This is a genomic window from Maribacter sp. HS, from assembly GCF_048059195.1.
Classification (GTDB): domain Bacteria; phylum Bacteroidota; class Bacteroidia; order Flavobacteriales; family Flavobacteriaceae; genus Maribacter; species Maribacter dokdonensis.
The window spans coordinates 173014-230684 of sequence record NZ_JAYLVV010000003.1 but is presented as its reverse complement, the minus strand read 5'-3'; the positions used below and the strand labels follow the sequence as shown (position 1 = coordinate 230684).

Genomic DNA, 57671 nt, shown 5'->3' with positions numbered 1-57671 from the left:
GCAACGGTATCATTTTCATTAATGATAGGAATGAAGTTGTTGGCAACAAGAACATTAATGGTGTTTTTAATATTCGCTCTAGTTTGCTCATTTTCAAAATCGGAATAGGATAACAAACATTGTGATGTAAAGAGCCCAAGCTCCCTAAAATTTTCTTGAAAAATGCGCATTAGATGAGGCTGACCAATAGATGCCAATGCCTGCTTTACATTAATTTCTTCTCCATTATGTTCCAACTTAACAAACTGCCTTGCAGCGGCAATGGCACCGGAACTCACAATAATAAATTCGAACTTATCTTTTAGAGCGGCAATTTGCCGACCAATATCCTCAATTTTTCCTCGGGAAATATGATCAGTGTCTTTGGTTAAGGTATTGGAACCTAATTTCAATAAAATTCTCTTTTTCAACATTTTAATATCGTTTATGTTAGGTGAAATCTTATTTTCCTAACTCCTAACTCCTAACTCCTAACTCCTAACTCCTAACTCCTAACTCCTAACTACCTTACCTGTCCATTTCCTTTTACGTACCACTTATTGGTTACTAGATGCTGTAAACCTATAGGGCCGCGTTGATGTAATTTATCTGTACTAATAGCTAGTTCTCCTCCAAGTCCAAATTGTCCGCCATCCGTAAAGCGGGTAGATGCATTATGGTATACCGCAGCGGTGTCCACAGATTGCATGAAAACGTCTGCTTCCTCTTCATTTTTAGTAATGATAGAAGCGGAGTGGCCGCCTCCATAGGTATTGATGAGCTGTACGGCTTCATCTACATCTGGCACTTGCCCTAGAACAATTTTATAATCCAAAAACTCTTCAAACCAAACAGATTCATTTTCCATTTGAGAGGTGCCATCTAATCCGGCTAATTTGGCATCGGTCAAAATTTCAACATTGTGTTTTTTAAGGGTCTTGACCAAATGACTTAAAAATTCTGCCTTGCGTGGTAAATCTCTTGAAATGATGACTTTGTCAACGGCATTACAAGCGGAAATTTTTGTGGTCTTTGCATTGATGATAACATCCAGTGCCATTTGCAAATCTGCCTCGTGCGAAACATATACAAAGTTATTTCCTCTACCGCTTACTATTACCGGGCACTGTGCATGTTGCTTAACAAAAGCGATCAGCTTTTCGCCGCCTCTAGGTACAATTAGGTCTAGTTTTTGTGTTGGTTTTTCTAAAAACTGCTGAGTTTCTGTTCTAGAATAATTAAGGTAAGTCACCCAATCCGTAGCACAATCGCAAGACTCCAAAGCTTTGTGCCATAGGTTTACTAAAACCAAATTGGAGTTCAAAGACTCTTTGCCCCCCTTTAGCAATATTTTGTTGCCCGATTTAAATGCGATGCCCGCAGCTTCAATGGTAACATCTGGCCTAGATTCATAAATAATCATGATCGTACCGAAAGGTGCAGTTTTATTACTGATCTCTAAACCATTTTCATGGGTAAATTGAAAACGTTCTACATGCAAAGGGTCTGGCAAGGCAGCTAATTTTTTTAAGGAAGAAATCATTTCTGCTACCTTGGTCTTGTTTACCTTTAAGCGATCTACCATTGCGATATCGCCTGATTCAAAAGAATTTAAATCTTTTTCATTGGCAGATATTAGAATTGATTCTTCTTGCTGTACCAATTCGGCCATACGCTTAAGTACGGCATTCCTTTTAGATATGCTTAGGGTTGTCTTCATGATAGGGCTTTTTTAAGAGCTGTAAAAAACACGTCTAAATCTTGTTTTGTAATATTCAGGGCAGGTAAAATTCTTAGCACTGTTTTATCTTTTGCGCCACCTGTAAAAAGAAAATGTTCGTGAATTAATTTTTTACGGAGATCGGCAACCTGAAAATCAAATTCAAGCCCTAACATTAAGCCTTTTCCTTTTACCCGCGTTACTTGCGGAATTTCTTTTGCCTTTTCGTTGAAATATTCGCCTAATGCTTTAGCATTTTGAATTAGATTTTCTTTTTCAATTACTTCTAAAACCGCCATGGTGGCTGCGCAAGCCAAATGATTGCCACCGAAAGTGGTGCCCAACATTCCGTATTTTGCCTTTATACTTTCGTGAATAAGAATACCACCTACCGGAAAACCGTTTCCCATTCCCTTAGCAATACTAATGATGTCCGGTTGAATATTATGATGTTGAAATGCAAAGAATTTTCCGCTTCTGCCAAATCCGCATTGTACTTCATCTGCAATTAACAATGCATCATTCTCTTTACATAACAAAGCAACCTTTTGTAAGAATTCGGTCGTAGGTTCATCTAAACCACCAACGCCTTGAATAGATTCAATGATAACGGCACAAACATTCTTTGATATTTCCCTTTCAAAACCCTTACTGTCGTTTAGGTCAAGAAAAACAACTTCATGTTGCAGGTTAATTTCAGCATTGATAGATGGATTGTCCGTTGTTGCTACCGCAGCAGAAGTACGTCCATGAAAACCGTTGTTAAAGGCAATTACCTTTGATTTTCCGGTTACAAAAGAAGCCATTTTCAATGCGTTTTCATTTGCCTCTGCGCCAGAGTTGCACATGAATAGATTGTAATCTTCACAATTGGATGCTTCACCCAATTTGTTGGCCAATTCTACCTGTAAAGGGTTTTGTACCGCATTGCTATAAAACCCAATATTATCCAATTGGTCTTTTAAACGCTTTACATAATGTGGGTGCGAATGGCCAATGGAAATAACGGCATGCCCGCCGTAGAAATCCAAATAATCCTGTCCTTGGTCATCAGTTACTACAATGCCTTTTGCGGAAACCGGGGTTACATTATACAAAGGGTAAACGTCAAATAATTTCATAGTTGAAAAGTTTCAAGTTCAAAATAATGAACGGGTTGGGTAGCGTGTTTACTTGTTTTTGAATTCGGTGATCTTGTCGTAAGAGGAAATAATTCCGCGTATCAATGATGAGCTTAAACCTTGGTGTTCCATTTCATTTAAACCGGTTATGGTACAACCCATAGGCGTGGTAACACGGTCAATTTCTTCTTCAGGATGATTGCCGGATTCTATTAAAAGACTTGCGGCACCGTTACACGTATGCATGGCAAGCTCTTGCGCCTCTTTGGCATCAAAACCAAGTTGTATGGCTCCTTGGGTGGTGGCACGTATTAAGCGCATCCAAAAAGCTACACCACTTGCACAGATTACGGTTGCAGCCTGCATTTGACCTTCGGGGATTTCCATAGAATGTCCCATTCTATTAAAAATGGCTTTTGCCAATTCAACCCTTTTTTTGCCTTTTTCGTTGCTACAGATACAGGTCATGGATTTACCCACGGAAATAGCCGTATTGGGCATACTTCTTATGATAAAGTTGTCTTTACCAATTACCGCTTCTATTTTTTCGATGCTAAATCCGGTAATAGTTGAGATGATTACATGCTTATCCGTCAATAGATCTTTTATACTTTCTAGAATGGCGGCAAAATGAATAGGCTGTACTGCAAAAATTAAAATATCTGAATTTTCAACGGCTATTCTATTGTCATTTGTAACGGTAACCTTATCATATTTCTCAAATTCTGCTATAGCTGTGGTATCTCTTTTGGTAAGGTACATACTGGTAGCACCATTACTGTTCAATATGCCTTTAGCAATAGAAAGTCCTAAATTACCTGTACCTATAATGGCTGTTTTCATGTTTGGTGTAGTATTAAGTAAAAGGTGCTAAGTAAAAAGTATGAAGTAAACCGTAAATTTCATATCACTACTTAAAATTAGTCCCCATTAATTTTATTTCAATCTTATGTTATTTCAATAGTCCAACAAATCATTTAGAAGACCCCGGCTTTTAAATTAAGTCCTAGGTTTTCTTCCAAACCGAAAATTAAGTTCATGTTCTGCACTGCTTGCCCAGACGCACCTTTTAATAAGTTATCTATGGCAGAGGTGATCAACAGCACATCTTCATGTTTATGTAAATGGATGTGACATTGATTTGTATTTACCACTTGTTTTAAATTGATGGGCTCATCTGATATTTGGGTGAACACCGCATCATTATAAAATTCCTGAAAGATTTTTTTAGCATCCTCTAAACTACCCTCAAATTTGGTATAAGAAGTTGCCAAAATACCACGGGTAAAATTCCCTCTATTGGGCATAAAATACAGATTGCCAGTATCTTTTTGAAATGAATGTAAGCTCTCGTTGATTTCCCCTAAATGCTGATGTGTAAAAGGTTTGTACCAGCTAACGTTATTATTTCTCCATGAAAAGTGCGATGTGGAAGACGGACTAACACCCGCACCGGTACTACCGGTTACAGCATTTATATGTACCTCATTGTCCAACAACCCGGCTTTTGCCAAGGGTAGCAATGCCAATTGGATAGCAGTTGCAAAACAACCTGGATTAGCTATATATTTTGCATTTTCAATTTCGGATTTGAATAATTCCGGTAAACCATAAACAAACTCCTTACCATTGAAATTGGCGTCGGTGTGCAATCTAAAATCATTGCTCAGATCTATAATAACGGTATCTTTTGAAAAATGATGCTCCCTTAAAAATGCGGTAGAATTACCATGGCCTAAACATAGAAAAACAACGTTTACATCTAGATTTACATTACCCGTAAACGCTATATCAGTAACCCCCAATAGATCTGGATGAGCCGTTGTCACCTTTTTTCCAGCTCTAGTAGTACTGAATACAAAATCGATTTCAGTTGCTGGGTGATGTAATAAGATGCGAATTAGCTCACCTCCCGTATACCCAGAACCACCAATAATACCTGCTTTAATCATAATTTTCTTTTGTGTAATTAGTGCGAAGTATTAAGTATTAAGTATTAAGTATTAAGTACGAAGTACTTAAACAACACTTTTAATTCTTTACTTAATACTTTGTACTCATTACTTAATACTATTTTTTCCTAACTATTTATCCCCATTTACATGGTTGTAGATTTTTCCGGAATTTGAAAGGATCTTAATAAATCCTTTAGCGTCATCTGCTGTCCATCCTTTATTGACCTCGCCATATTTACCAAAAGCATCGGTCATTAAATCATGTTTAGATGAAATACCGTGTAACCTGAACTGAAATGGATATAAGCCTACAAATACATCTCCGGAAACCGTTTTTTGAGTATCCGTCAAGAAGGTTTCTATGTTACGCATTACGGCATCTAAGTAATTGCCTTCATGCAATAACATACCATAGAAATTGCCTTGTTGTTCCTTTTGATATTGTTGCCACTTTGTAAGTGTATGTTTCTCTAATAAGTGGTGTGCTTTTATGATAATTAAAGAAGCAGGAGCCTCAAACCCAACTCTGCCTTTGGTACCTATAATAGTATCGCCAACGTGAATATCCCTTCCAATGGCATATTTAGATGCCAAATCCTCTAGTTTTTCAATATTTGCAACTGGGTTGTCTTTTGCACCATCAATAGCAACCAATTCGCCATTTTCAAAAGTAAGTTTTACCTCTGTAGGGTTCTTTTCCTGTAATTGGCTTGGGTAGGCGCTATCTGGTAAGGGCTTTTCTGAAGTTAATGTCTCTTCGCCACCAACAGAAGTACCCCAAAGTCCTCTATTAATAGAGTATTTTGCTTTTTCCCAAGGATAATCTACACCGTTTTCTTTTAAGTATGCGATCTCTTCTTCCCTAGCTAATTTGTTATCTCTAATAGGCGTGATGATTTCAATTTCTGGGGCAATGATCTGGAAAATCATATCAAAACGTACTTGGTCGTTACCCGCGCCTGTGCTACCGTGGGCAATATAACCAGCGCCTATCTTTTTAGCGTAGTTTACAATTTCTATTGCCTGTACAATTCTTTCTGCACTTACGGAAAGTGGGTAGGTATTGTTTTTAAGTACATTACCAAAAATAAGATACTTTACTACTTTATCATAAAAGGTCTGTACGGCATCTATAGAGGTATAAGAAGAAGCACCCAGTTCAATAGCTTTCTTCTCAATTTCCTTTATTTCCGCAACAGAGAAACCTCCTGTGTTCACGCTTACTGCATGAACTTCAAATCCTTTGTCTTTTGATAAATGCTTGGCGCAATAAGAAGTATCCAATCCGCCGCTGTATGCTAGTACTAATTTTTTCATTGTATGATGTTCAATTCCGGCAAGCCGGATAATTATTTATTTTGGTTCTATAGGTTTTGAGTTGAGAGGCTAGAAGAAAAAAATAAGACTTTGATCATTAAATCTGTAATTGGTAAAAGTCATTTTAAGCTCCATAACTTCTATTCTCTTATTTCTTTTTCAGAAACAAACTCTCTTTTATACTTTTTAATCTTGTAAATGCCTTCCCGTTCATTTCTTTAGTGTTCTCAGTTTTTTTCTTTGTGGTAGGGTCATATAACATACCGGTACAGAGACACATTTTTTGTTCAGTTCTCGTAAGGATGTCAAAATTTTTACAAGTTTGGCAGCCTTTCCAAAACTCAGGGTCATCTGTAAGTTCAGAAAATGTAACTGGTTTATAGCCTAGTTCGTAGTTGATTTTCATCACTGCTAAACCTGTGGTGATTCCAAATATTTTAGCATCGGGAAATTTCTCCCTGCTTAATTCAAAGATTTTGGCTTTAATACTTTTAGCTAGACCTTGCCCTCTATAATCTGGGTGTACTATAAGTCCGGAATTTGCTACAAATTTCTCGTGTCCCCATACTTCTATATAGCAGAAACCCGCAAATTTATCTCCGTCCAATGCAAGTATGGCATTACCGTTAGAAAGTTTTCTTTGAATATACTCTGGGGTTCGTTTTGCTATGCCGGTACCGCGTACTTTGGCAGATTCAGCTATGGTATCGCAGATATCCTGAGCGTATTTAAAATGTGATTCGTTAGCAACAATTAAGTTCATTGCCAGTTAGATTTAAAAGTGTAAAAAATAAATTTGATTTGTTGTGCGGAAATGGACTCACCTAATTCCATAAATATATCTTACCCTTACGGGCGACGACGGCGAGATGTGAACGGGCGCGCTAGAGCCACTGGGCTCACGGTGCTATATAAAAAGTAGTTTATTTCGTTCATTACGGGGTAAATGTACAAATTATATTTATTTGACATCCCGCATGACATAATTTTTACAAAAAGTTTACTTTTTGTTACGATGTGCAACAAATTCAAAAGTCAAATAGGCAAATACTGAAATATATTCAATGCCTAAAAGCCAAAGGCTTTCTTTGAAATCTGCTTGGGAATATGCATAATAACTAAGTACTACGGCGGCAGACCAAATAATGGCATATCTATATGAAGTGAAAATAGATAGTAGCACTAAAAATATAATATACCAAGGGTGTATTGTGGTAGATATGAAATAATAAATGGTCAAAACCCACATCATTGACCAAAGTACCCTGTTTAAGTCGTATTTTTTTGGGAGAAATGTAAATAACCCTACGGTAATAACAGTTATTAGTGGGGTAATTTTACCGTATTCTTTAATGAACTCCCAAGGTTTTGCATCAAAATGAACGGCTGTTTTTTTGGCAAGGTTATAGAGGCTAGAGTTAAATTCAAAATTAGAGAACCAAAGTTTAATGGTTCTACTATAGTTGTCTATAAATTCTGGCGTGTTAAAAGGCAGAAAAAGAGCTATGGAAGTGATGCCGATAATGCTATAGAAAACAATACTTTTTTTCCAACCCAAATATTTTAGAAAAATAGGAAGGAATAAAAGAGGTACTAATTTTATGGAAATAGAGCAGGCAATAACCATTGCGGCGGTTTTCCATTTATCGATTGACAATAAAAACATCGATAGAATAAAGAAAAATAACATAACCCCTTCAAAATGAAGATTTCCGGTGAGTTCAACTATTACAAGCGGATTAATGAAATACCAGAATATTAAATGCGGAGATCGATTAAGGTTTTTTAATAACCTTCTGCCAAAATAGAAAATACCTATATCTGCCAGAATAATAATTGAACGCATAGCGAATAATGATCCAAAAAGACTCTTGCCGCCAAGAATTGTGGCCAAGGCAAAAATAAGTTGATTTAAAGGGGGGTAATTACTGTAGTGCCTTGCGCTTAAACTACCCATACCGTCGTACAGCTCTTTGGCATTCGGTATTATTGATACTATGTTTTGTATTAACTCATCTGGAGTGTGTAGATAGGGGTTATTGCCATTGGCTACTAAATGTCCGTCCCAAATGAATCTATAAAAATCTTGTGAAAGATTAGGTTCTGCAAATAAAAATACCAGTCTAAATATGATGCCTATACCCAGTAAAAACCTAAAGTTGTGTTTTTCAAATTGTATCAGCTTAAAACAGAAAAAGAATAGGGCAACAAATAGGGTAAGCAGTTTTATGAAATCTGTTCTAGGTAAAAGATAGGCAAACGTATAGTAGAATACAAAACTTAATACCGCTAAGGTGAGGGAAACTTTATGGAGTTTCAAAAAGTTTTTAAAGCTAGTTGGCATTAGGGGTTTTCAATTTAGTAACAGGTCAATTTAATGGTTTTTTATTGATTTTTAATTTAATGGACCATCAATTTTCCTAAAAGCTCTTTCATCATTTTAGCTGCCAAATATGCGGTCATGTCATGAAAGTCTCGGTCAGGGTTATATTCTACAATATCGGCACCCACAATTTGGGCGTCTATACCCTGAATTAAATCTATAACTTGACGAGAAGAGAGTCCGCCCGGTTCATGATGAGAAACCCCTGGTGCAAAGGCAGGGTCAAAACCATCCATATCCAAGGAAACATAAAGCGGATTTTTAAATTTAGGTATGGCGTTCAAATCTAGGTTACGCATTTCATGCACGTCAACATTGTATTTTTTTGCTTGATCTGCCTGATGTGGATTTAAGGTACGAATGCCTATTTGAACAAGTTTTACGGCATAGCCGTTTTCCATAATTCTGGCAAAAGGACAAGCGTGGGAGTAAGGATCGCCTTCATAGTCATGGTATAGATCTGCATGGGCATCAATATGTAGAATGTCAAGTTTTGGATAATGGTCATGAAACGCCTTAATAATCGGGAAAGTTATAGAGTGGTCGCCACCCAAGGTCAGTAACTTTTCACCGTTTTCAATATTCTTTTGGGTAATAGTGGCGATATCAAAATAGTCTTCAATATTGAAATCACCATTATCCGTTATTAGGTCATTTTCTATTGTTGTTCCAAGCTCCGTACATAAGTTCATAGAATCACTGTACAGTGCTTTTCTGATTAGGGCAGGTGCTTTTGCAGGACCTCTTTGAAAAGATGATTTTGCATCCCAATTAATGCCTTGAATATTAATTTTATTCATAATACTTTAAGTTGATGGATTAATACATAGTATTTGGATTTTCAGATTTCTCTGGTATTTGCTGTATAGCATCCCAATGTTCGCATATTTTTCCATTTGTATCAAACCTGAAAAAATCCATTGTAACATATTGGTCATTTCCTGGCCATACTTGGTGCGTGTGTAATGCAACCAAATCTCCTTCTGCAATGCAACGTACAAATTCAATAGATTTTTCAGGGTATTCTTTTTGCATGCCTTCAAAATAATCTATAAAACCTTGCGTACCATTGGCAACTGCGGGATTATGCTGAAGGTATTCTTTGCCAACATACATTTCTATGGCCAGTTTTGGGTTTCCTAAATATGCCGTTCTGTAAAAAGCGATGGCGTTCCTTTTGTTTGTTTCTAAATTCATCATGATATCTTGTAGTGGTTTAATGAAAATATATTTTTCTGAATTCCATTGGGGTCATCCCTGTATTTGATTTAAAGAATTTTGAAAAATAGGCATAGTCAGAATACCCCAAGGTGTCTGCAACATTGGCTAGGTTGTCATTAGAATGAACGATCAAACGTTTAGCTTCTAACATGATACGCTCAGAGATCAAGGTAGTTGTAGTTTTGCTGATGGTCTTTTGAACCACTCTGTTTAAGTGTTTGGTTGTAATACTTAGTTTTTCAGCATAGAATTTAGGTAATTTTTCGGTGTAAAAGTGTGCGTTAATTAATTTTTCCAGTCGCTCAAGTATATTCGCATAGCTGTTAGATCCTAATTTTTCTATAATAGTGTCGGCAGTATATTCACGCGTTAGTTCTATGTATATATAGTGTATAAGACTAATGATTTTAGCTTCTCTTAGTAAATTTTCTTCTCTGTACTCTGTAAAAAGTTCTTGAAAAACAGTGGTTAGGTGTTTCAATTTCTCTTTGTATAATTGAAGCAAAGGCGGGTTTTGGTTGGAATAGTAAAAAGGAAAAGAATTTAGGGAATGATCCAAAAATTTAAGTTCATAGAATTCTTGAGAGTGAAAGAAAATATAACCTTCTGGTTGCGATTCAAATTTCCAAAAATGAGTCTGCCCTGGTTTTAAGAAGAAGACCTTTCCGGGTTCTATTGGGTAGGTGTCAAAATCTATTTCATGTGTGCCGGTGCCTTTGGTAAAAATAACGCACAAGTAAAAATTATGGCTATGAGGTTTATTTATAAGATTCTTATTGATTTGAATATGGTCTGCAAAAGAGTTTACATAAAGACTGTGTAACGGCTTGTTTTTTAAAAACTGACTAATATGTAAAACGGGTATTTTCATATAAAATGTCTTAAAAGTACAAATATATGCGCTTATGATACGACCGAAACCTTTACTTTATGTCTTAATTTTGCAGTATAAAAATGGGGGTCATGAGTAAAGTGTTGAATGTTTTAAAATGCAAATGTCCTAATTGTAATGAGGGTAAGGTCTTTAGTGGGCAAGGAAATGTTTTTTTGTTTAAAATGCCGACAATGAATGAAAGGTGTTCTGAATGCAATTTTAAATTTGAAAAAGAAACGGGCTTCTTTTTTGGAGCTATGTTCGTTAGTTATGCCTTGGCTGTGGCACAAATGATAATAAGCCTTGTGTTGTTTTGGTATTTTGTGGATCTGTCTCCGTTGCGGGTATTTACTATTATTGCTTTGGTAACTATATTGTTGAGCACTTTTAATTTTAGGCTATCAAGATCTATTTGGATCCATTTATTCTACAAACTTTAAAATATTGATTTAAGTAGGGTTTGTCATTTCTTTGGCAAGTTTAACTACTCTTTCTGTTATTCTATTAGGATCATTTTTTCTCCAGTTCATAAATAAGCTAATAGTCTCATCTAGCTCTATAAACCTAACGCCAATTGCATTTGAGAATTTATAGGATAACGGTAGTATAGATATGCCTAGGCCTTGTGCTACTAGATTAATGATCATACCTCCAAAATCAGATTCAATAACAGTTTTTGGCTCAAAACCGTTTTTTTGAAAAAGACTTCTTAATAGTGAAGGAAAGTAAGTGTTTCTATGTAAGCCAGAAATAATGAATTTTTCATCTTGCAACACCTTTAGATCCTTTAAGGTTGTATTGGTCAACCAATGTTTCTCTGAAACAACAAGGCAGATAGGTTCAGTATGTAATTTATACGACATTATATGAGTGTTATTTATAGCATCTCTATTAAAAGCAATATCGGTATCATAATTAAGTAGCAATTTTTCATGGTTTTCATCTATAGGCTCAGTTAATTCTAGTTTTAAATCTGGTATGCTAGCGTTGATTTTACTTAAGAAAAGCGGTAGATAACTAAAGGCAATAGAACCTGGGTAAGAAAGGGAAATATGGCCAGAAGTGCCTTGGTCTATCTTCTTTGCCTGTTTTTGAAAATGATCAAGGTCATTGATGGTAGTTGCCCATTTGTCCTTAAGGAAAATACCCGCATCTGTGAGTTTTACATTGCGTTTATCTCGTTTAAATAGTTGATAACCAATTTCTTCTTCCAATGATTGAATTTGTCTACTTAAGGTAGATTGAGATATGAACAATTTTTCTGCAGCTTTCCAAAAATGAAGTTCCGTGGCAAGGCTTAAAAAATATTTTATTTGCTGTGTAGTCATAATTAATGCAATTTATGCATTAAAAAGCTACAAATATGTATTTTTCATAAACCTTTAGAGTCATTTCTTTGCCTTGTGGATTTTTAAAATTATAGAGCTATGGGTATAGAAAATTTTGTAACCTTTATGGTGTCGGCATTATTGTTTATAATGACACCTGGTTTAGACACTTTTTTTGTGCTGAACAAGTCTTTGGGACAAGGAAGAAAATCGGGAATACAAGCGGCATTAGGAGTAAATGTGGGTATATTGACGCATACTTTGTGTGCGGCAATGGGAGTGTCCGTATTATTGGCCAAATCAGCCTTTGCCTTTGCCGCAGTTAAATATTTAGGTGCTGCCTACCTCATTTATTTAGGGGTGGCAACTTATGGAAAAAGAACAAATTTTGATGGTTTAGAGCAATTGTCAACTAATGGTCAAAAGGTGAAAAGTGATTTTTGGTCAGGTTTTTTGACTAATTCATTAAATCCAAAAGTTGCATTATTCTTTGTTGCTTTTTTTCCGCAGTTTATATCCGCCAACCAAATACATAACCCAATGCCGTATGTAATGTTAGGTGTAACTTATGCGTTTATAGGGGTGGTTTGGTATATTATTTTAACCTTGTTCGCAAGTGTTTTTTCTAACCAGATCAAAGAAAACCCTAGTTCAAGTAAACTGTTAAATAAAATAGGAGGCTTGGCATTTATTTCTATGGGTATTAAAATAGCCTTCTTTAAATAAACGATTATAAGTATTAAATAATCACCACTGATAGTTTGGGGTAACTACCTGCTGAAAGCCATGAATAGGGGAATTTGTACGCAAACTAATTTTATGTTCTCAGGTTAGGTGGTGATTTTTAAATTTTTATACCTTATTTTGAAGTCGAAATTTTGCACTGTTGCTTATGAATACTGATAAAAAGGGTATTAAACCAAATAAGATTCCTTGGCCAACCAAAAAGGCTATGCAACAAGTGTATGAAATGAATCTGTGGGGTAGTGGTACTGAAGATTTTTATTCGGGTGAAGGTTCTCATAAGCCGGAAATTGTAAAACCTTATATAGAGACATTAACTACTTTTTTAACTTCATTTGAAAACCCTATTTCCGTGTGTGATTTAGGATGTGGAGATTTTAATATAGGTAAAGAACTGGTAAGTTATACCAAGAATTATGTTGCCGTTGATATAGTACCCGAATTAATTACGTACAACAAGAAAAAGTTTAAATCAAAGAACGTTGAGTTTCAATGTTTGGATATTGCGGTAGATGACCTTCCTGTTGCAGATTGCGCTATCTTAAGACAAGTACTACAACATTTATCCAATACCGAAGTTCTTCAGATTACCCGTAAGTTAATGCAGTACACCTATGTTATTGTTACGGAGCACTTGCCAAACAAAAAGTTTGTTGCCAACATAGACATTGTTTCGGGTCAAGGTACAAGGCTTAAAATGAAAAGCGGTATAAAGTTACAGGAGTCACCTTTTAACTTAAAAACAGTGAAGTCAAAAGAGCTGTTAAGGGTTGTTGATCAACACGGTGTCATTGTAACCACAGCGTATAAGTTGAGTTAATGTATTTTTATCACGCTATGCTCCATGGTCTTTATTCGGTTTTAATGGTAAAGGTAGCTGTTAGTCCAACGCAGAAATTTCTGGGTAATTTATGTACTCCAAATATTGCTCTTGAGTGTTGGCCTTTTTCATTTAAAACCTTTACGAACAAATTAGATGCTCCATTGACAACATTTGGCGATTCGTCCCAGTTTTCTGCTGACTGAAAGTAGGCATCAAAATGATTTAAACCTATAATTTTATGAAAACCAATTTTACTTTCTACTTGAGCCAATACATTTAAGGCGCATAGTTCCATAGCTTTATACCCTTGTTCGGTTGAAATCTCATTCCCTAATCTACCTTGGTATAAGAACTTTTCATTTAAAATAGGAAATTGAATGGCGATGTAAGCTATGTTATCTCTAATATTTACAGAAACATAATTGCCACCTGGTGTTGATATTGTAGGAAGTTCAAGTCCTAGATTTTTGAGATTTTCTTTAGGATCCATGTTTTAAATTTTGATGCTATTCTCTATAGCAATCACAATATAAAGTGAAAATCTTTTTTACCCTCTATTGTATAAAAAATAAATGTGTAAATGGTCTTTCTGGCGTTCAGGTTATATTAGGATGTCTTGAAAAAAAAAGATAACCCAGTTGAGTTATCTTTTTAAAATATTGCAATTATAGTGCTTTTAAGCCCTTGAGGTCAAAGATTTAAAGAATACAAACCCAAACCCTAGAAATAACATAAAATGGAATGGAAACAGTCCAAAATCATTTAATGGTATGGCGCTGTACATACCGAACATGAAGTAGAGCATTAATGCAAATTCCAATATCATATTGGGCGATAATTTTTTAGCTAGGTATTTGTTTCCCTTCCAACTTTGCTTTAATGAGCTAATGTTGAATTTTGGAGTACGTACAAATTCACTTCTTTTACCCATATGACCTTCAAGTACGGCAATGGTGTTATGTAAAGAGAACCCAAGCGCAACCGAGAAAAAAGTAAAGAAAATTCGTATATAATCTACAAAATTATCAAAGCCGCTACCTTGTATACTCTTGTAGGTAAACCAATAACAGACAAACAATATAATGGTGCTTATCGTGAACAAGCTTAACAAAGAGAATACCCAATCCAAATGACCATAGGTATTTTTAATATAAAGCGATGGTATGCTTAATATAGCTACCAAAAACACACATAAGAACATGGAACTGTTCAACAAGTGCATAACACCATGGAACTTGGTTTTAAATGGAATGTTCTTTGCGGTAATAACGCTCCAAACCGTTTTTCTAAAGTTCTCTGCCCCACCTTTGTTCCAACGAAATTGCTGTGAACGAGCGGCACTGATAACTACAGGTAGTTCTGCCGGGGTTTCTACATCTTCTAAATACTTGAATTTCCAGTTTTTTAACTGTGCGCGGTAGCTTAGGTCCAAATCTTCTGTGAGGGTATCTCCTTCCCAGTTACCGGCATCAAGAATACACTCTTTACGCCAAATACCTGCGGTACCGTTAAAGTTGATGAAGTGACCTTTACTGTTACGCCCTACCTGCTCTAAAGTGAAATGGGCATCAAGAGCAAACGCCTGTATTTTAGTTAAAGTGGAATAGTCTCGGTTTAGGTGGCCCCAACGGGTCTGCACCACACCTATTTCTTCATCTTTAAAATAGATAACGGTTTTTTTAAGCCAGTCTGCAGCCGGTAAAAAGTCTGCATCAAAAATAGCGATGAATTCACCTTTAGCTATTTTTAATCCTTCTTTTAAGGCACCTGCCTTAAAACCAGATCGGTCTGTTCTTGTAATATGTTGTATGTCTAGACCGGTCTCCTGTAATTTAGCTATGCTTGCAGCGGTAGCTATTACGGTATCATCCGTAGAATCATCTAAAACCTGAATTTCCAATTTACTTTTTGGGTATTCAATTTTTGCGATGTTCTCTAAAAGCCTGTCCATTACATACTCTTCGTTAAAGACCGGAAGTTGTATGGTTACGAACGGAATTTCTTTTGGGTCTAACAGGTTAAATTTTGGTGCTGTTTGGTTCTGTCTCTTTTGTGATAAATAATTGATCAACAGATTTAGCTGTGCCAAGCTGTAAAAGAAAATTAATAGTAAAGAAATACTATAAATTACGATGATGAAATATGCTAAAGCTAGTTCCATATTATTTAATACTGTATTTGAAGATCCACCCCAAAATTTTTATGCCAGCAAATATACTACCTTTTACGGTTCCTGATACTTTTGAGATACCAATTCTTCGTTTGTAACGTACTGGTACTTCGGTATATGTCATTTTTTTCTTAAGAACTTTTAGTTGCATTTCAACTGTCCACCCATAAGTTTTGTCTTCCATGTTCAATTCTTTGAGCTTTTCGTATTTAATTGCCCTAAATGGACCTAAATCCGTAAATTTTGCGCCAAAAAACAAACGCATTAAAAATGTGGCCAACCAGTTGCCAAAAACCTGTTGTGGGGTCATGGAACCCTCTTCTCTTAAACTTTTTTCTCTGGCACCTACTACAAAATCAATGTCATTTTCCAAAATTGGGGCAACTACCTTATCCAGCTCTTCCGGATAATCAGAATAGTCTCCATCAATAAATACGATAATATCTGGTTGTTCAGATTTTTTTGCTACATAATCTAACCCGTGCAAGCATGCAAAGCCATAGCCTTTTTTGTTTTCTGTGAGTACCGTTGCACCCGCGGCTTTTGCATTTTTTACTGTGTCATCTGTAGAGTTATTGTTTACAACGATTATTTCAGATACCGTTTTGGGCAGTTCGTTGATGACATGTGCTATAGAATCTGCTTCGTTAAAAGCTGGTATAATTACCTTTATGTCTGTCATTATTTTAAATCAGATAAACTATTTTCATGTGTAAAGGCCCTAAAAGATGTCCATTCTTTAATTTTTTCTCCTTTACTATATTTTTCGGCAGATATGAGTTTTGCATCTTTATATTTTAAACAATATCCGTCCTTTATTCCATTTGTTAATTGACATTTATGGTTAATACGCCCTTGTGGGTCGTAAAAGAGCCACCAACCAATTTCACTATTATCTTTAAACCGTCCTTCTTTAGTTCTAACTCTGTGTTCATCAAAGAAAAACCAATATTTGTCTTTTTTACCGTAAGAATAAAATCCTTGTTGAGATTTGTTTCCGTTAGGGTGGTAAAAAGTCCAGTAATCTGTTCTTGTATTATACCGCATCCATCCTTCACTTTCTATGGTGCCGTCATCATAAAAGTTACGCTTATAATGTTTGTCTTCGGGCTTTATAAAAGCTAACAATCCTAAACAGATCAATACGGCGTATGTGGGTTTTAATAGCTTCATATTATTTCATTTAATTCACTGGTTTCATACGGTATGCAATTTTACTTGCTATTTGTCCCTTTGTATGGTGTAGTGGTTTTTTCCCTTGTTTAGTGCAATATTTTTGCCGCCCCAAACCAGATTTCCGATCATATTGCTTGGAATGGTTATTACAGCGGATAACGTTTCTTTATTTTTTTCTAGTTCAAATTCAATATTCCCTTTTGATGTGGGGAGTAAACCTTTAATTTCATTTAGCTCACCAAAAGCGGGAACGATCTCAACTTCTTCAAAATCATTTTTTACGGACCGGATGCCCGCCAAATAATTAAAATAAAAATAGGCTGGTGATGCACTCCACGGATGAACCTCTGAACGTGTTGGTTTTTCTGTACTTTCAAAACGTTCTAGTGTAGTGGTCATATGATCGTCGATCATTTGCTCCCAAGGTTTTTGTGCAAGGTCGAATAGCTCTGGTGCACCTACTTTTTTTATCGCTTCAAAAAGATAAAAGCGATAGTAATAGGTAGCCTGTAATAAATCTTTTTCGGTTAAAATTTTTGATAATAATGCTTTTTGCCCTGACAATGGTATGACATTGGTCAATATGGCCATGATATTGGTATGTTGATCATAAATGGTCTTGTCTGGTCTTTCAGCAAAGAGCTTTCTTTTGGCATCGTAACAATGTTTGTTGACCGATGCTATAATTTCTTGCGCTCTATTTTTATAGCTGTTATAGGTATGATCATCTCCTATTTCTTTAAAAAGTAGTGCGGCGTTCTGTAGTGCATGAACATAATGTAGGCTTACAACGGCAGAATTAAGACCATCATTTTTTGTTGCCGTACCACTGCCATTATTGGGTCCTGTATACCAATCAACGAAATACCGATAGGGTGTTTTGTTTACCAAATTAAGCTCATTCATGTTCTTTTCAAAACCAGCTAAAGTATTGGTGATGCCGTCTTTGTAAGTATGTATAAATGCTTTGTCACCAGAGGTTTTATAATAATCGGCAATCATATCTACCCACACCAAAGAATAGGTAGGGTAAATAAATGTGGAGCGCAGAGGATAGGCGCCCAATATATTGCCATCAGAATCCCTGGAATGATCAAATTGGCGAATGGCATTTTTAGTATGTGCCGTATTCCCGCTCAATGCCTGCCAAATTAAAGCCTGTATTTTGGTATCGCCAACATATTGCATGGTCTCATAATAGGCATCGCTCAAAAAATAATCTTGTGTGCAGATATCTATAGTACGTTTGCAGATATCAAAAATATCATTGTACAAGGTATTGTCAGATGTAAACTTTGCGATGGATGGTATGGTTGTTCGTGATCTATGATTTACAAACTTTTCTAAAATAAGTTCTTGGTCTTTGGTAGCTATTTCAAATGCTATAAAACGAAAAGTGCGCATCCAATTAGGAATAAATTTTTGAGCCACATTACCGTTAGAAATAACTTCATCGAAATACCCTAAAAGCTGTTTGTTTTCAATATTGTTTCGATCGCCTTTTTCATTGTTTTCACCAAAAAGATTCTCGGCATATTTAATAGTGATTTTGGCTGATTTTCCTTTGCTGAAAATCAGTTCAGGAAAACCGTTGGTAACATATTGTCGATCGATTAAAAAAGTAATATTCTTGTTTGGAGCAACTATAAGTTCACCTGATTTTGGGAAAGCGGTGTCAATAGGGTTACTTGACCTTACAATACTACCTACACGTTCTTGATCCCACGAAAGCAAAGGCAAATTACGAGGTTCTAATAAATAGGCAATGGAACCGCCCATGCTACTGGCATTCTCAAAAAAATCAACCTTTTTCCACCTGGAATCATCATAATCCAACGTTTCCCAATTTGTTGGGTAGTGGTTCATATCAACAATATCGGTTGGATTGTTTGCATAGAATCCGCCAACGATCGCCTTTTCTCCAATACCTCTCCAAACCACTTCATTGGCTTTATATGATTGGTCTATGGTGCTTAGCCAATTATCATTGTTTCCAGTGGTATTGATAAATTTTGCATTGTTGGTAACGCCATTTACCATAACACTAGTAAATATGGACTGCATGCCTAAGAATCTCCTTTTTCCAAAATTGATGACCTTAACGGCGATAACGTTTTTGCCCTGGTTTAGATAGTCTTTTAAGTTTAAGGTTTCAAATTTATAGTGCTGAATGTCGCTTAATTGCGGACCGTGGGTAATAAAATGCCCATTTACATATAAAAAGTAATGATTGTCTGCAGAAATATTAATGATGAAATCCTCTTTGGAATCGGTGATATTGAAAGTGTTTCTAAATAACACTGCAGTGTCCTCTCCTCCTTTAATATCTGGGTGGCTAACCCAGCTGGCGCTTATATTTTCCTTACCATAAATTACCTCAGGATAATTGATTTCTTTTTGCCCCTGCAAATGCAAAGAGAAAAGAATTATGATAAAAAGAAAGCGATTCATTTTTAGTTTTCTATGGTGGTTATTACGTTGTAAAGGTCATGAAAGATTAGCTAAAACCAATCTTTCATGTTCTTTTTCCTAGATGATAATTTTGGGCATTTTCTAAATGACCCTACTGAATACAACTAGTTTTTGTTTACAAGATCCATTAAATCAACATCATTGCCCAACAAAACTTCTTTAGAGTCTATACGTCCTTTTTCTGGTCCGTTCTCTAATTTTAATACACCTCTAGGGCAAACAGCGGAACAAATACCACAGCCAACACAACTAGATCTTACAATATTTGCGCCTTTTTGAGCGTAAGCACGTACATCTATACCCATTTCACAGTAGGTAGAACAGTTACCGCAGGAAATACATTGACCACCATTGGTAGTAATTCTAAATTTAGAGAACATACGTTGCTGAAATCCTAATATTGCGGCCATTGGGCATCCAAATCTACACCATACACGGTTTCCTAAAATGGGGTAGAAACCTGTTCCTATTACCCCGGAGAAAATACTACCGATCAAAAAGCTATAGGTAGAACGTAGGGTTTCTGCTTTAAAAATGAATATGTTTCCAGAGCCACTAAAAAAGTGCATGCCTATTAATACCGCTATTATGGTAAAATATCCAATAGCGCCATATTTGGCATCTTTCTCAAGTTCGTCTCTTTTGTAAATCATTACCCACGCAAATACAGCGGTTAAAATAATGGCAACGCCAGAAATAAACATGGTTTTTGTTAGCCAGTATTTACTGGTGTCGTTACCTAAATAGGAGTAGATTACCGCAGTAGTCATTAAGGTTACGAATACTACTACACTGTGTACTACCCATCGCTCAACTTTCCAGGCGAATTTAGATTTATCACTTAATTGACGAAAAGAATCTCCAGCAGTTTCTGCCAGGCCACCACAACCACAAACCCAAGAGCAGTACCAACGTTTACCATATTTATAGGTCAAGAAAGGAGATATAACAAATATGGATATGATCCCAAAGAATAACATGGTCATCCCCACACTACCAGAATCTATAAAGCCATTAATACGGTAACGTTCAAAATTATAATAGTTTAAAGGCCACATATTTTTTAAATCGTAATACGGTAAATCTCCATTTAAACGCGCCATTATTTCTGGAATAAAAAAAGCAAATGCCGTTTGAAAGAACATAACACTTACCGTTCTTAACTGTTCGTATTTATTATGACGGTATTTCCAAATAAATTTAGCTCCAAAAGCTAAAATAGCTACGGTATATAGCGTACCATAAACAAACCATTGGCTGGCTGGGTTGCCACTTAAAGCTTTGCTCAAGGGGTCAAATAATGCAATTAAACCAGTGTTGTCACCATCTTTTACTAGCCCTAAATATTGCGGATAAAAATAAAGAACAATGTAGAATCCTGTTAAGGCGATACCTGCCATCCAGGCTAGTACACCTCTGCTGGACATTGATTTAAACCAAACCCCATCATTTTTTATCCCTTTATGTTTATGTGCATATGCAGCTTGTGAAAACCAAATGATTCCGGCAAAAATGGCAAGAATAGCTATTGAAAGCCATAGTGCACTATTGCCTAAATTTAAATTGAACAATTGTAAAATAAGAATGCCCATACCGGTCATACCTGTTATTACAGCCAATTTTTGGCCAGTGTTCAAAGCTTTTGGCGGTTCTCCCGCAAGTGACATACTTCTATTTAAATTACCCATGGTAGGTGTGTTTTTATTTTAATAATTGAGTTAGGCGATGCTGAAAATTCGTTTCCAACTTTTTTTCTTCGGATTAATGTTCTTGTTGTAATCGCTATTGTATTTGGCAACAATTGCGTCCTCGTGTAGTTTGTAGAATTCCGGATCAAAATTGGCATCTTTTAAGTAAGTCATTACATGGTCAATATCTTTGTTCTCCGTTAACCATTGGTCAAAGATCTCATGTCTCATGCGTATGCCAAAAGTGTTGATACCTAAAAATTGATTAGTGTCTTTGTCGAACGCTACGGTAATACATATTTTTTCTTCGGGGTGTCTCCAATGAAAATGCTGTTCAGTTTCTTTTTTGCCTCGTTCACTAAACACCCATCCGTAAGTTTGGTACTCCACATCTAAAAATTTAGCAGAGTTGAACCAATGACCGGGATTATACTTTCTTGGGTTTCCACAAATAGTCTGTGCTAGGGTTTCGCCCATCATTCTACCGGTATACCATACGGCCTCTATAGGTCTTCTGCTACCTATGCCTTCATGTTGCTCTGCACAATCGCCAATAGCGTATACATCTTTTATGTTGGTTTCTAAAAATCTATTTACTTTAACACCTCTGCCTATTTCTATGCCAGAATCTTTTAGAAAATCTATATTAGGGGCAACACCGGCAGTTAGGCCAACAACGTTACATTCAATGGTTTCACCTTTATCTGTAACAACAGCTTTGGCATGACCGTTATCATCAGCAATAATTTTTTCAAGATTTGTGTCTAACTGTAAATCTATATGGTGCTCTATGATATGTTCGTTGATCATTGCGGATTCTCCTTCGGGTAGCACACCGTTCCAAAAACTTTTTTCACGAACTAAAAAGGTGACCGGTATTTCTCTAGAACGTAACATTTCTGCCATTTCTATACCTATAAGTCCGCCGCCAACAATTACCGCTCTATTACACACCTTGTTGTTAGGGGCATTTTTTTCTAACATTTCAAGATCTTGTTTGGAATACAGTCCTTGTACACCTTTTAAATCTTGACCGGGCCAGCCAAACTTGTTGGGTTTTGAGCCGGTTGCAATTACCAATTTGTCATAAGAAACAGTAGAACCTCCTTTTAAAAGCAATTTTTTAGAATCGGTGTCTACTTTTTCAACAAAACCTTTCATAAGATTAATTCTGTTCTTTTTCCAGAACCAGTTCTCATAAGGTTGTGTATGTTCAAATTTCATGTGGCCCATGTAAACATACATTAGGGCTGTTCGCGAAAAGAAATAATCGCTTTCTGCAGAAATAATAGTAATTCTTTTGTCCGATAGTTTACGAATATGTCTAGCTAAAGTGACCCCAGAAATGCCATTACCTATAATTACAATATGATCCATAAAATGATTTTGTTGGTGGTTGTGTCGGTATTAAAGGTAATAACTTAACAGCTACATTTTAATTTAGAAAGATTATAAACTTGTTATAACTCTGTGATACTTTTAATCGTAGTTTGCGTTTTAATGAAATTAAAACGTCTTTGTAACATCCAGAAAATCAGTGATTAATTGAGACGTAAGTATTGAAAAAATCGTTGAAAAATATTTTTTTGTTTGTATGGTTTTTAAAAAATGACCGACTTAAACAATCTCAAAAGCAATTTTAAATTAAGATTACCATGAAAAAAACTATTATACCTTTTTTGTTTATCTTTTTTGCTGTAAACAGTATAACGGCACAAGATTTAACTACTTTTTTTAGCAAAAGCGATAGCTTTTTTAAAGCCAATGTTGTGAACGGCAAAGTGAAGTATGCCGCAATTAAAAATGACCCAAAAAGTTTAAATGCCGTTTTGGAAATAGCAAAGGGTATTTCGGTTTCTAAATCTGATGCTACACAATACCAAGCCTTCTGGATCAATGCTTATAATTTATTGGTCATAGATGGTATTGTAAACAATTACCCATTAAAGTCACCATTGGATGTTCCTGGATTTTTTGATAAAGCTAAACATGAGGTTGGCGGTAAATCCATAACCTTGAACGGTATAGAGAATAATTTGCTGAGAGCGGAATTTCCTTCTGAAGCAAGATTTCATTTTGTATTGGTATGTGCAGGTTTGGGTTGTCCTCCTATTATAAATACGGCATATAAACCGGCTACATTGAACAGTCAGCTACAAAAACAAACGGTTTTGGCGTTGAACAACCCCAATTTTATAAAAGTGAATAAGAATAAGGTGCAAATTTCACAATTATTCGAGTGGTATAAGGGAGATTTTGAACAAAAAGGAAGTACTGTAGATTTTATTAATACCTACAGAAAAGAACAATTACCAGAAAAGGCAAAGGTATCTTACTATCCTTATGACTGGTCTTTGAACGAAACCAAATAATCAATTTAGAATTTTTAAAAAAAACCAAAGATGAGAGTTTCAACAAAAACGATATTTTCAATAGTTTTCTTTTGCTCAATAATATCGGGCTTTGCTCAAGATAGTTTGCAGCAGAAAAGTAATATTCAACAGTATACACCTTCAAAATTGGTAGGTAAGGGTCAGTATGATGTAAAATGGTTCAACAATTTATACACACAGACCAAAAGTACTTTTACAGACGGTACTGAACCTAGACAAACCTTTTTTACCTCTACGTTAGAAGGATATACAGGTGTAGGAACCAATAAACGATGGAATATAGGTGCTATTTTAGAATTTAGATCTAACGTGATCGGTGATAGAAGTGCTACTGATGTTTTTAAATTTGATGGCGAAAACAACACGGCTAGATCTGGACTTACCTCTATTGCACCATCTATAAAGTTTGTGCCAATAGCATCGGTAAGTAATTTTTCCATTCAGAGTTCTTTCTTTATTCCGTTAGTGGATAATGAAACTGAAAACGGGGTTTTCCTAGATCAAAAAGGTTACATATGGCAGAATAGATTTTTCTATGACTATACTTTTCCGGGAGACAAATGGCAACTTTTTAGTGAAATAAACTCAGAGTTGAGTTTTGGTGATAAAGAAGAGAGCTTTGCCAATAATAGTTTAAACCTAACCCCAGGTTTGTTCTTGAGCTATTTTCCTTCGAGTAAATTCACAGTTTTAGCTTTGGCGCAACATTCTCAACGATTGGATTTAGGTAACAATTTTGCACAAGATTTCACTGCCATTGGTGGTGGTGCAAAATATCAGTTGACAAGTGCCTTGAACCTAGAATTGCTGTATACTAATTTTGTACGCGGTAGTAATACCGGTTTAGGACAAACATTTAATCTAGGGTTAAGAGGTATTTTTTAATTTTTATTTGAGTGTTTCTTAAAAGAGTCTATTGTTGTAAGGCAATTAGACTCTTTTTTGGTTTAAGTCATGTTGTTTTTAACTAAAATTGATTCCGTACTTAATTTGTTCTATATTGAGAGTCAAGATGAAATGTCCTTATGGTTTATGACTTAAATACCTGCAAATGTAAAGGTATGCTGTTGGTTGTTGCAGTACTGTTTTTAGTATGCTCATCTGCGTATGGGCAAACCAATGAGGTAAGTCAACTGCAGATTTCAGGAACAAAGCGGACTAAGATTTCTTTTATTGAAAAGCTGGTTACCTTAAAGAAAGGTATGGAGTTGGATACTGTAGTAATGGATCAAGATATTCTCCGTTTAAAAAAGCTGCCCTCAATATCTCACGCATATTATAAGGTGAATTTATTACCTAGTGACCAATGTACTGTGCAATATGTTGTAGAGGAAAATTTTACTTTAATACCATTTGCCAATCTGTTTAGTTCTTCCAATGATAATTTCGCATTTAGGGTAGGGCTGCAAGAATTTAATTCCTTTGGGCAAAATATTACTTTAGGAGCGTTTTATCAGTATGATAATTATAGTTCTTTTGGGGTAAGTGTAAGGGCACCTTACTTGGTTACCAGTAAGTTGGGTCTAGCATTGAACTATAATAATTTTACAACACTTGAGCCGGTGTTTTTTGAAAACGATACCGCAGATTATAGGTATAGCAATACAGGATTTGAGCTGTTGGCGTTGTATGAGTTCAATTTATTCAACAGAATGGAATTTGGTTTCAGTTTTTTTACTGAGGATTATGCGTATGTTGACGGTGCTACCAGTGCAGATGTTCCATTGAACTTAAATGTTGATAAGCATTTGTTCAAATTTATTTATGATTATAACGGGTTGGACTATTACTATCATTATTTAGACGGATTTAGAAGTCAACTAAATTTTCAGTACGTAGGTAGTACCGATGATAATTTACCTGAGTTTTTAATTGGTTTTAACGATTTCACCTTTTTTAAAAGAATTGGAGATCGGGGAAATTGGGCCAATAGATTGCGTTTAGGTTTGGCAAGTAACGTGGACAGTCCGTTCGCTCCTTTTACCGTAGATAATAACTTAAATATAAGAGGTGTAGGCAACACTATAGATAGGGGTACCGCTATGATTGTGCTGAATACGGAATACAGACAAACCATCATCGAAAAAAATAAATTTGTGCTACAAGGAAATTTCTTTATTGATGGTGGTACATGGAGAAACCCGGCTGGTGGGTTTGATGACTTATGGAAAAGTGAAAACCTTAGAATTTACCCAGGTTTAGGGCTCAGGTTTATGCACAAGCGCATTTTCAATGCAATATTTAGAATAGATTACGGCTACGGAATCACAAAAGACGGAGACAATGGTATTGTCTTTGGTATTGGTCAATATTTTTAGCAATCTTTGTGTCTTTATGAGAGGTCTTCCGCAAATTATGGCATAGACCTTGCGTTTGGTACCAAGATGAATTACAATAATTTTACCATAGTAGTATGTATGTTTTTAAGTGTTTTTTGCTTTGGGCAAGATTCATTAAAAACTATTGTTGCAGAACCTGGTGACGGTATATTGTCACTGTTAAGAAAGCAAGGTGTTGACCCTTATGAAGTGTTTGATGAATTTGTGTTGTTGAACAATGATAATTTACGCGATAGTGTACATCTTATTGCGGGTAGAACATATATTATGCCAGCTGTAAAATTAGATACTGTGGCAATTGTAGATTCCTTGCAGATACAGTCTAAGGAAATTAAGGAATTGGAAAGTGTTTCTTACGATATATTTGGTGAGAAGCATAAAAATGTCATTGAGAAAAGTGAGCGACTAAAAGGTACTATATATTATTTGGTGAGCGGTCATGGCGGTCCTGATCCCGGGGCAATGGGCATATATGCCGGTAAGGCCATTGCAGAAGATGAATACGCATATGACATAACTTTGCGTTTGGCAAAAGAATTGCTTTCCCATGGCGCAAAAGTCTATATTATTATACAAGATCCCAATGACGGTATTAGAGATGATTTTATTTTAGAGATCGACCATGATGAGGTGGCTTATTTAGACAAAACAATACCTTTAAATCAAGTTGCGAGATTAAAGCAGCGTGTAGAAATTGTAAATGATTTATATAAATCTAATAAAGGCAACTATCAAAGATTGATAGTTACACATGTAGATAGTAGAAGTGAGGGGCAGAACATAGATGTGTTTTTTTATCATCATGAGCATAGTAAAAATGGTAAAAGGTTGGCGCAAAGTATTCATAAGACCTTTGAAGCCAAGTATAAGAAATACCAACCAAACCGAAGCTACTCTGGTACTTTTGAGGATAGAACCTCTCTTTATTTGGTGAAAAAGACTCACCCTGCTATGACCTTTATCGAAATTGGTAATATTAGAAATGCCAAAGATCAAGTAAGGATCGTAGATCCAGATAATAGGCAGGCATTGGCAAAATGGATCAGTGAAGGGGTGTTGCTGGATTATGAAAGTGAGTAGATTAAGCAGCTATATATTTCAAGTAATATTGATGAAGTTCTGTTGGTTTGGCGCCCAAATGGTATTTTAAATGAATCATGCCAAAATGATACTGTAGTCTAATCATGCCGCGTTCTTCGTACCTTCTGGCAGAAGTGGTTACAGCAGAAGAAATTACCTTAAATGGTTTTAGTTTATAGACTCTCTGAATGAATTCATTGTCTTCATACACAATATAGCTTTCATTAAAACCATCCAGTTGGTGAAAAAGTTTACGGGTAATGAAAAGTGATTGATCACCACCTCTACAAATGTGGTGGTTTATACGGGTGCACCAAGAAAAGAATTTTAAAAATCTACTGTTGCTGTTAAAGCGCATTTGAAAGCATCCTACTTCAAATCCTTTTTTGAATTCTTGAATGATCTCTTTGTCAAAACCCTCTGGGGGTAAAGTATCAACATGTAAAAAATAGAGAATTTCACCGTTGGCATTTGTAGCACCAAAGTTCATTTGTGCAGCACGCCCTTTTTTGCTTTTTAATACTGTGGCTCCGTATGCTTCAGCATTAGTAATTGTTTGGTCCGTGCTACCGCCATCAATGACTAATATTTCTTTAATACACTTGGTTCGTGCATTGGCAGAAATGGAGAAAAGCACATCTTTAATGTACTTTTCTTCATTTAATACCGGTATAATAATGCTAATGGTTGGCTGTGGGGTACTCATAAATCAATACTTGCTAACTTATTGTAGTCAAATACTGGAGTACCTTACAGTTGCTTGATCAATTCCTTGAATAATTTCACCATTTTTGGTTCTGTTTTTTCGGCAATGGAAATAATTTCACCTATATCAACAGGTTTTAGGTTATCTGGGTCGCACTCATCGGTCAAAACAGAAACGGCCACTATGGGTAATGATAAGTGATTGGCAACTATGACCTCTGGTACGGTACTCATACCTACTGCATCTGCTCCTATCAATTTGATCATTCTGTATTCTGCCCTAGTTTCCAATTGAGGTCCTACAACAGATGCATACACACCGCTTTTCAATGAAATGTCATGCTCTTTTGCAATGGCGGTAAGTTTGTTGCGCATATCTAAATCGTAAGGTTCGGACATATCTGCAAAACGTTCGCCAAATTCACTTACACCTTTAAATGCCAATGGAGAGCCTCCTTGAAGGTTAATATGATCTTCTATCAACATCATATCTCCTTTCTTAAAATCTAAATTTACCGCACCAGCGGCGTTAGAGATGAACAGTTTTGAAATACCTAACATATGCATTACGCGAATTGGGTAGGTAATGTCAAGAAAGTCATACCCCTCATAAAGGTGAAAACGACCTTGCATGACCACAACTTTCTTTCCGGATATGGTGCCATAGACTAATTTTCCGGTATGAAATTCCACGGTGGCCAATGGGAAAAATGGAATGTGGTTATAATGGGCATCTATGGGGTCTTCAATACTATCTACTAATTTTCCCAATCCTGTGCCCAGTACAATACCAATTTCTGGGTTGTCAAAACCTTTGTTCTTAAGGTAAGCTACAGACTCTAAAAGTTCTTCTTTCATCATTTTTTCATATGTTTTAAAAAAGGGGCAAAGGCTTCAATATCCTTTATGTCCTCATAAAAATCAACGTCGTTTTTTATTTCTAAAAGGGCGGTTGTTTCATTTTTCAGGTCTGCTAAGGTGTCCTTTAAAACGGTTTCCGTTCCCCATGATTTGTTTTTAAAAAGTTCGGGCATAAATTTTTTCATGCCCAATAAATAATATCCTCCATCTTCTGCAGGACCTACTACAAAATCGTTTTTCTCTAAAGCCTTAAATGCATCTTCTAAATCATCTTGAGAAAGGTCTAGCATATCACTGCCAATGATAATGATTTTTTGATATTCGTTTCTAAATCCTTCTTGAAAGGCATTTGCCATGCGAATGCCAAGGTCATCGCCTATTTGTATTTTTTTATCAAACTTAGAATTGTCCCAAACATCGTTATTCCAAATTTCTTCAGAGTAATACACCTGTTTTTCGGCATAAAGATTTTTGGTAATGGCTACCGTGTGCGCTAATAAGAATTTGTAAATATCAAATGCGGCTTGGTCACCTACAGTTGCAGCTAAACGCCTTTTGCCTTTACCAAGTTCTGGGTTTCTGGTGAAAATAAGCAAAAGGTTGTTTGAGTTTGCGAGAGTGAAATCTATAATTTTCTCGTCTTTTTCCGTCTTATTGTTTTGTAATATTCCCAATCTGATTCTTTAAATTTTCCTAACTCCTAACTCCTAACTCCTAACTCCTAACTCCTAACTAGTACACCTTAATTCCTTCTTGTAAAAGTTTGCCCCAATGCTTGCTAAACGCATGAACGCTATCGGTAGGTATTTCTTTGTCGTTAAAAACTTGTCCACCTTTATTTTTCCAATCAAAAATTCCGCCATAAAGGTTTAGAATTTTGGTATACCCTAAATCTTTTAACTGTTCGCCAATATCTTCAGATCGAACACCAATAGAGCAGTATACTATAATAGGTTGTGTTTTGTCAGGTAAAGATTCTAAAACTTTTTGCTTGTCAAATGTTTTGTATCCTACCCAAATGGCATTTTTTAGGTGACTTACCTCAAATTCCTCTTTTTCCCTTGTATCTAGGTATGCAATAGAATCGGTAATCGGTAGATTATCAAAATATACATAGGGTATAGTGCCTTGGTTCCAAGAGTTCAAAGCCTTTGTAATTTTGTCTTGTGCTAAGCTTTTACTGGACAAAGGTAAGAGAACTACAAAACTGAATATTAATTTAAAAATTAGTATTTTCATCCTTACAAAGGTACTATAATTAGGTTTTAAGAAGTACCGATATAAGAGTGAATTTATGGTTAAAATTATGCAAAGTAAAGGCTTACAGTTGTTTATACTATTATCTGTTATTTCAATGGCAAGTTGTAAGCAAGAGGTGAAAAAGGATATTGTTAATGAAGAATTGGAGCCTACGGGATATTATGTAGAACCCTATAGATCTCAATATCATTTTACACCAGAAGCAAAATGGATGAACGATCCAAACGGACTTGTCTATAATGATGGGGTATATCATTTGTTCTATCAATATTACCCGGATAGTACCGTTTGGGGGCCTATGCATTGGGGTCATGCGGTAAGTAAAGATATGATGAAATGGAAGCATAAACCAGTTGCACTTTTTCCAGATGAACATGGATTGATATTTTCTGGTAGTGCCGTTATGGATCATAATAACACTTCGGGTTTTGGCACGGAAGATCAGACGGCAATGGTGGCTATTTTTACCTATCATGACATGGCGGGCGAGCAGGCAGGTAAAAAAGATTTTCAAACTCAGGGCATTGCCTATAGCTTGGATAATGGTGATAGTTGGATCAAGTATGAAGGCAACCCTGTAATCGGTAATACCGGCATTAAAGATTTTAGGGATCCCAAAGTGTTTTGGAACGATAAGGCAGAAACTTGGACAATGCTACTAGTGGCAGGTGATCATTTGCAAATATGGAACTCTCCTGATTTAAAAGAGTGGGAAAAAGTTAGTGAGTTTGGTAAAGAGCAAGGTGCTCATGGAGGTGTTTGGGAATGTCCGGATTTGTTTCCGTTGAAGATTGAAGGTACCGAAGAGGTAAAATGGGTATTGTTGATCAGTATAAATCCGGGTGCGCCAAATGGGGGTAGTGGTACGCAATATTTTATAGGAGATTTTGATGGAGAAACATTTACCTCGGACCAAGTGGAGCATAAGTGGATAGATTTAGGTAGGGATAATTATGCAGGAGTAACCTATAACGATGCACCTAATGATGAACGTGTTTTTATTGGATGGATGAGCAATTGGGACTATGCAAGAGATACACCTACCGATAAATGGCGAAGTGCAATGACAGTGCCTAGAGAATTGACCTTGCGGAAAGTAAATGATGACGTGTTGTTGTACAACTATCCGTTAAAAAGTTTTGAGAGGCACGTAGCAATGGCTTATCCGGAAAGTGTTTTGGAAATCTTGCCTACGAGAAAAAGAATTATGCCTCTTAAATATGGGAACCAGAGTAAAATACAGTTTACGCTTTCCGTGCCCAATGCGCAAATGTACTTTAGAAATAAAAATGGCGATAGCGTGAGTATAGATGTTGATAGGGACAAGAAAGTTGTCACTTTTGACCGAAGAAAATCGGGTAAGGTAGACTTTAGTGAAAAATTTGCTCCTGGTGTTCAACAAATGAAGATTCCGAATATACCGGACGGACCTATAGAAATAATGATGCTTATAGACCATTCTTCGTTAGAGCTATTCATCAATGAGGGTCAGTATGTGATGACCAATCAAATTTTCCCCAATGAGTTTTTTAGGGCTTTGACCATTGTGAACAATTCAGAAAATGAATTAAAAATTGAAGATTTTACTGAACATAAGGTAGAACGGGTTTGGGATTAACATGTTGTAAAATCATTGTATGAATTGCGCCTATTTAATTTACGCTTAAATTTTAATCTTTATTTACTTCCTATCTATTGGTAGAAATTTGCTTCACTATACTGTATACTGTGGTGATATCGGCTAAAGTAGTCTTTAGTAGATGTTAACAGTACCGCAACTAATTTGATTTGCAAATTTTCACTGGAAGCTCTACAATTTGTCTACTTACAACTTATAAAGTGAAAAATACAGCTGTAATGGTATGTAGGTTGGCTATCCTTGTATATTTTTGGTGTAGAAAAGAAAGGGATGTAAACAAAAAAATCCTTACCGTTAAGTAAGGATTTATTGTGGTGCCTCCAGGAATCGAACCAGGGACACATGGATTTTCAGTCCATTGCTCTACCAACTGAGCTAAGGCACCATGCTTGCTGTAAGCGGGTGCAAATATAATTTCAATTTTATGATTTCCAAACTAAATCGTAAAAAAAGAAAAATGTTTTTTTAATTTTTAATCTTTGCAACATGAATTTAATTGTTGATGCGGGTAATACAAATGTCAAATTAGCGATCTTTAAAAAGTCGGAAATAATTCATTTAGAGACTGTTGTTGTAGATTTGTTTGTTGAGGCAGTAAAAAGAATTTTCAAGGAATTTCCTAAAATAGAATTTTCAATAATTTCTAGTGTAGGGTCAATTTCAAAGGACCAGATTAAGGTTTTGGCTATTTTTAGTGAACTTCATGAGCTTAGTCATGCGTCAAAAGTGCCGTTTAAGAACTCTTATGCCTCTCCACAAACTTTGGGTGTAGATCGTTTGGCCTTGGCTACGGCTGCCTATTATTATAATCCACATCAAAATAATTTGGTTATTGATGCCGGAACCTGTGTTACGTTTGATATGATCAATGATTTTGATGAGTACCTAGGCGGCGCAATTTCCCCAGGCTTGCAAATGCGGTACAATGCTATGCATTACCAAACATCTAAATTGCCGTTACTCGAAAAAAAGGAGCTGTTAGACTACATTGGCAACACCACAGAAAACTGTCTACACAGTGGGGCGGTAAATGGAATTACACTGGAAATAGACGGTGTCATTGATCTTTACAAAGCAAGATTTAAAAATTTAACAGTTATTTTAACCGGTGGAGACACACTATTTTTGTCTAAACGATTAAAAAATACCATATTTGCGGATTCCAAATTTCTCCTGAAAGGGCTTAATTATTTGCTGGAATACAACAAGCACTAAATGATCAGAAAAATTGTAATTACAATTGTATACATAACCACTATTGGTTTGTACGCTCAAGATGGTACTGTTTCTCCTTATTCTTTTTACGGAATAGGTGACTTAAAAAATAACAGTACGGTAGAAAATCAAATGATGGGAGGTATTGGTGTATATGCCGATAGTATTCATATCAATTTAAAAAACCCAGCAGCTTTTGGTAAGTTAGGTCTAGAAGTTATGGACAGGGAAGGATTGGTGACCTATACAGCAGGAGTCTCCAATAAACAATTTACGCTTAAAAGTTTCACAGCAGAAGAGGAAAGCTCTATTACAACTTTAGATTACTTGGCACTTGGTTTTAGTGTAGGTAAAGGTTTGGGTATAGGGTTTGGTATAATGCCATATTCTTCGGTAGGATATAATTTGGTTGATGATCGTACCGAAACAGGCGGGTCGTTGACTAATGTTTATACGGGTGAGGGTGGTTTAACCCGCGCTTTTTATTCAATTGGGTATGAAATTGTAAAAGACTTAAGTATTGGTGCAACCGTTAATTTCAATTTTGGTACACTTGAAAGTGAAAGGTTGCAGCAAATAGAAGATGTGCAGTTTGGTACATTTGATAGGCGTTCATCTAGAGTAAATGGTTTTGATTTCAACTATGCTTTAAATTATACGCCTTTAATTAAGGGTAGGCAAAGACTTCATACATCGGTTCGTGTGAACACCCAAGGTAATTTGGTTTCCAAGAATGATAGGCAATTGGGTTCTTTTTCAGTGGCCAGTGGTGTAACCATAGAAGAGCTAGAGGTGAATTTGGCTGCTCAGAATTTAGAGAATACGGAATTAAAGATACCGACCACTACTACTTTGGGTATTGGTTATGGTGAAGATTATAAATGGTTTGTGGGTGCAGAATATAGTTTTCAAGAAATGAGTTCTTTTGAAAATGCTTTCTTGGGTTCTGCTAATGTGGCGTATGAAGATGCAAGTTCATTTGCCTTTGGTGCCTTTCTAACCCCTGATCATGATTCATTTACAAGTTATTTAAAAAGGGTTACCTACCGCGCAGGTTTACGTTTAGATAAGACGGGTATGTTGGTGAACGATGTTGATATAAATAACTTTGGCATAACTTTTGGATTAGGCTTACCACTGGGCAGAAGTTTCTCTAACCTTAACTTAGGTTTTGAGTTTGGTAGAAGAGGGACTACTAAGGCCGATTTGATTGAAGAAAGCTATTTTAAATTTAATGTAGGTCTCTCATTGAACGATCGTTGGTTCCAGAAAAGAAAAATCAATTAATAAAAATTTAGTACATTAACCATTTTAAAAAGAGAAAAAATGAAATCGAAACTTTACTTCACGGCAATTATGTTCCTTGGGATGATGGGAGTGAGCAATGCGCAGGCGCAAAACCCTGAATGTATGACCAACCTGTCAATATTTTCCGAGCATGCAAAAGTTAAAAATTACGAAGCGGCCTATGAGCCATGGAAAATGGTTTATGAAACATGTCCTCAATTAAACAATGCTATATATGTTTATGGTGAGCGTATCCTAAAAGATAAGGTAGATAAGGCTACAGGTGCAGACAAAGAAAAGTTTGCCAATGATCTTATGGGGCTTTATGATAATAAGCTTAAACATTTCTCATCTAAAACTAGTCCGGGTGAAACAATGGTAGATAAGGCATTGGTAATGTACGATAACAAAATGGCAGATGATGCTAAGATGTACAGTATGTTAAGCGAGGCATTTACAAAAGATGAAGCTAATTTTACAAACCCAAAGGCTTTATATATCTATTTCTCTAGTTTGGTTGATGAGCACAAAGCAGGTAGAAAAGATCTACAAGAAGTTTTTGATGTATATGATGCAGTTACCGAAAAAATAGAAACTGAAAATGAAAAGCTTACAGGTAAAATAGCTAAGCTTTTACCAAAAGAAGAAGCTGGTACTTTAACTTCAAAAGAAAAGTCTCGTTTAAAGTCTTATAACTCTTACTCTGAGGTTTATGGTAAGATTGCTGGTAGTATTGATTCTAAATTAGGTCCATTGGCAGATTGTAGTAACCTTATTCCTTTATATGAAAAGAGTTTTGAAGAGAAAAAGGGTGATGTTGTTTGGGTAAAAAGAGCGGTAGGTCTTATGTTCAACAAAGAGTGTACAGATGATCCAATGTTCCAAAAGTTATTTGAAGCACAATTGTCTCTAGATCCTTCTGCAGATGCTTATGTTTACGGTGGTACTTTAAAAATGAAGAACGGAGATAGTTCTGGTGCCCTTGCGGATTTTGATAAGGCATTATCTCTAGAAACAGATAACGATAAGAAATCTAAGATCGCTTACAAAGTTGCGGTGATCAATAAAAGAAAAGGTAGTAAGTCTACTGCACGTAAATACGCTCAAAAAGCTATTGATGCTAACCCGTCAAATGGTCGTGCATATCTTTTAATTGCTAACTTGTACGCAACAAGTGCTAACGATTGTGGTAGCTCAGCGTTTGAAAAGAGAGCAATTTACTGGAAAGCTGCAGATATGGCTAGACAAGCAGGAAGAGTGGATCCTTCATTAGGGGGTTCAGCTAGTCAAGCGGCAAACAGTTACAGTGCTAAAGCTCCAACTAAAGAAATGATCTTTAGTTCAGGTATGGCCGGTAAGACCGTTACGTTCAACTGTTGGGTTGGTGGTAGCGTGAAAGTACCTTCTTTATAGAGAAAATGAAACAGATTTATAATTTTAGAGGCATTGCCGTGGTATGTACCATGGCAATGCTTTTTTTATCTTGTCAAGATAATTACAAGAGAGTGGGTGAAGAAGCGGTAAAGAAAATTTACCCCAGGGGTGTAGTAGAGGATTTTGTACTTACCTATACTGAAACACCTGAAAAATTAGGATCTGAAGATGACGGTTCGTCTAGGGTAATGGCAGTATTATCCGGACCGATCAGAAACGATTTTGAGCAGCTTTCATTTCCGTATCAAACTTTCCCAGAAGGTCTACTAGTGGAAATTTTTAACGAGAAAAATGAAAAAACAACGATAGAGGCAGATTATGGAGTATTGTACTCTAAGACTTCTATTGTAGATTTGCGTGGTAATGTGCTTATAAAAGGAGATGACGGTAAAAAGCTAGCTACATCACAGCTATATTATGATCGTGGTAATGAGTGGGCTTTTACCCAAGAAAAATTTACGTTTACCAATCCAGATGACGGTACTGTAATGGATGGTGAAGGTATGGATATACAAAAAGACCTGAAGTTTTTAAATGCACATAAAACCTATGGTTTAATGTTGATCAAAGAAGAAGATAAAGAAGAAAAAAATGATTAATATTTTAAGATATACAGAGTATTTGTACGTTATAGTCGCGGGCTTTTCTGTCTATAGAATAATAACGGATTGGAATACCGATCGAAGTATGGCGTATTTCTTTATATTTTTTGCCGTAATTTCAATAGGTATGTTCTTGTTTAGACGAAATTATAGAAAGAAGTTTGAACAGCGTAAGCGTGATAATCAAAATAAATAGTGGGTACAGCCGGTATTATCATTATACTTTCCTTGATTTTTTCAGCATTTTTCTCAGGAATGGAAATTGCCTTTATTTCTGCGAACAAAATTCATATTGAAATTGAGAAAAAACAAGAGGGCTTTTTAGCAACTGTACTGACAAGGTTAACTAAAAAACCATCAAAATTTATAGCTACCATGCTTATTGGTAACAATATAGCATTGGTAATTTATGGACTTTTCATGGGAGAATTGCTCATGAACTGGTTCACTGAAATAGTGCCCGATAATGCAATTTTGCAGTTGTTGATTACAGATTTTAGTTTGTTGACCCAAACTTTGATTTCTACGTTCATCATTTTGATTACCGCTGAATTTTTACCTAAAGTGCTATTTCAGATTTATGCCAATAACCTTTTGAAATTATTGGCGATACCTGCATTTTTATTTTATATACTTTTTTCATTTATATCCGACTTTATTATTTGGGTGTCCGATATTATTTTGAAGTACGTATTTGGTACATCAGGTGATGAGGTCCAATTGGCATTTAGCAAGTTAGAGTTGGGAGATTACATTACCGAGCAAATGGAAACGGTAGAGGAGGAAGATGAAGTAGATACTGAAATACAGATCTTTCAGAATGCATTGGAGTTTGCAGCTGTAAAGGCTAGGGAAGTTATGGTGCCTAGAACTGAAATAGTTGCGGTAGAAATGCACGAAACTCCAAAAAACTTGGCGAAATTGTTTACGGAAACGGGCTATTCTAAAATACTGGTATATAATGATACCGTAGATAATGTTATAGGCTATGTACACTCTTATGAGCTTTTTAAAAAACCTAAGACAATTAAAAGTATTTTACTGCCGGTTGAGTTTGTGCCGGAGACCATGCTTATTCAAGATATATTGAATGTTCTCATCAAAAAACGAAAAAGTATAGCTGTTGTTTTAGATGAATATGGCGGTACCTCTGGTTTGGTAACGGTAGAAGATATTGTTGAAGAACTTTTTGGTGAGATCGAAGATGAGCATGATACTACGGATTTAAGGGAAGAGCGGGTAGATGAGCGTCATTATTTGTTCTCTGCAAGGTTAGAAGTAGATGATATCAATGAAAATTATAAATTAAGTCTTCCTGTATCAGATGAATATGAGACCCTTGGTGGGCTTTTAGTGCATACTTTGGGTGAAATACCTGAAAAAGAGGTAGAGCTTACTATAGAGCAATATAAGTTTACCGTGTTGGAAGTTTCCAACACAAAAATAGATTTGATTTCCATAGAAGTTTTGGAAGAGGAATAACAGTGCATCAATCAATAAATTAGGTGGCTTTTTAGTTTTTATTATTTCAATTAAAAATGGTAGTTTTGCCACCCAATAACCACAAACGATTATTTTAAACGTTAATAAGAATGGCAGTATTAGAAAATATTAGGAAACGTACAACAGTGTTGATCTTGATCATAGGTTTGGCACTTTTTGCATTTGTTATTTCTGGGGTATTTACCAGTAGCAATTTTGGAGGAGATAAAGTAGGTTCGTCCGTAGCCGAAATTAATGGAGAAGATATTTCTATTGATGAATTTAGACAAGAGGTAGAGGTGGCTTCTAATAGAATTGGTCCTACTGCATCTAATATGCAAGTGGTAAATCAGGTTTGGGAAAATAAAATAAGAAAGACCATCTTAGGTGAGCAGTTTGAAGATTTAGGAATTGGTATAGAGCAAGATCAGATCGTTGACTTTTTAAGAACAACAGGTTATGCTCAAAATCCTCAATTTCAAGATCAGAATGGTCAGTTTGATGCAAATATGTTTAAGCAGACCGTTGCAGATTGGAAAGTGAACAACCCTGCGCAATATGAAGCCTGGTTGCAAACAGAAGCTGAGATCGTACAATTGGCAAAAGAGCAAACTTACTTTAACATGGTTAAGGCAGGCGTTGGTGCTACCTTAAAAGAAGGTGAGTTAGATTATAAATTGGCTAACGAGAAAATGGATATTAAGTATGTAAGAGTACCTTATACTTCTATTCCAGATAGTACAATTACAGTAACTAAAAGCGAAATTGCAGATTACGTTAGCAAGCATAAAGAAGAGTACAAGCAGGATCCTGCAAGAGATTTACAGTATGTATTTTTTCAGGAAAAGCCTTCTGAAGCTGATGAAACCGCTATCAAAGAAGAAATCACAAAACTTTTAGACGATACGATCGAGTATAATTCTCAAACAGACCGTAACGATACTATTAGAGGTTTTAGAAATACAAAAGATGTTGCGGCATTTTTAGATAGATATTCAGACACCAAGTTCGATACTATTTTTAAGGCTAAGAAAAATTTACCATCTAGTGTTGCGGACACCTTAATGAGTTTGAACATAGGTCAAATTTACGGGCCATATAAAGATGGGGATTCTTATAAGATTTCTAAAATGATTGCTAGAAAACCAAACGGTTCGGTGAAAGCAAGTCATATTCTTTTAGCTTATGAAGGTGCTACAAGAGCAAACCCGGAAGTAAAGAGAACAAAAGAAGAAGCTGAGGCAAAGGCAAAAGAACTATTAAGGGAAGCAAAAAAATCTGGTGTTGTTTTTTCAACCTTGGCTAGAGATAATTCAGATGGTCCATCTGCTCCTAATGGTGGAGATTTAGGGTACTTTCAAAGAGGGGTAATGGTTCCTGCTTTTAATGACTTTGCATTTGGAAACTCAGAAGGTTCGATCGGTATGGTCGAAACAGATTTTGGATTTCATGTAATTAAAATTGATGATAAGGAAGATGTGGTTCAGATTGCAACTGTTTCAAGAGAGATAGTAGCTTCAGAAGAAACAATAAATACGTTGTTTACCAATGCGACCAAATTTGAAATGGAAACTACGGATGATGAAAGTGCTTTTTCAACATTGGCTAAGGAGAGTAACTATGTTGTTCGTCCGGTAAACAAAATAAAAGCTTTGGATGAAAACCTTCCTGGTTTGCCAAATCAAAGAAATATTGTACAATGGGCCTTCAATGGAGATACTGAGGTTGGTGACATTAAGAGATTCAATATTAATAACGGTTATGCAGTAGTTCAACTTACAGGTTCTTACGCAGAAGGTGTTATGAGTGCTGAAGATGCTTCCGTACTTGTGTTGCCTAAAATTAGAAAAGAGCGTAAAGCCGCAAAGATTATTGCGGCCAATAAAGGTAAAGACATGAGTACTATTGCATCTGATAATGGTGTAAGTGTATCAAATGCTTCTGCTCTTACAGTAAAGTCCCCTACAATTCCTGGTGCAGGTAGCGAGCCTGTAGTGGTAGGAACTGCTTATGGTATGGCTGAAGGTGCAACTTCTGGTTTAATAGAAGGTAACACCGGAATCTTTAAAATTGAAATTGTAAAGAAAACCGAAGCACCTAAGCTTGATAATTATAGTGTATATGCAAATGCATTAAAAACAGGAGCTGCTGCTCGTGTGAATACAGCAGTGTATAATGCTCTTAAAGAAGGTGCGGAAATAGAAGATAAAAGAGCTACTTTTTACTAAAAAGTTAGTTTGTCAAATTAAAAAAAAAAGAGCATCTAAATTAGATGCTCTTTTTTTATAATATCATTTTTTGATAAGGCAGAATGGTATGGTAGCCTTTATTTTTAAAATATACCATATCCTCCTCTGTTCCAATAGCAAGGACAAAATCTCCGCCCCAGGCACCTAGACTTTTTATTGTATGCGGATAGTCTGCAAAAAGAGTGCTTTTAATAGTTGGTACCTGAAGTGTTTTAGATAAGATCTTTTCGTGTTGGTTGAGTAGGTGTTCAAACTCCTTCAAAGAAGTGCAGCTCAAAATTTTATCGGTGATATTGTTGATTGCGCTAAGCAGTTCGGTTTTATTGAAATTCAAGTTGCGATAACTGGTAATGGCATCTCTACTATTTTTCTTTTCGTTCAGGTAAACAAAGAAAAGTCGGTCTTCAAAATTAGGTTTAAAACTGACTTCCTGTATGTTTGGACTATAGCCATTTCTTTGATAAGTAATTGGCGTTTTATGTGTAGCACAAGCAATATCGTAACCACTACCGCCAAAGGTAGCCTCCAGTAATTCATAGGGGTTTATTTCTGCCCAAGATGCTATATTTACTATTAAGGTAGAAGAAGTGCCAAGGCCCCAATCTCTAGGGAAGGTTACTTTTGTTTCTACAGCATTTACTTCATCCGTATTTGGTAAAAATAAAGGGTTAAGTTTTTTAGCCGCTACTAAAATTTGAGATAGCCTGTGAGCTACTTCCGGGTCAGAAGTGTGAATGGTTTCAAGCCTATTCTTGGAAAATTCTGAACTGAACCAAACTGCGTCATTTTCATCTAAACTGTTCCAAATAAAATTCTCTGACTCTGAGTGGGATAAGCTCAGGTACTGTCCAAATTTTGTAGGTAAAGCCAAACCTTTGGCTCCGTCAAGAATAGCATATTCTCCAGTGAGCAATAATTTACCGTTGCTGTAAAAGGATGTGGGCATATGGTAAAGGCTTATTTTCTTATCTCGTTAAGTTGTAGTTCCACGCCGTGGTGCGTTACGGGGTTGGTCTTAAAATATGTAACTAATTTAGCTTTTTCGTTTTCATTGGCGCCCAGCTGGTTAAGAATGTTCAAAAGGTGCATTTTCATATGTCCTTTTTGAATTCCGGTAGTAACCAATGAACTCACTGCTGCAAAGTTTTGTGCTAGACCCGCTACCGCTATAATTTGCATGAGTTCTTCAGCAGAAGGGCGTTGTAGTATTTCAAGATTTAGTTTTACCAGCGGATGTAAATTTGTGAGTCCGCCAACAGTACCTAAAGCCAAGGGAAGTTCTATCCAAAATGTAAAGATGCCATCTTCAATGGATGCATGGGTCAGGCTGCTGTATTGACCATTTCTACAAGCATAAGCATGTACGCCTGCCTCTATGGCCCTAAAGTCGTTACCAGTGGCCAAAACAACCGCATCTATACCGTTCATGATGCCTTTGTTATGCGTAACCGCTCTATAGGGTTCTATGTGTGCAATTTTAATGGCCTGTACTATTTTTTCGGCGGTATGCTGTGGTGTTAATTCTTCTGTAAGTTTTAAATCTTCCACCGGGCAACTAACTTCTGCACGTACGCTACAATTGGGTACGTAATTGGACAGAATGCTCATTACTACTTCAACATCTTTTTCCTGTGTGGAAAAATCATCGTAATTACCGGCCTCTTTTTTTAAAGTAGCTGCAAATTGCTCTAAACAGCTGTTAATAAAATTGGCACCCATGGCGTCCTTAGTTTCAAAGGTGGCATGTAGTTGGTAATAGTTTTCTAGTTGCTTGGTTTTATCTTTTAAAACAATATCTGTAATACCACCGCCCCTTTTTTCCATACTGGAAGTTAAGGAGGCACTTTCGGCTAATAAAATAGGCTTTAAATAAGTAAAAAAAGAATTTAACCTATTGGTATCGCCCTTGTATATAAAGTGAACTTGACCTACTTTTTCGGTTCCTAATATGGTTGTTTTAAATCCTCCTTTTTTTAACCAAAACTTTGCGGCTTTGCTCGCTGCCGCTATAACCGAACTCTCTTCAATGGCCATGGGTATGGCATAAAGCGTATCGTTTATTAAAAAGTTGGGAGCTATGCCCTGGGGTACGTAGAGGTTGGTAATGGTATTTTCTATAAATTCATCGTGCAACTGTTGAACGCTTTGGTCTAGATTCCAATACGTTTGCAGAATTTTTCTTGATTGTGCTGCATTCTGGGTGTAATTTGTGGTGATCCAATCTATTTTCTCTTCTTTGGAAAGTTTGGAAAAACCACTTATTGGCTCGGTCATTTAGGTATAACTTTCTACTAATGGTTCATGTTTTGTAAAGAATTGGACACCTCCAATAGATTCCAATTTTACGCTGGTAAAGATAAGCATATTGACCTGAATCTAATTTATCTAAGCAAAGCGTTAAAACCAGCTTCTTTTTTTCAGTAAAGCGTGTTTTTTTAAGGAAATAGTGGTAAACTTGAGAGATTTAACAAAATTCAAATTTTTATGCGAAAAACACACTTATTTACGTTGATTTTACTTTCTTTCAGCGTAATTATTTGGGCACAGGAAAAAAAGATATCAGTTTCCGAAATTTATCAAGGTGCTTTTAGAACCGAAGGTCTTGAAGCGCTACGTTCCATGAATAACGGTACTCAATACACCGTACTTCATACAAACAGGTTCAGCCAATCTACAACGGTAGATAAATATGATTATAAGACCTTGGAAGAAGTAGGTACCGTAGTATCTTCTGCAGATTTAGCCGAAATACCTTCCTTTTCAGCTTATACCTTTAGCGATGATGAAAAAAAATTATTGCTCTCAACTGAAATAGAACCCATTTTTAGAAGGTCAAGGTTGGGTGTTTTTTATGTATATGAAATTGCATCTAAGAAGGTAGTAAAGGTTAGTGAATCAAAAATTCAAGAACCATTGTTTTCTCCAGATGGTAGCCAAGTAGCCTATGTGAAGGATAATAACCTCTATATTTTTACCATTGAAAGTGGTGAAACCAAACAAATAACCCAAGACGGAGTTAAGAATCAAATAATAAATGGTGTAACAGATTGGGTATATGAAGAAGAATTTTCTTTTGTACGAGCTTTCGAATGGAATGCCGATGGAAGTAAGATAGCTTTTTTACGTTTTGATGAAACAAGTGTGCCCGAATTTTCTATGGATGTTTACGGTACTGAGCTATATCAACAACCACACGTATTTAAATACCCAAAGGCCGGAGAGAACAATTCTAAAGTTACCTTACATCTTTTAGATGTGGCTAGTGGTAATATTGCTGCGGTAGATTTAAATAGCGCATACTACATACCAAGAATTAAATGGATGAACCATAAAGATATGTTGAGTGTTCAAACCTTGAACAGGCATCAAGATCATTTAACAATGTATGCCGTAAATGCTAAAAAGAATGAAGTATCTGTTTTACTGGAAGAGAAAGATGATGCTTATGTTGATATCACCGATAATCTTACTTTTTTAGAAGATGATAGTTTTATTTGGACCAGTGAGAAAGACGGTTTTAATCATATATATCTATACGGGGAAGACGGTAATCTTATGAGTCAGATCACCAAGGGAGATTGGGAGGTTACCAAATACTATGGTTACGATCAAAACGAAGATAAAATTTACTATCAGTCTACCGAGAACGGATCAATAAACCGTGGGGTATATAATATTAGTAGCGGCGGAGATGATAAAAAGGCATTAGCTGTTACCCAAGGAACCAACAATGCTTCATTTAGTACAGATTTCACGTATTTTATAAATACGTATTCTAGTGCTGAAATACCACCTGTATACACACTGCATAAGGCAATAAACGGTAAAAAGGTAAAGGATATAAAAGATAATGGTCAATTGTTGCAAAGACTGGAAAGTTATGCTGTGAGTCCTAAAGAATTTTCTACAATTTCAATTAATGGCAATGATTTGAACATGTATATGATCAAGCCAAAAGATTTTGATTCAACTAAGAAATATCCATTGTTTATGTATCAATATAGTGGTCCTGGATCTCAAAATGTATCTAACAGTTGGATGGGGGCGAACGACTACTGGCACCAGAGTTTGGTGGCGGAAGGTTATATTGTTGCCTGTGTAGATGGCCGTGGTACGGGTTTTAAAGGAAGGGATTTCAAGAAGGTTACTCAAAAAGAGTTGGGTAAATATGAAGTAGAAGATCAAATAGCCGCTGCTAAGAAATTAAGCGAGTTGCCATACATTGACGAAAGTAGAACAGGTATATGGGGCTGGAGCTATGGTGGTTTTATGTCCACAAATTGTATTTTAAAGGGTAACGACACTTTTGAAATGGCAATTGCGGTAGCACCTGTTACCTCATGGGCTTTTTATGATACAATATATACAGAGCGTTATATGCAAACGCCACAGGAAAATCCAAGTGGATATGATGATAACTCGCCGTTTAACTATCCTCACTTGTTGGAAGGCGATTACTTACTTATTCATGGTACTGGTGATGATAATGTTCATGTGCAGAATTCAATGCGTATGATCGAGGCTTTGATACAGGCAGATAAGCAATTCGATTGGGGAATTTATCCGGATAAAAACCACGGTATTTATGGTGGAAATACAAGAATTCACCTCTATAACAAAATGACCAATTTTATTAAAGAAAAACTATAATCAAACTAACATCAATATGACTGAAAGTACCGAATTTTCAGACCAAAAGCAGGTTTTTGGGCACCCACAGGGTTTATTTTACTTATTCTTTGCAGAATTATGGGAGCGTTTTAGCTTTTACGGAATGCGAGCACTGCTCACGCTCTACATGATAGACGTAATATTCAAAGCCTTGGCAGAAAGAGATTATGCTACGGCGGCAGTTTATTCTTCCTATGGTTCATTGGTATACGCCTCTACCGTAATTGGTGGCAAATTATCAGATAAGATTTTAGGAATGCGAAACTCAATTTTTTTGGGCGGTATTCTTATGTCCATAGGGCATTTTGTATTGGCTATAGAAAACAATATGGCCTTCTTTTTAGCCTTGTCTCTCATTATTGTGGGTAACGGGTTCTTTAAACCTAACATTTCTACTTTTGTGGGTACGCTATATGAAAAAGGAGATCCTAAAAAAGATTCTGGGTTCACCATATTTTATATGGGTATTAATATTGGGGGCTGGGTAGCTCCATTATTATGTGGATGGCTGGCCGCAACATATGGCTGGCACTATGGTTTTGGTCTGGCAGGAATAGGTATGTTGACCGGGTTGATCGTTTTTTGGAGCGGAATTCAAAAAAATGTATTTGGCGATAGAGGTTTACCTCCAAATGAGCAAGTCTTGGAAAAAAAGGTACTTGGTGTAAAACAAGGAATTCTTGTGCCGGTTTTAGCTGTGTTGTCTGCACCGTTGATTGCGTTGTTATTATCTTCTTATAAGGCAATTGCTACAGAAGGTATGTTTGCCGATCAGAATATTGTCAATATTATATTTACAGGTATTGGTATAGCGGTTTTGGCATACTTGGCTTACGAAATGTTCAAAGCGAATATTAAAGAAAGAAAAGAATTGTTTGTCGCGGTGTTACTTACCTTTTTTATGACCATTTTCTGGGGTTTCCATGAACTATCCGGAAGTGTAATTACGTTGTTCGCAGCAAGAAATATTGATCTTGACGGTATTATGTCGGCTGCACAGACCAATTCGTTGAACTCTATGTTTATTATCATTTTGGCTATTCCTATTTCAATGATGTGGACATGGTTAAGTAAAAAGAATTGGAACCCTAGAACACCTTATAAATTTGGATTGGGATTACTTTTTGCGGGAATCAGTTTTTACGTTCTTGCTATTAGTGGCGGTAGTGCCAATGAAAATGGTTTTGTACCGTTCACATACTTGTTGCTAATGTATTTCTTGCTTTCTGTGGGTGAACTTTTTATGTCACCTGTTGGGTTGTCTAAAATGACCGATCTAGCTCCTGCAAGGTTAATAGCTTTTATTATGGGGGTATGGTTCTTATCATCTGCCTTTGCATTCCAAATTGTTGGCTTCATCGGTAAACAATTGGCTATAGAAAGTTCAGATGGTGATGTAAATGGTTTTGAAACCTTAACGGTATATACAGATGGCTTTTTATTAATAGCCAAGTATGCTATAGGTGCAGGGTTAATTGTACTGGTAGCATCACCGATCATTAAAAAGTTAATGGGTAAGGTACATTAGTATTCCTTACTTGAAATAATAAGCTCCCTTTTCACCTGTGTAGTGGAAAGGGATTTTATTTTTAATACAAGTGAATTTCCAACGGTCAACATAACTTTTGTAGTTACTGCCATCTGCAATGATTTCTTTAGGTCGTATGCTATCTATTAATCGGTCCAGATTAATTTTTGGTGATTGTGTTAAAAGAATTTTATCGGATGTTGAAAGGGGATAAACACCGGTGCTGTCAATAATCAGCAACGAATTATTTTTAATATGGTAACCGTTTTTTAAGGTGTCAAAACTAACGCTATGTATGCGTTCAGCAGTTCTATATCTTGAAATTAAATAGTCTGGTTGGTTATTGTTATCTGTTAAAACGGTCAATTCTTTTCCATTTCTATTAAAAATTATGCGCTCCTTGGTTTTGTGCAATACCATAGCTTCAACCTTTTCATTTGTGTTGATTTCTTGATATATCGTATAACCTTGAAAACAAAGTACACTGCCAAGACACAATAGTATTCTTTTAGAATTAAATCTTGTAAATAATTGAACTCCCATGACTAGAACTATGAAGGAGAGTATCAGCTGCACCACATCAAAAGGAATATCACCGAATATAAAGCTTTCTTGCCGAGCGACCCAGGCTATAAGGTTATTCATAAACCCAATTATTTTATTGTATAGCCAGACGAATTGAGCGGGAAGCCAGTTGAATATAGATAGGAAAACAACCAAAATCCCCATGCCTAAAATAACACCTAATGCAGGTACGATAATTAAGTTGGAAACAAAGAACAAACCGGGAAATTGGTGAAAATAGAACAGACTAATTGGTAGAACACCTAGTTGAGCGGCTATACTTACACATAGTAATTGCCAAAAATAACGCACCACTTTATTTTTTGGAAACCACAAATCCCTAAGAATAGGAAAAATCCAGAGGATGGCAAAAACCACTGCATAGCTCATTTGAAACCCTACTTGAAATAGTAGGTTGGGATCAATGAACAATAAGATAAATAGAATGGATAATGCTAAAATGTTAAAGGTGTTGCTAGGTCTGTTTAAATACAGTGCATAGGCTACAAACGTATACATAGTGGTGGCGCGTATTATGCTGGCTGAAAGTCCGGCTATAAAGGCAAATGCCCATAAAAATATGACTGATAACAATAGGATAATAGTTCTGCCTTTAGGAATTTGTTTTAGCGGATTCAATAGAAATTGAATTAATAAAAGTAAAATACCTATATGCAGTCCAGATACGGCTAAAATATGTACGGCACCGGCTTTTTGGTAGTTGGTGTAGGTCTCTTCGGAAATATCTGATCGTTGTCCTAATAGCAACGCTTGAATTACCCCGAATTCATCTTCACCAAAACTTTCTTTTTCAAGTTTTGAAATAATATGGTTTCGAAGACTTGAAGCTATGCCTTGTAAAGTGGTCTTTGACCTAGAGGTAATTGTAAAATGATGTTGTTCAATCTGCATTTGATGATAAATACCAATATTTTTGAGATAGTTTTTATAATCAAATTGGTGCGGGTTTAAGGTAGGGTATATGTCGGTTAACTTCGTACGGGTCACAAATTCATCATCAATATGAAACCGTTGTCCAGAAGAATCTTTAGGAATGCTTATTAATATAGTTCCAGTGGTAGGGTGTTGACCAATACCTTTTACCGTTGCATAGTACCGATATGAAAATGGATTGGGCTTTAATACGTCCTTAATTTTCAAAGACCATAAATCACTGTTGGTATAAGTGATCTTCGTGTAATGGTTATTGTGGTTTATAGGTTGGGCATTAGTGTAACAATATGTGCCTAAAAACACAAAAATTAAGGCAGAGACAATTCCAAAAAATACAGATTTAGTGTTTTTTTCAAATAAAAAAATGGCGGATAATAGAACAAAAAGAGCACCAATAAATATACCTAAGTAGAGCAGATCAAAGGAGGAAAATTTCCCAATTAAAATTCCAAGAATAAGTAATAGCGTTAATCTAATGGGAATAAACGCTAAGAGCTTCATTTTATAATATTCTTGTGGCTTTTACAAAGGCTTGGTTCCAAAAACCGTCTCTTAAAGAAGAAACGGTAACACCTCTTGAAGTAGATGCGTGTATAAAGGTTATTTCATCATTATCAGTACCCACCACCATACCTACGTGGTTAATTCGTTTTGATCCACGGGTGGTCTTAAAAAATAGTAAATCTCCTTTTTCAATATTCTTTACGGCTATTCTATGACCTTCTTCCGCCATATGAAAAGAAGTGCGTGGCAATTGCACATCATGCTCTCCAAAAGATACATATAATAATCCTGAACAATCCATCCCTTTTTTGGTAGTGCCACCAAATTTATATCGTGTACCCGCAAATGAAAGAGCGGTATTGATAATATCGTCTGCTTTTGTATTGGTCGGTGCGGGTGGGTTTATGTTGTGTTCTTTATGATAAGAAGGTTTTTCAGTATTACCCGTTCGCTCATTATTTGCGGCGGCAACAGAGATTCTTCGTTCCTTGTCAGAACTGGAACTTTTTTTAACACCACAACTGGCTAAAAAACAAATAATTATTAAGAAGGGTAGTTTACGCATAAATTAGGGAATACACTGTAATACGTGTAACTTCAAAATTATAGAATTATTTTTTAAAATAGATCTACCTATGCAGTTTTAGCATTTTCAATGATCAAAGAAGCAGCATTGAAACTTGCCCCGGCACCACCTAATTTTTTAATAAGTTCATTGTAAGATGATAGTTGTTTTGCCCTTGCTTCACCATTTAAAATAAGGGAGAGCTCTTTTTTTAAATTCTGCTTAGTAAGGTTATCTTGTATAAGTTCTTTAACAACTTCTTTTTGCATGATAAGATTGACCAGAGAAATATACTCTAAAGTAATAATGCGTTTGGCAATTTGGTAAGAGATCCAATTTGCCTTATAGCAGACTACTTGTGGTACTTTGAACAAAGCAGTTTCCAATGTGGCCGTACCGCTGGTAACAAGGGCGGCTTTAGAAACCGTAAGTAAATCATACGTTTTATTTTGAATGAACTTTACATTGGAATCTTTTAAAAACGAAGCATAAAAATCTTTATCAAGACTAGGGGCGCCGGCAATAACAAATTCATAATCTGCAAATTCAGAAGTAAGTGAGAGCATTACACTGAGCATTTTTTGAACCTCTTGTTTTCTGCTTCCGGGAAGTAATGCAATAATTGGTTTTTCAAGGGCGAGACTATTTTGTGCCCTGAACTCACTTTCATTTAATATTGGTCTATTGGCAATGGCGTCCAATAAAGGATGTCCCACAAAATTGACAGGAAAATTATGTTTCTTTTCATAAAATTCTTTTTCAAAAGGCAGTATTACATACATGTGGTCTACCGTGGCTTTAATTTTTTCGATACGCCCCTCTCTTGATGCCCAAATTTGAGGAGATATATAGTAATTGGTCAAGAAATTATGCTCTTTTGCCCATTTGGCAATACGTAAATTAAATCCGGAATAATCAATGAAAATTATAGCATCCGGTTGAAATGCCGCAATATCTTGTTTACAGAACTTAATGTTTTTGAAAATAGCGTTCAGGTTCATGAGTACCTCAAGAAACCCCATGAAAGCAAGCTCTTTGTAATGTTTTACCAATGTTCCACCAGCATGTTGCATTAAATCTCCGCCCCAGCATCTGATCTGGGCATCACCATCTTGTGCCATGATCGCTTTGATCAGATTAGAACCATGTAGGTCGCCCGAAGCTTCACCTGCAATAATGTAGTATTTCATTTTAAAAGATTTTATAATAGAGAATTATAAAAGCGGTTAAAATGGTAGCGATCAAAACCCCTTTTGCTCTATGATCTCTTTTGATTTTTAAAAAACCAAAAAAAGCAATTAAGTTTAAAATGGCGCCCAATGCTAAAAGACTGCCAATATGCTCTTGAGTAACGGCAGCCTGAAATGTTTCGGTAATACTCAAATCAGAAAATAAAAGAATGTATAATAAAGTGCCAATGGTATTAGCAATGATACCTACAATAAAACCGATTATAATTTCTTTTTTAATGTTCATTAAAGTGTTGCTTCTAAATAATATTATCAATTAAAAATTCCAAGTATTCAATTCCTGAATAACATGGTGTGCGGTTAAATCAAATTGAGTGGGTACTACTGAGATGTAACCATTGGCCAATGCCCATTCATCTGTATCTTCACCTTTGTCCAAAAGTTCAAACTCTCCCGTTAGCCAATAATAATCTTTACCCATGGGGTTGGTTCGTTTGTCAAATTTTTCTTTCCAATTTGCCTTTGCTTGTCTACATACTTTAATGCCTTTTATTTTTTTCTTTTCTAGCTTAGGTATATTGACATTCAAAACCGTTCTTTTAGGAATACCATTTTCTAAAGCTTGGGTAACGATCGTGGCAATAAAATCTTGTGCATGGGAAAAATCTGCATCCCAATTATAGTCACAAAGAGAGAAGCCAATAGCGGGAATACCCTCTATACCAGCTTCAATGGCCGCACTCATGGTACCGGAATAAATAACGTTGATAGAAGAATTTGCACCATGGTTTATGCCACTGACACAGATGTCGGGTTTTTTAGGCAATAGCTCTTGCAATGCCAGTTTTACACAATCCGCAGGTGTTCCGCTACAACTATATTCTTCAATATCATCATTGTCCAAGTCTATTTTCATTTTTTTTGAAAATAGGGCGGTGTCCAAGGTAATAGCATGCCCCATACCAGATTGCGGACTATCCGGTGCAACGACCACGACATCTCCTATTTTTTTCATGATGGAGATCAGCATGCGTAATCCGGGTGCGGTAATACCATCATCGTTGGTAACTAAAATCAATGGTTTTTCCATAGCGTATACTTTCTGTAGTAAAAATACGTTTTTAAATATGATATGTTCCGATGGCCGTTTAACAAAAAATTAATCGCAAGCCCATTAAATGGCATGGTTTTTTCTTTACCTTAGAGGTTTAAGTGGCTTTTACCACTACTGTAAACCCTCAAATTCGGAGATATTGAAAAGGAAAGTAAAAGATAATTTTATGAAAAGAAATTTAGCCTACGTACTGTTATTGATGTTAGCGGCAGTTGCATCATGCAGTTTTACCAATAAGAATTTTGAAAATGACGATAAGGATAAATTATTGTTGGATCTCATCACTTACGTACTTGAAAAGGGGCACTATGAGCCAAAAGCATTGAACGACGATTTTTCCGTTCATGTATTTGAAGACTTCATAGATGTCATAGATCCTACCAAAAGATATTTTTTAGCTTCGGATATTGCCGAGTTCGAAAAATATAAGTTTCAAATTGATGATGAAATTAAAAATACCGACATCACTTTCTTTAATATAGTTTATGAAAGATTAATGCAACGTATGAATGATGCAAAGGGTATTTATAAAGAGGTTTTGGAAACTCCTTTTGATTATTCCGAAAATGAAAGCATCAGTATAAAATATGATGAAGAGCCTTTTGCGGCAAATAGGGAAGAGCTTAAAGAACGTTGGAGAAAGCAGTTGAAATATGCTACTTTGGGTACTTATGACTCTAAGATTTCTCACATGGAGAACAAGGAAATCGAAAGTACCGATGAACATGATCATACCGCTCATTCACCAAAAGAAGCTGAAGAACAATCTAGAAAATCTACGGAAACTACATTAGATGAGTTTTTTGATTTTGTTGGTGATTTGGAGCGCAAAGATTGGTTTGTACAATACATCAATACCATAGTAGATGAGTTTGATCCACATACTTTCTACTTCGCTCCAGAGGAAAAAGAAAAGTTTGATACCAGCATGTCTGGTAAATTTGAGGGTATTGGAGCAAGACTTCAGAAAAAGCCGGAAGGTGCAAAGATTGTAGAGATCATTTCTGGCGGACCAGTTTGGAGAGATCAACGATTAGAAGTTGGTGACGAAATTATCAAAGTCGGTCAAAATGGTGAAGAACCTATTAATATTGTTGGTATGCGTTTAGATGATGCCATCAAATTAATTAAAGGTGCACAAGGTACCGTTGTAGATTTAACGGTAAGAAAAGTAGATGGGTCATTAGATGTGGTTTCATTGACAAGAGATGTTGTAGAATTGGAAGAGTCATATGCGAAATCTGCTAATATCATTAAGGGACAAGAGAAATTTGGGATTATTAATTTACCAAAGTTCTATGTTGATTTTAATGATTATAGCGAAAGAAACGCAGCTACAGATGTAGCCAAAGAAGTAGAGCGTTTAAAGGAAGAAGGCATGGAAGGTCTTATTTTGGATTTACGTGATAATGGTGGTGGATCTCTTAAGACCGTTGTTGAAATGGCAGGTCTATTTATAAAAGATGGACCAATTGTTCAGGTTCGTTCTAAAGATAAGGGTAAAGATGTTTATGATGATAAAGACGAAAGAATACAATGGGATGGTCCTTTGGTTATTCTTGTAAATGAATTGTCTGCATCGGCCTCTGAAATTTTAGCTGCAGCAATGCAAGATTACAAAAGAGCAATTGTAATTGGTAGTAAGCAAACATTTGGTAAAGGCACGGTACAAAATGTAATACCGCTGAACAATATGTTGCGTAGTAATGAACATGGAGATTTGGGAGCTATTAAAATTACGACCCAAAAGTTCTACAGAATTAACGGCGGTTCTACACAATTAGAGGGTGTAAAAAGTGATATCATTGTTCCAGATAGATATAGTTATATTGATTTAGGCGAAAGAGATCAATCCAATCCATTAGGGTGGGATAAGATTACTCCTGCGGATTATAAAGCTTGGGATGGTTATATAGATTACGAAAAAACCATTGCCGATAGTAAAAAACGTATGGCCAACAGTCCTCAAATTAAATTGATCGAAGAAAATGCCAAATGGTTAAAGGCTGAACAAGACGAGACGGAAATTTCATTGAATTATGATACCTATAAAGAAGAAAAAGACAAGGATAAAGAACAATCTGATTATTTTAAAAAGCTAACGGATTACGATTCACAACTTACCTTTCAATCTTTAGGATATGAGGAACAATTATTTACAAAAGATTCAGTTTTACGTGAAAAACGTAATAGATGGCATAAAAATCTAGCCAAAGACGTTTACGTTGAAGAAGCGGTAAATGTTTTAGAAGATTTAAAAATGAATAACATTAAGCAAGGCAAATTGGCAAGTGTTAAGAATTAAAGAGTTAAATAAGCTATTAAAGCCGCTACATATTTATGCAGCGGCTTTTTTTTTGAGTTAGATATATTTTGCGAATTGTGGTTTTCCAAATTCAGCTAATTCATTATTACTATTTCGAATTTTTCTGCTTTGAATATAGGTCACAAAAAGTAGCACTATACATACTACTGCAGATGCACCGTTACCATCTTTCACGGCTAAATGGGCTAAGGCACCTAAGGTGTAGTTCATGAAAAAACCTGCGTATACCCACTCTAAGGTCCAGTGAGATTTGTTCAACAAAATCATGGTTAAACCAATAAACTGACAAACACCTAAAATGTAAATAAGATATATAGGATAACCTAGTTTAGTGAAGGTTTCTGAAACCGTATCAAAATTTATGACGGAGTTAATTATAGAGCCAATTACCGCTATAGCAAAAAGCCCTAGGGCAATATAGTAGAATGTTTTTTGAGATTTCATAATAAGTAAGATTTTAGGGTTACTATATCTCAAAAATAAACTCACCTATGAAGTAATATTGACATTCATAGGTGAGCGGAAAATTTCTATAGATAAATAGAAATTTATGATCGTTAGGCAGAAAACAGTATTATTTCAGCAGCTTATCTGCATGTAGCTGCCTTAATTTTGCCAATTTAGGGTTAATGACCACTTGGCAATATCCTTGTTCAGAATTATTTTTATAATAATCTTGATGATAATCTTCTGCATCATAGAATATGCCAAGCGAACTTAACTCGGTAACAATGGGCTTTTCATACACCTTCTGCATTTCACTTAAGACCATATTTGCTTTTTGCTGTTGATTGGCATTGTGATAGTAAATTACCGATCTATATTGCGTTCCGGTATCTGCCCCTTGTCTATTCAAGGTCGTGGGGTCATGCATGGTCATGAAGATAATCAGTATATCTTCATATGTTATTACAGCTGGATCAAAAGTAATCTGTACAACCTCTGCATGTCCGGTAAGACCGGAACAGATTTCTCTATACGTAGGTCTTCCGGGGGCTTTGCCACCGGTATATCCTGAAACTACTTTATGAACACCTTTTACTTCTTGAAAAACGGCTTCTGTACACCAAAAACATCCACCACCAACCGTAGCAACTTCAAAATTAGTATTATCCATTAGCTTCCTCCTTTTCTAATTGCATAGATTCAGAATTAATGCAGTACCGTAATCCGCTTGGTTCAGGTCCATCAGGAAAAACATGTCCCAAATGGGCATCGCAAGTATTGCACATAACCTCTACCCGTATCATTCCAAAAGAGGTGTCTTTGTGATATTTTATGGCGTTTTCTTTAATAGGTTGCGTAAAGCTTGGCCATCCTGTACCGGATTCAAACTTAATAGTTGAATCGAATAAAGGTGTGGCACAACAAATACATTCATATTTGCCTGCTTCATGCGCAGAACATAAGGCACCTGAATGCGGGGCTTCGGTTCCTTTTTTACGAGTAATTTTAAATTGTTGGGGCGTAAGTACATCTTTCCATTCCAGTTCGGTTTTTTCAACTCTTTGGTCTGGTTCAGGATTACCATTTACTGAAAAATGAATAACATCTTTCCAAGTTAACATCATAATATTTCCTTTCGTTTTAGACTTATTATACTGGCTTTATTGGTCGGCAAATTGCTTTGATTCTTACAAAATTACGGTAATTTTGGTGCATGGCATACCGTAATAAAAATAGAACTATTTATAGCGTTCTAATTCTTGTTTGCGTAGTTGGTTTTTGGTTGTTTGATAATTTTTATACCCCGGCTACGTATTCGAAAACAGATACAGATAATGGTCCCAATGATTTTCCAAAAGAGTTATTACCCGAGTCCACCACAGGAGAAATTGTAAATCATTCATTTTTTACCCTGTCTTATAATGAACCATATGAGCAAGCAGAGTGGGTAGCCTATGTGTTGGATAAAAGTCATTTGACGTATGATGATAGAAAGCGACCATATTTTATTGAAGACCCGTTTGTATCATCAAAATCTGCCGATTGGCGTAATTATAAAGGGTCTGGCTATGATCGCGGGCATTTGGTGCCGGCTGGTGACCGTAGGTTTTCCCTACAAGCTTATAATGAAACCTTTTATACCAGTAATATAAGTCCGCAAAATAGGGAGTTCAATGCTGGTATTTGGAACGATTTAGAGCAACAGACAAGACGTTGGGCAAAACAATATGGCACGTTGTATATATTTACTGGTGGCGTATTGGAAAAAGGTTTAGAAGAAATAGGGGAAGAGGATATTGATGTTCCTGATCATTTTTATAAAATTATTGCCAGAAAAAAAGATGATAAGATATACACGCTTTCTTTTTTAATCCCCAATAAACCCCAATTCACATCACTCAGAAATTTTGTGGTATCTGTGGATGAAGTTGAAAAAGCTACGGGTATTGATTTTTTTAACCAAATATCAAAAAATCAACAAAGTGCTTTTGAGGGGAGTAAAAGTACGGTGGGCTGGAAATTTTAAAAACCTTCTTTTAATCTATTGGTATCCAGTCTTAAGAATATAAAAAGTAAAATTGTAAAGAATAAAAGACCGGATCCCCCATAACTAAAGAAAGGCAAGGGTATACCTATAGTAGGTAAAATACCTATTACCATTCCAATGTTGATGAAATAATGAATTAAAAGGATAGATATTACACCGTAACCGTACATACGGGCAAAGGCATTTTTTTGACGTTCCGCCAACGAAATCAATCTTAGGAACAACACCGAGAACAGAATTATTACTGTAGCTGTACCCAAAAAGCCCCATTCTTCCCCTACGGTACTAAAAATATAATCTGTATCCTGTTCAGGTACAAAGTCGCCTTTTGTTCTTGTGCCTTCTAAAAAGCCTTTACCAAAAAATCCTCCAGACTCAATTGCTTTTTCAGATTGGTAGGTATTGTATCCGATAGACTTTCTAATTTGCTCTAATTTTTTTGGATCCTTCTCCAATCTTAACCATAGTCCAAAACGATCTCTATGGCGTTGTTCAAAAACATTGTTGAATACAAAGTTTACCGAAAGAGAGAAAAGTATAACTGCAGCATACGTTAGGCTAAGTGGTATAACGGGAATTTTGAAAGTTTTCTTTTTTAGTGCAAATAAAATTATGGTAAATAATACCATACCGATTACAAGCCAAACCGTACCATACATTAGGGTAATAACAAATACGAGAATTAAACTTACTAGCACTACTAAATAATAGAGTGGTAAGCCTTCTCTAAAGATGACAAATATTAAGGCAAAGAATACCAATGCGCTACCAGGGTCAGGTTGTGGTATAATCAATAATGCGGGTACTATAATAATTAGTAACGCATAAAATTGATCTTTTCTTCTTTTGATATCTGTTTGTATATCACTTAAGTATTTTGCTAATGCTAAAGCAGTGGCCACTTTAGCCAACTCAGAGGGTTGCAAATTGAAAAAACCAAGATCATACCAAGAAGTTGCTCCGGCAATGGTTTTACCAAATACGAACAAGCCAAGTAGGGAAACCATTGAAATAAGGTAGAAGAGACTAGAAAATCTTTCGTAAAAATTGACCTCCAATGCTAAGATAATAACAATGGTCACTAGGCTTACCCCTATGAAAAATAGTTGCTTTCCATATCTGGTACCAATGTCGAATATAGAACTACTGTCATCTGTAAAGGTGCTGGAATATATATTGATCCAGCCAATGAGCACCAGTGCAAAATAGATGAAAACACTTAGCCAGTCTATTCTTTTGAGTATACTTCTACCAGACACGCTCGTTTATTTTGAACTCCTCCCCACTGTAGGGTTTCGCGTATTCGGCTTCCAATGTTTTTTCCAACATTCTTTTTTCCAAATCCTTTCTGGAAATTTCCCCTTTAAGGTATTTTTCTATCATAAGCGTGGCAATGTGGCCAGCATATCTAGAGCCAAAGTATCCATTTTCAATATAAACGGCGATGGCAATTTTAGGGTCGTCTACAGGTGCAAATGCCACAAAAACGGAATGGTCCGTCAATTGGGTACGTACACCATCTATTTTTGTAAAATTTTCCGCCGTACCAGTTTTTCCTGCAACTTCTATTCCTGGTATCTGTAACCATCTAGCAGTACCGCTTACATAAACATCTGCCATACCTTGAACTACCGGCTCAAAATATTTTGGGTCTATCGTTGTGTGCTTTGCTTCGGTAAATTTTGGTTCTGTAATTTCCTTGCCTTCAATTTTCTTTAAAATGTGCGGTGTAAAATAGTGCCCTCTGTTGGCAATGGCCGCTGTCATGTTCGCTAATTGTACAGGAGTTGCCAATATTTCACCTTGCCCAATAGAATTTGAGATAATATAAGACGAACTCCATCTATTATCCCCATACCACTTGTCATAATATTCTTTACTAGGAATACGACCTCTTTGTCCAAATGGCAAATCGTAACCTAAATAATCGCCTAGACCAAAGCTTCGCATGTGTTTTTCCCACACATCCATGGCTTCATCCGTAGTTTCGAATTTTTCGAATATTTTTCTGAAGGCACCTGCAAAATAAGCGTTGCATGATTGAGATATTCCGTTATTTAGTTTTCTTAAACCTCCACCACAGTGACAGCCTCTTTTTTTCTTGCCCACATAAAAACCGTGATAACACTGAATGGTGGTAGACTCATCCAAAACCCCTTCTTGAAGGGCGATGAGTGCGTTCAGCGTTTTAAATGGTGATCCAGGGGGTTGCTGTGCATGAATGGATCGGTCCCAGGTAGGGTT

The 57671-nt window shown here is 36.1% G+C and carries 54 protein-coding genes and 1 tRNA gene (2 of these 55 only partly in view); 19 read left to right on the top strand and 36 right to left on the bottom strand.

Annotated elements, in window-relative coordinates:
- The 11 genes from proB to VBZ51_RS06095 form a co-directional block, all read right to left on the bottom strand.
- Positions 1–413, bottom strand: partial view of a glutamate 5-kinase gene (gene proB, locus VBZ51_RS06145; protein WP_058105013.1) — the 5' portion only. The gene continues 355 nt to the left of window position 1, outside the view; only the first 413 of its 768 coding nucleotides appear in the window; it begins with the start codon at positions 411–413; its stop codon lies off the left edge, out of view.
- A gap of 89 nt (positions 414–502) precedes the next feature.
- Positions 503–1699 carry a glutamate-5-semialdehyde dehydrogenase gene (locus VBZ51_RS06140; RefSeq protein WP_416576381.1) on the bottom strand — a complete coding sequence of 399 codons (1197 nt, stop codon included), beginning with the start codon at positions 1697–1699 and terminating at the stop codon, positions 503–505.
- Positions 1696–2820, bottom strand: coding sequence for an aspartate aminotransferase family protein (locus VBZ51_RS06135; RefSeq protein WP_416576380.1), 1125 nt, complete (start codon positions 2818–2820; stop codon positions 1696–1698). The genes VBZ51_RS06140 and VBZ51_RS06135 overlap by 4 nt, the downstream gene beginning before the upstream one ends.
- A 48-nt stretch (positions 2821–2868) precedes the next feature.
- Positions 2869–3663 carry a pyrroline-5-carboxylate reductase gene (gene proC / locus VBZ51_RS06130; RefSeq protein WP_071340427.1) on the bottom strand — a complete coding sequence of 265 codons (795 nt, stop codon included), beginning with the start codon at positions 3661–3663 and terminating at the stop codon, positions 2869–2871.
- Positions 3664–3797: 134 nt separating this feature from the next.
- The gene (gene argC, locus VBZ51_RS06125) at positions 3798–4772 is read right to left on the bottom strand and encodes an N-acetyl-gamma-glutamyl-phosphate reductase (RefSeq protein WP_416576379.1); all 975 of its coding nucleotides are present in this window, start codon (positions 4770–4772) and stop codon (positions 3798–3800) included.
- 132 nt (positions 4773–4904) lie between these two features.
- The gene (locus tag VBZ51_RS06120; RefSeq protein WP_099191086.1) at positions 4905–6092 is read right to left on the bottom strand and encodes an argininosuccinate synthase; all 1188 of its coding nucleotides are present in this window, start codon (positions 6090–6092) and stop codon (positions 4905–4907) included.
- A 148-nt stretch (positions 6093–6240) separates the two neighbouring features.
- Positions 6241–6855, bottom strand: coding sequence for a GNAT family N-acetyltransferase (locus tag VBZ51_RS06115; RefSeq protein ID WP_058105019.1), 615 nt, complete (start codon positions 6853–6855; stop codon positions 6241–6243).
- A gap of 237 nt (positions 6856–7092) precedes the next feature.
- Positions 7093–8412 (bottom strand): mannosyltransferase, encoded by a 1320-nt coding sequence (locus VBZ51_RS06110; protein ID WP_416576378.1) that lies wholly within the window; start codon positions 8410–8412, stop codon positions 7093–7095.
- 80 nt (positions 8413–8492) lie between these two features.
- Complete coding sequence (gene speB / locus VBZ51_RS06105; protein ID WP_416576377.1) at positions 8493–9275, bottom strand: agmatinase; 783 nt, start codon at positions 9273–9275, stop codon at positions 8493–8495.
- A gap of 19 nt (positions 9276–9294) precedes the next feature.
- The gene (locus tag VBZ51_RS06100) at positions 9295–9672 is read right to left on the bottom strand and encodes an ester cyclase (protein WP_416576737.1); all 378 of its coding nucleotides are present in this window, start codon (positions 9670–9672) and stop codon (positions 9295–9297) included.
- A 19-nt stretch (positions 9673–9691) separates the two neighbouring features.
- A complete protein-coding gene (locus tag VBZ51_RS06095; protein ID WP_416576376.1) occupies positions 9692–10567 on the bottom strand; it encodes a helix-turn-helix domain-containing protein in 876 nt (291 codons plus the stop codon).
- Positions 10568–10761: 194 nt separating this feature from the next.
- On the opposite strand from VBZ51_RS06095, the gene VBZ51_RS06090 reads away from it, so the two are divergent.
- Positions 10762–11010 (top strand): DUF983 domain-containing protein, encoded by a 249-nt coding sequence (locus tag VBZ51_RS06090; RefSeq protein WP_244745288.1) that lies wholly within the window; start codon positions 10762–10764, stop codon positions 11008–11010.
- A gap of 9 nt (positions 11011–11019) precedes the next feature.
- Here the strand turns inward: VBZ51_RS06090 and VBZ51_RS06085 are convergent, their stop codons facing one another.
- On the bottom strand, positions 11020–11898 hold the full coding sequence (locus VBZ51_RS06085) for a LysR substrate-binding domain-containing protein (RefSeq protein ID WP_058105023.1): 879 nt from the start codon (positions 11896–11898) through the stop codon (positions 11020–11022).
- Between the two features lie 99 nt (positions 11899–11997).
- On the opposite strand from VBZ51_RS06085, the gene VBZ51_RS06080 reads away from it, so the two are divergent.
- Both VBZ51_RS06080 and VBZ51_RS06075 read left to right on the top strand, forming a co-directional pair.
- On the top strand, positions 11998–12624 hold the full coding sequence (locus tag VBZ51_RS06080; protein ID WP_416576375.1) for a LysE family translocator: 627 nt from the start codon (positions 11998–12000) through the stop codon (positions 12622–12624).
- Between the two features lie 166 nt (positions 12625–12790).
- On the top strand, positions 12791–13462 hold the full coding sequence (locus tag VBZ51_RS06075) for a class I SAM-dependent methyltransferase (protein WP_416576374.1): 672 nt from the start codon (positions 12791–12793) through the stop codon (positions 13460–13462).
- 31 nt (positions 13463–13493) lie between these two features.
- Here the strand turns inward: VBZ51_RS06075 and VBZ51_RS06070 are convergent, their stop codons facing one another.
- The 7 genes from VBZ51_RS06070 to VBZ51_RS06040 form a co-directional block, all read right to left on the bottom strand.
- Entirely contained in the window at positions 13494–13955 is a 462-nt protein-coding gene (locus tag VBZ51_RS06070; protein ID WP_099191100.1) for a RidA family protein, read from the bottom strand.
- A 186-nt stretch (positions 13956–14141) separates the two neighbouring features.
- On the bottom strand, positions 14142–15626 hold the full coding sequence (locus VBZ51_RS06065) for a cellulose synthase family protein (protein ID WP_058105027.1): 1485 nt from the start codon (positions 15624–15626) through the stop codon (positions 14142–14144).
- Position 15627: 1 nt separating this feature from the next.
- Positions 15628–16317 (bottom strand): glycosyltransferase family 2 protein, encoded by a 690-nt coding sequence (locus VBZ51_RS06060; protein WP_286813836.1) that lies wholly within the window; start codon positions 16315–16317, stop codon positions 15628–15630.
- Positions 16317–16808 (bottom strand): toxin-antitoxin system YwqK family antitoxin, encoded by a 492-nt coding sequence (locus tag VBZ51_RS06055; protein WP_071340416.1) that lies wholly within the window; start codon positions 16806–16808, stop codon positions 16317–16319. Before VBZ51_RS06055 ends, VBZ51_RS06060 begins: the two co-directional genes overlap by 1 nt.
- 48 nt (positions 16809–16856) lie before the next feature.
- Entirely contained in the window at positions 16857–19262 is a 2406-nt protein-coding gene (locus VBZ51_RS06050; RefSeq protein ID WP_416576373.1) for a hypothetical protein, read from the bottom strand.
- A gap of 125 nt (positions 19263–19387) precedes the next feature.
- Positions 19388–20971: a 4Fe-4S binding protein gene (locus tag VBZ51_RS06045; protein WP_058105030.1), complete on the bottom strand. Its 1584-nt coding sequence runs from the start codon at positions 20969–20971 to the stop codon at positions 19388–19390.
- Between the two features lie 30 nt (positions 20972–21001).
- On the bottom strand, positions 21002–22348 hold the full coding sequence (locus tag VBZ51_RS06040; protein ID WP_416576372.1) for an NAD(P)/FAD-dependent oxidoreductase: 1347 nt from the start codon (positions 22346–22348) through the stop codon (positions 21002–21004).
- Positions 22349–22626: 278 nt separating this feature from the next.
- On the opposite strand from VBZ51_RS06040, the gene VBZ51_RS06035 reads away from it, so the two are divergent.
- The 4 genes from VBZ51_RS06035 (at position 22627) to VBZ51_RS06020 (ending at position 26783) form a co-directional block, all read left to right on the top strand.
- Positions 22627–23343 (top strand): DUF547 domain-containing protein, encoded by a 717-nt coding sequence (locus tag VBZ51_RS06035; protein WP_416576371.1) that lies wholly within the window; start codon positions 22627–22629, stop codon positions 23341–23343.
- 30 nt (positions 23344–23373) lie between these two features.
- On the top strand, positions 23374–24249 hold the full coding sequence (locus VBZ51_RS06030) for a hypothetical protein (RefSeq protein ID WP_416576370.1): 876 nt from the start codon (positions 23374–23376) through the stop codon (positions 24247–24249).
- A 176-nt stretch (positions 24250–24425) separates the two neighbouring features.
- Positions 24426–25682, top strand: coding sequence for an outer membrane protein assembly factor (locus VBZ51_RS06025; protein WP_416576369.1), 1257 nt, complete (start codon positions 24426–24428; stop codon positions 25680–25682).
- Between the two features lie 99 nt (positions 25683–25781).
- The gene (locus VBZ51_RS06020) at positions 25782–26783 is read left to right on the top strand and encodes an N-acetylmuramoyl-L-alanine amidase family protein (protein WP_254780377.1); all 1002 of its coding nucleotides are present in this window, start codon (positions 25782–25784) and stop codon (positions 26781–26783) included.
- A 1-nt stretch (position 26784) separates the two neighbouring features.
- Here the strand turns inward: VBZ51_RS06020 and VBZ51_RS06015 are convergent, their stop codons facing one another.
- The 4 genes from VBZ51_RS06015 to VBZ51_RS06000 all read right to left on the bottom strand — a co-directional run bounded on the left by VBZ51_RS06015 (position 26785) and on the right by VBZ51_RS06000 (position 29588).
- Positions 26785–27489 carry a TIGR04283 family arsenosugar biosynthesis glycosyltransferase gene (locus VBZ51_RS06015; protein WP_416576368.1) on the bottom strand — a complete coding sequence of 235 codons (705 nt, stop codon included), beginning with the start codon at positions 27487–27489 and terminating at the stop codon, positions 26785–26787.
- Positions 27490–27533: 44 nt separating this feature from the next.
- A complete protein-coding gene (locus tag VBZ51_RS06010; protein ID WP_416576367.1) occupies positions 27534–28349 on the bottom strand; it encodes a purine-nucleoside phosphorylase in 816 nt (271 codons plus the stop codon).
- Entirely contained in the window at positions 28346–29017 is a 672-nt protein-coding gene (locus VBZ51_RS06005; protein WP_416576736.1) for a TIGR04282 family arsenosugar biosynthesis glycosyltransferase, read from the bottom strand. The genes VBZ51_RS06010 and VBZ51_RS06005 overlap by 4 nt, the downstream gene beginning before the upstream one ends.
- 64 nt (positions 29018–29081) lie before the next feature.
- Positions 29082–29588 (bottom strand): rhodanese-like domain-containing protein, encoded by a 507-nt coding sequence (locus tag VBZ51_RS06000; RefSeq protein WP_416576366.1) that lies wholly within the window; start codon positions 29586–29588, stop codon positions 29082–29084.
- Between the two features lie 67 nt (positions 29589–29655).
- Between VBZ51_RS06000 and VBZ51_RS05995 the strand changes: the two genes are divergently transcribed.
- Complete coding sequence (locus VBZ51_RS05995) at positions 29656–31227, top strand: glycoside hydrolase family 32 protein (protein ID WP_416576365.1); 1572 nt, start codon at positions 29656–29658, stop codon at positions 31225–31227.
- Positions 31228–31560: 333 nt separating this feature from the next.
- Here VBZ51_RS05995 and VBZ51_RS05990 read toward each other — a convergent pair.
- Positions 31561–31633: transfer RNA gene (locus VBZ51_RS05990), tRNA-Phe, on the bottom strand.
- 101 nt (positions 31634–31734) lie between these two features.
- On the opposite strand from VBZ51_RS05990, the gene VBZ51_RS05985 reads away from it, so the two are divergent.
- From VBZ51_RS05985 to VBZ51_RS05955, 7 genes are all read left to right on the top strand, one after another.
- Complete coding sequence (locus VBZ51_RS05985) at positions 31735–32463, top strand: type III pantothenate kinase (protein WP_058105037.1); 729 nt, start codon at positions 31735–31737, stop codon at positions 32461–32463.
- Positions 32464–33750, top strand: coding sequence for a hypothetical protein (locus VBZ51_RS05980; protein ID WP_416576364.1), 1287 nt, complete (start codon positions 32464–32466; stop codon positions 33748–33750). It begins immediately after the preceding gene.
- 39 nt (positions 33751–33789) lie between these two features.
- A complete protein-coding gene (locus VBZ51_RS05975) occupies positions 33790–35163 on the top strand; it encodes a hypothetical protein (RefSeq protein ID WP_074670066.1) in 1374 nt (457 codons plus the stop codon).
- A 5-nt stretch (positions 35164–35168) separates the two neighbouring features.
- Positions 35169–35783, top strand: a complete 615-nt coding sequence (gene lptC, locus VBZ51_RS05970; RefSeq protein WP_058105040.1) for an LPS export ABC transporter periplasmic protein LptC — start codon at positions 35169–35171, stop codon at positions 35781–35783.
- Entirely contained in the window at positions 35776–35982 is a 207-nt protein-coding gene (locus VBZ51_RS05965) for a hypothetical protein (RefSeq protein ID WP_416576363.1), read from the top strand. The genes lptC and VBZ51_RS05965 overlap by 8 nt, the downstream gene beginning before the upstream one ends.
- Positions 35982–37268 (top strand): hemolysin family protein, encoded by a 1287-nt coding sequence (locus VBZ51_RS05960; protein ID WP_074670064.1) that lies wholly within the window; start codon positions 35982–35984, stop codon positions 37266–37268. Before VBZ51_RS05965 ends, VBZ51_RS05960 begins: the two co-directional genes overlap by 1 nt.
- 110 nt (positions 37269–37378) lie before the next feature.
- On the top strand, positions 37379–39496 hold the full coding sequence (locus tag VBZ51_RS05955) for a peptidylprolyl isomerase (RefSeq protein ID WP_416576362.1): 2118 nt from the start codon (positions 37379–37381) through the stop codon (positions 39494–39496).
- A gap of 55 nt (positions 39497–39551) precedes the next feature.
- Here the strand turns inward: VBZ51_RS05955 and VBZ51_RS05950 are convergent, their stop codons facing one another.
- Both VBZ51_RS05950 and VBZ51_RS05945 read right to left on the bottom strand, forming a co-directional pair.
- Complete coding sequence (locus VBZ51_RS05950; protein ID WP_416576361.1) at positions 39552–40463, bottom strand: GYDIA family GHMP kinase; 912 nt, start codon at positions 40461–40463, stop codon at positions 39552–39554.
- An 11-nt stretch (positions 40464–40474) separates the two neighbouring features.
- Positions 40475–41791 (bottom strand): hydroxymethylglutaryl-CoA reductase, degradative, encoded by a 1317-nt coding sequence (locus VBZ51_RS05945; protein WP_074670058.1) that lies wholly within the window; start codon positions 41789–41791, stop codon positions 40475–40477.
- A 210-nt stretch (positions 41792–42001) separates the two neighbouring features.
- Between VBZ51_RS05945 and VBZ51_RS05940 the strand changes: the two genes are divergently transcribed.
- On the top strand, positions 42002–44167 hold the full coding sequence (locus VBZ51_RS05940) for a S9 family peptidase (protein ID WP_416576360.1): 2166 nt from the start codon (positions 42002–42004) through the stop codon (positions 44165–44167).
- A gap of 16 nt (positions 44168–44183) precedes the next feature.
- The gene (locus VBZ51_RS05935; protein WP_286813820.1) at positions 44184–45716 is read left to right on the top strand and encodes a peptide MFS transporter; all 1533 of its coding nucleotides are present in this window, start codon (positions 44184–44186) and stop codon (positions 45714–45716) included.
- A 6-nt stretch (positions 45717–45722) separates the two neighbouring features.
- On the opposite strand, the gene VBZ51_RS05930 is transcribed toward VBZ51_RS05935, so the two are convergent.
- From VBZ51_RS05930 to surE, 5 genes are all read right to left on the bottom strand, one after another.
- A complete protein-coding gene (locus VBZ51_RS05930; protein WP_416576359.1) occupies positions 45723–47735 on the bottom strand; it encodes a ComEC/Rec2 family competence protein in 2013 nt (670 codons plus the stop codon).
- Position 47736: 1 nt separating this feature from the next.
- Complete coding sequence (locus VBZ51_RS05925; protein ID WP_348361013.1) at positions 47737–48303, bottom strand: C40 family peptidase; 567 nt, start codon at positions 48301–48303, stop codon at positions 47737–47739.
- Between the two features lie 68 nt (positions 48304–48371).
- Positions 48372–49493, bottom strand: a complete 1122-nt coding sequence (lpxB, locus tag VBZ51_RS05920) for a lipid-A-disaccharide synthase (protein ID WP_416576358.1) — start codon at positions 49491–49493, stop codon at positions 48372–48374.
- Position 49494: 1 nt separating this feature from the next.
- A complete protein-coding gene (locus tag VBZ51_RS05915; RefSeq protein ID WP_058105050.1) occupies positions 49495–49779 on the bottom strand; it encodes a hypothetical protein in 285 nt (94 codons plus the stop codon).
- Between the two features lie 30 nt (positions 49780–49809).
- A complete protein-coding gene (surE, locus tag VBZ51_RS05910; protein WP_058105051.1) occupies positions 49810–50583 on the bottom strand; it encodes a 5'/3'-nucleotidase SurE in 774 nt (257 codons plus the stop codon).
- 190 nt (positions 50584–50773) lie between these two features.
- Between surE and VBZ51_RS05905 the strand changes: the two genes are divergently transcribed.
- Positions 50774–52912: a carboxy terminal-processing peptidase gene (locus VBZ51_RS05905; RefSeq protein ID WP_074674675.1), complete on the top strand. Its 2139-nt coding sequence runs from the start codon at positions 50774–50776 to the stop codon at positions 52910–52912.
- Between the two features lie 57 nt (positions 52913–52969).
- Here the strand turns inward: VBZ51_RS05905 and VBZ51_RS05900 are convergent, their stop codons facing one another.
- The 3 genes from VBZ51_RS05900 to msrB all read right to left on the bottom strand — a co-directional run bounded on the left by VBZ51_RS05900 (position 52970) and on the right by msrB (position 54501).
- Complete coding sequence (locus VBZ51_RS05900) at positions 52970–53377, bottom strand: DoxX family protein (protein ID WP_091601616.1); 408 nt, start codon at positions 53375–53377, stop codon at positions 52970–52972.
- A 130-nt stretch (positions 53378–53507) separates the two neighbouring features.
- Positions 53508–54050 (bottom strand): peptide-methionine (S)-S-oxide reductase MsrA, encoded by a 543-nt coding sequence (gene msrA, locus VBZ51_RS05895; RefSeq protein ID WP_416576357.1) that lies wholly within the window; start codon positions 54048–54050, stop codon positions 53508–53510.
- Complete coding sequence (msrB, locus tag VBZ51_RS05890) at positions 54043–54501, bottom strand: peptide-methionine (R)-S-oxide reductase MsrB (RefSeq protein ID WP_416576735.1); 459 nt, start codon at positions 54499–54501, stop codon at positions 54043–54045. The genes msrA and msrB overlap by 8 nt, the downstream gene beginning before the upstream one ends.
- 92 nt (positions 54502–54593) lie before the next feature.
- Between msrB and VBZ51_RS05885 the strand changes: the two genes are divergently transcribed.
- Positions 54594–55406: a DNA/RNA non-specific endonuclease gene (locus tag VBZ51_RS05885; protein ID WP_416576356.1), complete on the top strand. Its 813-nt coding sequence runs from the start codon at positions 54594–54596 to the stop codon at positions 55404–55406.
- On the opposite strand, the gene rodA is transcribed toward VBZ51_RS05885, so the two are convergent.
- Both rodA and mrdA read right to left on the bottom strand, forming a co-directional pair.
- Positions 55403–56686, bottom strand: coding sequence for a rod shape-determining protein RodA (gene rodA / locus VBZ51_RS05880; protein WP_416576355.1), 1284 nt, complete (start codon positions 56684–56686; stop codon positions 55403–55405). The genes VBZ51_RS05885 and rodA overlap by 4 nt on opposite strands.
- On the bottom strand, positions 56676–57671 hold the 3' portion of the coding sequence (gene mrdA, locus VBZ51_RS05875) for a penicillin-binding protein 2 (RefSeq protein ID WP_416576354.1). It continues 873 nt past the right edge of the window; 996 of the gene's 1869 nt are visible here — the last part of the coding sequence; the start codon falls outside the window, past its right edge; it ends in the stop codon at positions 56676–56678. Before mrdA ends, rodA begins: the two co-directional genes overlap by 11 nt.

What these genes read in the sequence shown, in the direction of transcription:
- VBZ51_RS06085 (WP_058105023.1), bottom strand. Translation starts at nt 11,898, where the DNA reads ATGACTACACAGCAAATAAAATATTTTTTAAGCCTTGCCACGGAACTT.
- VBZ51_RS06135 (WP_416576380.1), bottom strand. Translation starts at nt 2,820, where the DNA reads ATGAAATTATTTGACGTTTACCCTTTGTATAATGTAACCCCGGTTTCC.
- VBZ51_RS05915 (WP_058105050.1), bottom strand. Translation starts at nt 49,779, where the DNA reads ATGAACATTAAAAAAGAAATTATAATCGGTTTTATTGTAGGTATCATT.
- VBZ51_RS06075 (WP_416576374.1), top strand. Translation starts at nt 12,791, where the DNA reads ATGAATACTGATAAAAAGGGTATTAAACCAAATAAGATTCCTTGGCCA.
- VBZ51_RS05940 (WP_416576360.1), top strand. Translation starts at nt 42,002, where the DNA reads ATGCGAAAAACACACTTATTTACGTTGATTTTACTTTCTTTCAGCGTA.
- VBZ51_RS06045 (WP_058105030.1), bottom strand. Translation starts at nt 20,971, where the DNA reads ATGGGTAATTTAAATAGAAGTATGTCACTTGCGGGAGAACCGCCAAAA.
- VBZ51_RS06140 (WP_416576381.1), bottom strand. Translation starts at nt 1,699, where the DNA reads ATGAAGACAACCCTAAGCATATCTAAAAGGAATGCCGTACTTAAGCGT.
- VBZ51_RS05955 (WP_416576362.1), top strand. Translation starts at nt 37,379, where the DNA reads ATGGCAGTATTAGAAAATATTAGGAAACGTACAACAGTGTTGATCTTG.
- VBZ51_RS06055 (WP_071340416.1), bottom strand. Translation starts at nt 16,808, where the DNA reads ATGAAGCTATTAAAACCCACATACGCCGTATTGATCTGTTTAGGATTG.
- surE (WP_058105051.1), bottom strand. Translation starts at nt 50,583, where the DNA reads ATGGAAAAACCATTGATTTTAGTTACCAACGATGATGGTATTACCGCA.
- msrB (WP_416576735.1), bottom strand. Translation starts at nt 54,501, where the DNA reads ATGTTAACTTGGAAAGATGTTATTCATTTTTCAGTAAATGGTAATCCT.
- VBZ51_RS06080 (WP_416576375.1), top strand. Translation starts at nt 11,998, where the DNA reads ATGGGTATAGAAAATTTTGTAACCTTTATGGTGTCGGCATTATTGTTT.
- VBZ51_RS06115 (WP_058105019.1), bottom strand. Translation starts at nt 6,855, where the DNA reads ATGAACTTAATTGTTGCTAACGAATCACATTTTAAATACGCTCAGGAT.
- argC (WP_416576379.1), bottom strand. Translation starts at nt 4,772, where the DNA reads ATGATTAAAGCAGGTATTATTGGTGGTTCTGGGTATACGGGAGGTGAG.
- VBZ51_RS05930 (WP_416576359.1), bottom strand. Translation starts at nt 47,735, where the DNA reads ATGAAGCTCTTAGCGTTTATTCCCATTAGATTAACGCTATTACTTATT.
- speB (WP_416576377.1), bottom strand. Translation starts at nt 9,275, where the DNA reads ATGAATAAAATTAATATTCAAGGCATTAATTGGGATGCAAAATCATCT.
- VBZ51_RS05925 (WP_348361013.1), bottom strand. Translation starts at nt 48,303, where the DNA reads ATGCGTAAACTACCCTTCTTAATAATTATTTGTTTTTTAGCCAGTTGT.
- VBZ51_RS05885 (WP_416576356.1), top strand. Translation starts at nt 54,594, where the DNA reads ATGGCATACCGTAATAAAAATAGAACTATTTATAGCGTTCTAATTCTT.
- VBZ51_RS06100 (WP_416576737.1), bottom strand. Translation starts at nt 9,672, where the DNA reads ATGAATTTAGAAACAAACAAAAGGAACGCCATCGCTTTTTACAGAACG.
- lpxB (WP_416576358.1), bottom strand. Translation starts at nt 49,493, where the DNA reads ATGAAATACTACATTATTGCAGGTGAAGCTTCGGGCGACCTACATGGT.
- VBZ51_RS06020 (WP_254780377.1), top strand. Translation starts at nt 25,782, where the DNA reads ATGTTTTTAAGTGTTTTTTGCTTTGGGCAAGATTCATTAAAAACTATT.
- VBZ51_RS06065 (WP_058105027.1), bottom strand. Translation starts at nt 15,626, where the DNA reads ATGGAACTAGCTTTAGCATATTTCATCATCGTAATTTATAGTATTTCT.
- VBZ51_RS05975 (WP_074670066.1), top strand. Translation starts at nt 33,790, where the DNA reads ATGAAATCGAAACTTTACTTCACGGCAATTATGTTCCTTGGGATGATG.
- VBZ51_RS06060 (WP_286813836.1), bottom strand. Translation starts at nt 16,317, where the DNA reads ATGACAGACATAAAGGTAATTATACCAGCTTTTAACGAAGCAGATTCT.
- proC (WP_071340427.1), bottom strand. Translation starts at nt 3,663, where the DNA reads ATGAAAACAGCCATTATAGGTACAGGTAATTTAGGACTTTCTATTGCT.
- VBZ51_RS06035 (WP_416576371.1), top strand. Translation starts at nt 22,627, where the DNA reads ATGAAAAAAACTATTATACCTTTTTTGTTTATCTTTTTTGCTGTAAAC.
- VBZ51_RS06015 (WP_416576368.1), bottom strand. Translation starts at nt 27,489, where the DNA reads ATGAGTACCCCACAGCCAACCATTAGCATTATTATACCGGTATTAAAT.
- VBZ51_RS06050 (WP_416576373.1), bottom strand. Translation starts at nt 19,262, where the DNA reads ATGAATCGCTTTCTTTTTATCATAATTCTTTTCTCTTTGCATTTGCAG.
- VBZ51_RS06010 (WP_416576367.1), bottom strand. Translation starts at nt 28,349, where the DNA reads ATGATGAAAGAAGAACTTTTAGAGTCTGTAGCTTACCTTAAGAACAAA.
- VBZ51_RS05935 (WP_286813820.1), top strand. Translation starts at nt 44,184, where the DNA reads ATGACTGAAAGTACCGAATTTTCAGACCAAAAGCAGGTTTTTGGGCAC.
- VBZ51_RS05965 (WP_416576363.1), top strand. Translation starts at nt 35,776, where the DNA reads ATGATTAATATTTTAAGATATACAGAGTATTTGTACGTTATAGTCGCG.
- VBZ51_RS05985 (WP_058105037.1), top strand. Translation starts at nt 31,735, where the DNA reads ATGAATTTAATTGTTGATGCGGGTAATACAAATGTCAAATTAGCGATC.
- VBZ51_RS05995 (WP_416576365.1), top strand. Translation starts at nt 29,656, where the DNA reads ATGCAAAGTAAAGGCTTACAGTTGTTTATACTATTATCTGTTATTTCA.
- VBZ51_RS05980 (WP_416576364.1), top strand. Translation starts at nt 32,464, where the DNA reads ATGATCAGAAAAATTGTAATTACAATTGTATACATAACCACTATTGGT.
- VBZ51_RS06040 (WP_416576372.1), bottom strand. Translation starts at nt 22,348, where the DNA reads ATGGATCATATTGTAATTATAGGTAATGGCATTTCTGGGGTCACTTTA.
- VBZ51_RS06030 (WP_416576370.1), top strand. Translation starts at nt 23,374, where the DNA reads ATGAGAGTTTCAACAAAAACGATATTTTCAATAGTTTTCTTTTGCTCA.
- VBZ51_RS06090 (WP_244745288.1), top strand. Translation starts at nt 10,762, where the DNA reads ATGAATGAAAGGTGTTCTGAATGCAATTTTAAATTTGAAAAAGAAACG.
- VBZ51_RS06025 (WP_416576369.1), top strand. Translation starts at nt 24,426, where the DNA reads ATGCTGTTGGTTGTTGCAGTACTGTTTTTAGTATGCTCATCTGCGTAT.
- VBZ51_RS05900 (WP_091601616.1), bottom strand. Translation starts at nt 53,377, where the DNA reads ATGAAATCTCAAAAAACATTCTACTATATTGCCCTAGGGCTTTTTGCT.
- msrA (WP_416576357.1), bottom strand. Translation starts at nt 54,050, where the DNA reads ATGGATAATACTAATTTTGAAGTTGCTACGGTTGGTGGTGGATGTTTT.
- lptC (WP_058105040.1), top strand. Translation starts at nt 35,169, where the DNA reads ATGAAACAGATTTATAATTTTAGAGGCATTGCCGTGGTATGTACCATG.
- VBZ51_RS06000 (WP_416576366.1), bottom strand. Translation starts at nt 29,588, where the DNA reads ATGAAAATACTAATTTTTAAATTAATATTCAGTTTTGTAGTTCTCTTA.
- VBZ51_RS05950 (WP_416576361.1), bottom strand. Translation starts at nt 40,463, where the DNA reads ATGCCCACATCCTTTTACAGCAACGGTAAATTATTGCTCACTGGAGAA.
- VBZ51_RS06070 (WP_099191100.1), bottom strand. Translation starts at nt 13,955, where the DNA reads ATGGATCCTAAAGAAAATCTCAAAAATCTAGGACTTGAACTTCCTACA.
- VBZ51_RS05905 (WP_074674675.1), top strand. Translation starts at nt 50,774, where the DNA reads ATGAAAAGAAATTTAGCCTACGTACTGTTATTGATGTTAGCGGCAGTT.
- VBZ51_RS05945 (WP_074670058.1), bottom strand. Translation starts at nt 41,791, where the DNA reads ATGACCGAGCCAATAAGTGGTTTTTCCAAACTTTCCAAAGAAGAGAAA.
- VBZ51_RS06095 (WP_416576376.1), bottom strand. Translation starts at nt 10,567, where the DNA reads ATGAAAATACCCGTTTTACATATTAGTCAGTTTTTAAAAAACAAGCCG.
- VBZ51_RS06120 (WP_099191086.1), bottom strand. Translation starts at nt 6,092, where the DNA reads ATGAAAAAATTAGTACTAGCATACAGCGGCGGATTGGATACTTCTTAT.